The following is a 57,671-nucleotide window of genomic DNA, read 5'->3' as shown; positions in this document are numbered from 1 at the left end:
AGCGGTTCTCGGCGTCGAACAAGCGGGTCACGGTTGCCGCCTACACCGGTGTGGCCTCGGTGCTGCTGATCCTGATCTCCGCGCTGGCCATCTACGACGTCGAGCACGGTAACGCCGACTCCCAGATCGCGACCTTCTTCGACGCCGTCTGGTGGTCGATCGTGACCGTGACGACGGTCGGCTACGGCGACATCACACCGGTGACCACGTCGGGGCGCTACATCGGCATCGGGGTGATGCTCGGTGGCATCGCGGTCGCCGGTGTCGTCACCGCGACGTTCGCGTCATGGCTGGTCCAGCAGGTTGAGGACGAGGACACCGCGGCGATGCAGGACCAGCAGCGGGTGGTCACCCGGGAACTCAAGGGGCTGCGCCGCGAGGTCGCCCACCTACGGGGCCAGATCAGCCGGATGACCGAACAGCAGGAGCAGCTGCTGCGGCATCTGTCCACCACCGGGGAACAGCCACCGGTGGTATCCCCGGAACCGCCGAAGAAGGAACGACACTCCCGGGGCAAGCGGGGCTGGCCCCACCGGCACAAGGACTCCGACTAGTTGATCGTCGTTGAGTCGCGTGCCTACCCCGCCGATTCCGGGGTTCCGCGGAAACCGGTGGCGGTGGTCTTGCGGCTGTACCAGCAGCCCCGGCGGTGACCTGCTCACCCGTCATCGTTGTTCTCCCGGAGCCGTCGGGCATCCGCACGGTCACGGACCGCGCGGCCGTCAGGAGCACGGAACCACCTTCGAACCACGACTGCCCGCACGATGATCCAGCCCGATCGATCCGCCGATCAGGAAACCCGGACCGGATGCCCGGCCGGGGCCGGTGCACCGGTCAGAGCAGGCGCCACACCACGAGGTATTCGGTGATCGTCAGTGCCGCGGTGGCGACCGCGAGGATCGCGAGGATCACGAACAGCTGCATGATCCCGGCCTCCAGTGGTGTCGCACCGCCGAGGATCATGCCGACGAACGCCCCCGGGATGGTCACCATCCCCACCGTTTTCGTGGTGTCGATGGTGGGCACGAGCGCGGTGCTCGCCGCTCTTTCGGCGACGAGCATTCTCGCCTGACCGTCCGTGAATCCGAGGGAGAGCGCGGCCTCGACCTCGCCCTGCCCTGCTCGGAGTTCCTCGTGCACGCGCCGGCCCGTGAGCGCGGAAACCGCCATGCCGTGCCCGATGAGGATTCCCGCGACCGGGATCACTGCCATCCCCCGCATGTCGAGAATTCCGCTCACCAGGAGCGCGGCGACCAACGTGAACGGGCCCAGACCGACGGGAACGGTGAGGATGAGTATCTCCCGGATCCTCTGACGGAGCGGCAACCGGGGGCGGTCCTTCCTCGGTACGTGCTGGCCGATCCGGGCGGTGCGGATCCGACCGTGCGCGGTTTCCGCGGCGGTCAGGGTGATCGCGATGAGAAACAGCACAACAGCCCACACACGACTCACCGCGAAGTCGAGGACGAGTCCGAGGACGAGCAGCTGGACCGTCGCCCGGACCGCGGCCCAGGGAATGACCGGCGCGTGTTCGGTCCGGCCGATCCTGGCCAGGACAGCGGCGATGATGACGAGGAGGATGAGGGCCACCACGAGTGGCCAGCCGAAGTTGAACATCGTCGAACGGGTTCCCTGCATGGGCCCAGTCTATTTACCTCACGTGACACCGGACCGGTGACCGCCGGAACCAGGCTGCGATATCGCGGCGGCCCAGCCCCGTTCGGGTCCGTGGCTCCGCCGAATGCACCGTGACCGCAGGTAAACTGCTGCTGTCCGGGACACCCGCGGGTGACGCCCGGACAGCAGCCGACACCCCCACACGAAGGATCGACACATGAAAACCGTTCTTCCCTCCGCCGTTCCGTCCGATGCACAGATCGTCGATGTCCGGGAGGCCGACGAGTTCGCGGACGGTCACGCGACGGGTGCGGTCAACCTGCCCATGAGTGAGATCGTCGGTCGACTCGACGAGATCGACCGGGACCGCGACCTCTACGTCATCTGCCTCTCGGGCGGCCGGTCGGCCCGCGTCTGCGAGTACCTCGAACACCGTGGCATCGACGCGATCAACGTTGAGGGCGGTACATCGGCGTGGCGCGCCGCGGAGCTGCCCATGGAGATTCCCGGCATCTGACCCCGTCCCCCGGTTCACGGCGACACGCAATGGTGGATGTCCACCAACGTTTTACGCCCGCCATGTTGGAAAGCTAGGATCAATGGTATGTCAGCGACGCCTCTTGTTCCCACAGCACTCCTCGAATCCCCCTCGTTCCAGCTCGAGCGCCTCCGCAGGCGCACCCGCGACGAAGTCGAGAGGGCCCTCGCCGACGAGAAGACCGGCCTCCGCGAGTACTGGGTGCTCACCTGCCTCGTCGAGGAATCGGCGGCCAGCCAGACCGCACTGTGCGAGCTCCTCGCCGTCGACGCCTCCGACATGGTCCGCCTGATCGACGGCCTGGAGAAGCACTCCTGGGTCAAGCGCGAACGGGACCAGAAGGACCGTCGCCGACAGATCGTCGCCGCGACGAAGAAGGGGCGGGCCGCACAGAAGAAGCTCGCCGGCATCGTGACCGACGCCGAGGACCGCGCCCTCGACGAGTCGACCTCGAAGCAGCTCAAACACCTGCGCAAGCTCGCGAAGGCGATCATCGCCCTCGACGCCGACTAGAAACCATCCCCAACCGGAAAGCGCCCAGCCCCGCACAGTGTCACTGAAATCCGTACCCCGCCAGTTCCTGCGCACGGGCGAGGCCCCGCCCCGCCGCACGCTCGTCGACATCCTCTCCCGTACCGCGACCGCACACCCCGACGCCGCGGCGATCGACGACGGAGAGGTGCTCACCTACGCCGAGCTCATGGACGTCGTTCGCGACAAGGCCGCCGACCTGCACGCGGCCGGCATCCGCCGGGGCGACCGCATCGGCGTCCGGCTGCCGAGTGGCGGCAGCGAGCTCTACACCACAATCCTCGCGATCCTCACGGCCGGCGCCGCCTACGTCCCGGTCGACGCCGACGACCCCGACGAGCGCGCCGAGATGGTCTTCACCGAGGCCCGCGTCAACGCGACCGTCACCGGCGCCGGCCTGACGGTGCACCGCCGAACCGCCGGTGGGGACACCCGTCCGCCACGACCGGACGACGACGCGTGGATCATCTTCACCTCCGGTTCCACCGGCCGCCCCAAGGGCGTCGCCGTCACGCACCGCTCGGCCGCCGCCTTCGTCGACGCCGAGACACGGATGTTCCTCGCCGACGCTCCAGGTGGTCCACTCGGACCCGACGACCGGGTGCTCGCCGGGCTCTCCGTCGCCTTCGACGCCTCCTGCGAGGAGATGTGGCTCGCCTGGGGTCACGGCGCCTGCCTCGTCCCCGCGCCGCGCATGCTGGTGCGCTCGGGAATGGATCTCGGGCCGTGGTTGATCAGCCACGACATCACCGCCGTGTCCACCGTCCCGACCCTCGCCGGTCTGTGGCCCGCGGAGGCCCTCGACAACGTCCGCCTGCTCATCTTCGGCGGTGAGGCGTGTCCCGCCGAGCTCGTGCAGCGGCTGGACACCGGCGACCGGGAGATCTGGAACACCTACGGACCGACCGAGGCCACCGTCGTGGCCTGCGCGGCGAGACTGCACGCCGACCGCGACGTGTCCATCGGGCTCCCCCTCGACGGCTGGGATCTCGTCGTGGTCGACGCCGAAGGTGCTCCGGTCTCCTCGGGAGAGGTCGGTGAACTCGTCATCGGCGGCGTCGGCCTCGCCCGATACCTCGACCCGGAGAAGGACCGGGAGAAGTACGCCCCACTGCGCAGCGTGGGCTGGTCCCGGGCATACCGCTCAGGCGACCACGTGCGCCTGGAGGAGGACGGACTCTACTTCGTCGGACGGGTGGACGACCAGGTCAAGATCGGCGGGCGCAGGATCGAGCTCGGTGAGGTCGAGGCCGCTGTCGCGGCACTGCCGGGGGTCCGCTCCTCCGCCGTCGTGGTGCAGACCACGGGCGCCGATTCCAAGGTGCTCGTCGCCTACCTCTCGCGCGAGGACGACGCGGTGGACTTCGACACGGAGGCCGCGACGGTCCAACTCGCGGAGAGCATGCCCGCGGCCCTCGTCCCGCGCCTGTGCGTGCTCGATGAGCTGCCCGTACGGACCTCTGGCAAGGTGGACAAGGCCGCACTCCCGTGGCCGCTCCCCGGCGCGGTCACCGACACCTCCGCGATGACCCCGACCGAGGCCTGGCTCGCGGAGCTGTGGGTTGACGTGCTCGGCGCGGCGGTCGCCGATCCGGACACGGACTTCTTCGCGCTCGGCGGCACGTCGCTGGCCGCGGCGACGCTGGTCGGTCGGATCCGGGAACGGTTCCCGACCATCTCCGTGCGGGAACTCTACGACCATCCTCGGCTGGGTGCTCTCGCGCACCGCCTCGATGAACGCCGTGGAACCGGCCCCAACGAGGTGGAAAAGCAACCCACCAGCCCGGTACCCACCCGTACCCGTCTCATCCAGCACCTGATCCAGGTTCCGGTGATGACGCTTCAGGCCGCGCAATGGGTGGTCTGGCTCATCCTGGGGAACAACCTCGCGGCCGCGACCGGAGTGTGGTGGGCGCGGCCCGCTCCCTGGTGGCTGGTACTGCTTCTCCTGATCGTCTTCGTGACCCCGATCGGAAGGCTGCCGATGGGCGCATTCGCCGCACGACTGCTCACCCGCGGCATAGCGCCGGGTGACTACGCCAGGGGTGGCCGGGAACATCTGCGCCTGTGGACGGCGGACCGGATCCAGGATGCCTGCGGCGCCCGGGACATCGCCGGGGCGACGTGGATAACCAGCTACGCCCGCCTGCTGGGCGCGAACGTCGGTCGGGACGTGCACCTCCACACCCTCCCTCCGGTCACGGGGCTGCTCACCCTCGGCGACCACTGCTGCATCGAACCGGAGACGGATCTGTCGGGTATGTGGGTCGACGGCGACACGGTCCACGTCGGTCGGATCACCGTGGAGGCGGACGCCCGCGTCGGCGCGCGTTCGACCCTGCTGCCCGGGGCCGTCATCGGTTCCGGTGCACACGTCGAAGCCGGATCCTGTGTGACCGGGGACAAGAAGGTCAAGGCCGGGGCCCGCTGGGCCGGTTCGCCCGCGGCGAAGGTCGGCCGGGCGAAGAAACGCTTCCCGGAGGAGCATCCCGATCGGCGTCCGTGGTGGGTGCCCGTCTACGGGGCGACGTCGCTGGCGCTGAGTCTCATGCCGGTGGTGTCCGTCGGCGCGGGCGCAGCGGTCGTCGCCGGGCTCGCGACAGTCCTCGGAGGGAGCACCACGACCACCGTCGCCGCAAGCGTTCTCCTCGCGCCGCTCGGTGCGCTCATCGCCTTCGGACTGAATGTGGTCCTCACACTCGTTGGCGTGCGTCTGATGTCGATCCGTCTGGCCACCGGGATTCATCCGGTCCGTTCCCGGATCGGCTGGCAGCTGTGGGCCACGGAGAGGCTCATGGACGCAGCCCGCACCCATCTGTTCCCGCTCTACGCCTCGCGGTTGACCCCGGCTTGGTTGCGCGCGCTCGGTGCTCGCGTGGGCAGGGACACCGAGATCTCCACAGCCGTCATGGTGCCTGCGTTCACGGAGATCCGGGACGGTGCGTTCCTCGCCGACGACACGATGGTCGGCGGCTACGAACTGGGTGGCGGGTGGATGCTCGCCGGAAGGACCAGGATCGGCAAGCGCAGCTTCCTCGGTAACTCCGGGATCGCCGGGGCGGGCCGCAAGCTGGCGAAGAACTCACTCGTCGCGGTGCTCTCCCAGACGCCGAAGAAGGCGCGCGCCGGATCGAACTGGCTCGGTTCCCCACCGGAGCGGCTGCGCCGTGTCACGGTCGACGCCGGCGGCGAGGCCCGGACCTACCAGCCCACTGCACGACTGAAGCGTGCCCGCGGGCTCGTGGAGACCATGCGGCTGCTCGCCCCCATGACCTCGGGTGTTCTCGTCGCGGGCACGCTGCTGGCCCTGCAGTGGCTGTACACGCGACCTGACTCTCCGGTCGCCGGTGCGGTACTGGCCTGGCTGTGCGGTGGGCTCGTCCTCATGGGCGCCGGTCTGGGAGCCGCGGCGATCACCGTGGCGGTGAAGTGGCTGTGCGTCGGCAGGATCCGGGCCGGCGAACACCCCCTGTGGTCCCGTTTCGTGTGGCTCAACGAGCTCCAGGACGCCTTCGTCGAGGCGGTAGCGGCTCCCTGGTTCCTCAACCCGAACCAGGGAGCCAAGCCACTGGTGTGGTTCCTCCGGGCGATCGGTGCCCGGATCGGCCGGGGTACCTGGATCGAGTCCTACTGGCTGCCCGAAGCGGATCTCGTGGAGGTCGGCGACGCGGCGACCATCGGACCGGGCTGTGTGGTGCAGACGCACCTGTTCCAGGACCGGGTGATGAGTCTCGACACGGTGAAACTCGGTGCCGGCGCGGTCCTCGGCCCGCATTCCGTGATCCTTCCCGCGGCCTCCCTCGGGGAGGGGACCACCATCGGTCCTGCATCCCTCGTGCTACGCGGAGACCGGGTCCCCGGCCACACGGCGTGGCAGGGAAACCCGGTCGAGCCCCGGAGCTGATCCGGGGCGGGGGCGCGGTGACGGTCCGGGATCAGTCCCCGATCTGGTCCCGCCCGCGGAGGACGATCTTCGGGTCCGGCTCGCCGACGAGGTCATGATCCTTGCCGGTGTACTCGAACTTGGACAGCACGTAGCGCATGGCGTTGATGCGGGCCCGTTTCTTGTCGTTGGACTTGATGGTGATCCACGGCGACTCGTCGGTGTCCGTGTACCGGAACTGCTCCTCCTTGGCACGCGTGTAGTCCGGCCACTTGTCCAGGGAGGCGAGGTCCATCGGCGAGAGTTTCCACTGCCGGACTGGGTCGACCTGACGGATGGCGAAACGGGTGCGCTGTTCCTTCTGGGTGACCGAGAACCAGAACTTGGTCAGCGAGATCCCGGAACCCATGATCATGTTCTCGAGCATCGGCACCTCGCGGAGGAACTCCGCGTGCTGGGACTCGGTGCAGAAACCCATGACGCGCTCGACACCGGAGCGGTTGTACCAGGAGCGGTCGAAGAACACGATCTCACCCGCGGACGGGAAGTGCTCGATGTACCGCTGGAAGTACCAGGAGGTCGACTCGCGGGGAGACGGCTTCTCGAGGGCGACGGTGCGGGCACCACGGGGGTTCAGGTGCTCGTTGAATCGTTTGATCGTTCCGCCCTTGCCCGCGGCGTCGCGCCCCTCGAAGAGGATGATGTGCCGCTGGCCGGTGTCCTTCGTCCAGTTCTGCCACTTCAACAGCTCGATCTGGAGGGCCCGCTTGATGTGCTCGTACTCGTGGCGGGACATCCGCTCGTCGTACGGATAGTTCTCCCGCCATGTCTCCACGGGGGCTCCGTTCGGCTGGATGAGAACCGGGTCGTCATCGTCGGAATCATCGACGATGTACCCCTCTGTGGCAGCCAGGTCGACGACGGGAAGGTCCTGCTCGGAAGTTTCAGCCATGAGGCCAGTTTAACGCCGTCCCAGGGGGTGCGCTCGCTATTCGGGTCGGACCACGCCGACGGGGGGGATCGCGGGTGGGAAACCACGCCGGATCCGACACGGATCGGAGTATCCGAGGATGTCCGGACAGACGGAGAACCCGGCCCCGTGCAGCGCACGGAACCGGGTTCCCCGGAATCACCCCGTGGCGTGAAGCCAAGGGGAAGATCGCCCCTAGGGGCGGGGGTTCATTACTTGATCAGGCCCAGCATGGACTTGATGGCGGAGGCGACCTGGCCGAAGGGCTCCAGGAAGTTGGAGATCTGGACGAGGATGCCGTCGCCGGTGGAGAAGCTGGTCAGGGTGGTGGAGAAATCCATGTTTTTGCTCCTAGCAAAGAGAAGTGTGGTGACCCCGGAAAACCCGGGGTCGAGAGAAAATTACTTGCTGCTGATGCCGTTGAGGCTGGAGGACAGCGACTCGGTGACATCACCCTTGAAGAGGAGGTGCAGGTTGTCGACGACGGACGGGAAGTTCTTGACGAGCTTGCCCATCGCGTCGACGAAGGTACCGAAATCGCCGAGCTGCTCCTTGATGACAGTGAAATCCATGTTGTTCTCCTTGAGAGGACCAGCCTGGAGCTGGTTTAAGTTTCCAGTTGCTGACGCCCTCAGGGACGCCACAACACAATCTAAGCACGTCACCGGCTCCCGTCAACCCATTTCGGTGCAGACGGCCGGACCCGTGACGCTCTGACAGTGCAGCCGCTCCGCGTCCACATTCGTAGGTCGACAACATGCTGACCAGCCATTTTTTCAGGCCGTCACTGTTCAGGGTCGGAAATTGCCCTCAAATGACTGTGAGGTGATACGCGCGGGGTAACGATAACCGGATGGATCACGATGAAGCGCGGACTGCGCCTCGGGGAACGGTAATATTTTTCCGGATACCCCATTACGGGGGTATTCTGCTCCGGTTGGAAACGAGGGTGTGGGTTCATTCACTCTCGGTCCGCATGCCCCACCGACATCACGGTGCAGGCGCGATTGTTCCTCATCGCGCCCGCACCGCAACAGTGGTGTGCCGATTCGCGGCTTTCCGCCTCCTGTGACGTGGCCCGCTTTCGCCGTGGACACCCCGATGGAGGCCGGCGGTCGCGCCCGTGCGGACTAAGCACATCATTGAATGGCGGCTCGCCTGCACGGGCCGCATACGGTCGTCCCCGACAGCGCCGTGGACTGTCGGGGACGACGAAGCACACGGACAGGTACCGCGGCCGCGATCATCCGGCCTCCCGCCACGGGTGGTGGGCAGGTATCGGTGTCTGATCCGTATCGGCGGTGCCTCCGGAGAGAACCACCGGCCCCGCCGAGGGGCCGGGGATTCCCGCCCGATCAGTCATCGGCTCCCCGCTGCTCCCTCACGCGACGAACTTCCTCCCGGAGGCGCCGCAGTTCCGCCATCTCTTCTTCGGTGAGTTCGGCGTCGAGGCCCGCCGCCTGGAGGGCCGCCTGGGCGATCTCCTTCTCCTGCCGGGCCTCCAGGTCCCCGAGAATCACACCGGCGTTGTCCAGGAGGCGTACCCCGCCGACCTGCGCGGCGACGAGGAGACGGGCCTCCCCTTCCCCGACGTCCCCGGGCAGCGGGGCCAGCCTGCCGTCACGGAGCTCCAGGTAGTCCACCTGAACCTCCGGTACGACGTCCAGGACGGAGCGGGCCCCGGCGAGCACCGCGTCCCGGCCCCGGTCGCCACAGTGCGCGCCCAGGGTCAGTGCTGCAGACAGGGCGACGGCGGCCTGACGGGCACCGTCATCCAGCCGCACGTTGCGCGAGCTCATCGCCAGCCCGTCGTTCTCCCGGATGACCGGGACGGAATGCAGCTGCACCGGCAGATTGAGGTCCGTGACGAGCTGCTGCATGAGAACGAGCTGCTGGTAGTCCTTCTCCCCGAACACCGCGTCCGAGCAGTTGGTCACGTTGAACAACTTCAGGCAGACGGTCAGCGCACCATCGAAGTGACCCGGGCGGGATGCCCCCTCCAGCTCTTCGGCCAGCGGCCCGGCGGAGACGGTTGTGCGGAATCCGTTGGGGTACATCTCCCGCACGGACGGGGCGAACACCAGCTCAACGCCGAGTTCGCACAGTTTCTCGACGTCACTGTCGAGGGTCCGCGGGTAGGTGTCCAGGTCAGAGCCGTCCCCGAACTGCAGGGGGTTGACGAATATGGACACCACGACCACCGCCCTCGGAAGTGACTTCGCGGCGCGGACGAGTTCCAGGTGCCCCTCGTGCAGGGCGCCCATGGTGGGGACGAGAACGACCGGGCGTGAGGTCTTGCGCAGCGCCCGGGTGACACGGCCGATCTCGGCGACCGAGGTGTGCACGGTGGTTTCGCCCGGGGTGTATCCGACCATGGGGCTTCTCCTTGGAACTGACGGTTGCAGTGGACTGGCAATCATCAATCCTAGCGGCCCGTACTCACCCCGCCGGCCACGCCTCCGCTATCCGCCGCTGCACCTCGTCCAGTGGGATACCCGCAGCAACAGCACGGGCGGTCAGGGCCGTGATATCCGCGGCGAGCGGATCGGCGGACCTGGCGACATCGCCTTTCACCGCGCCCACCGCTATCCGGGTACCCGCGCCGCGGCGGGTGATCACCGTGCCCGCGGCCTCGAGGTCCCGGTATGCGCGTGCGACAGTCCCCGGGGCGACCCCGAGGTCGCGCGCCAGTTGGCGCAACGGTGGCAGCCGATCGCCCTCGGTGAGCTCCCCTACGGCGATGAGCCGGAGAACCTCCCGGTGCACCTGGGCGTAGACCGGCGTCGGATCGTCGACCCGGACAGTTATCCCCTGCTGGTTCATCCGGGATCACCGGGCTTCCGGAGCTCGTCCGGCGAGCGCCACACCGATCTGCCCCACGGCGAACAGGGCGGAACAGACGAGCAACGCACCGGCTGCCGCAACCAACCAAAGGAAAGCCGGCCTTCCTGCACAGTCGGGGTACGCGGAGAGCATCCGGAGGGCGATCGGGGCACCGGTGACCGCCGCGGTGAAGGTGAGCGTGCAGGTGACGGTGTATCCGGCGAGCCTGCGGAAGGCTGCGTCGGCCTCCAGATCGGGCAGCACGGGGCGTTTCGTCGCGAGAATGAGCGCCCCGAGCCCGATGAGTGTGCAGATCGCGAGGACGATGAGCAGCGGTACCGAGTACCAGCTTCCGGGCCACGGAGTCGATGAGATGACATGGAGTCCGTCGTCCGCGGAGCAGAACACCGTGATGGCCCGTCCCGGCCGCCCGAGGTCATCGGGGGAACTGGTGAGGATTCCGGCGACGAGGACGCCGGCGGTGACCGCGACCGTCATGAGCGCCACGGCCAGGTGTACCGTCCCGGCGGTGGAACGGAGTGTTCTGGTGGCCAGCGGTGCTCGACGACGTGCGCCCTGTCGTGGTCGGACGGTGGCCACCGCCAGCGCCGAGGTGGTGAGGACGACGACGGCGAACTCGGCCGGGGCGAGCACCAGCCCCATTCCGAGTCCGGTGAAGAGGAGGACCCCGAGCACCACGGTGACGGATCCGGCCACCACACCGCCCGCGATCCACCGGCGGTAGCGCGCCACGACCGGGGATTCGGTGGCGGTGGAGGTTCCGTCGGGAACTCCTCGTCCCCGCATGTAGCGCGCCGAGACAGCGCCGGCGATGCCTCCGAGGACGATGACGACGAGGGGAAGGACGGGTGTCATGGTGGACTCCTTCGAGTTTTGCACCAATAGTTTGGCACAAATGAGGCTATGCGGGACCGCTACTTGTGTCAATAGGTTGATACAAGTAGCGGTCCCCGCGCGCTTCCCCCGTAGCGTGGGACGCAGGCCCGACACCGAACGAAGAGGTATCCCGACATGATCTTCCGACGTACACCGCTGATACCCGTACTCTGCTCAGCTACCCTCCTCGTGACTGCAGCCTCCTGCTCCCCACCGAACGGGCGGGAGTCCAGCGCCCCCTAAGCCCACCTCACCCCCAGGCCGGCTGGCACACCGACATTCGCCGAGGTATCCACATCCGGCGAATGTGACTCGGAGGTCATCGACATAGACCACTGGAAACCGTCGGCCGACATCACCTACACCGGGCGCGCCGGGGACGCGATCGACATCCGGATCGTCCACGAACCGGAACCCGGCGAGAAACAGAACACCGACTACGGGATCAGACTCGACGAGGGAGCCACGGGGTGGCAGATACCCAGCGGTATCCCCAACGCCACCATCCACGAGATCGTCGTGACCGCCGTGGGCGGAACCGGCACGACCGGTGAGTGCCGCATCCCGGTCAACGGCATCGACGGCGACTACACTCCTCCCCCGACCATCTGACCCCGCAGAACGACAGAGGCCCGCCCCACGCAATGTGGGGCGGGCCTCCTCTCAGCCTTCGTCCGGTGACGGACTCGCCGGTGGGATGTCAGGGGATCAGAATCCGCCCATGCCACCCATGGCATCGGCGTCGGGCATGCCGCCCTGGCCCGCCGGCTGCGGCTTGTCTGCGACGACAGCCTCGGTGGTGAGGAACAGAGCCGCGATGGAGGCGGCGTTCTGCAGCGCGGAGCGCGTCACCTTGACCGGGTCGTTGATGCCGGCCTCCATGAGGTTGACGTACTCGCCGGTGGCGGCGTTCAGGCCCTCGCCCACCTTGAGGGAGGCGACCTTGTCGGCGACGACGCCGGGCTCGTGGCCGGCGTTGAAGGCGATCTGCTTCAGCGGGGACGACAGTGCGGAGCGGACGATCTTCACGCCGGTGGCCTCGTCACCGGTGAGGCCGAGGTCGTCGTCGAGCACGTGGGCGGCCTGGATGAGGGCGACGCCACCGCCGGCGACGATGCCCTCCTCGACGGCGGCCTTGGCGTTGCGCACGGCGTCCTCGATGCGGTGTTTGCGCTCCTTGAGCTCGACCTCGGTCGCGGCACCGACCTTGATGACGGCGACGCCACCGGCGAGCTTCGCGAGGCGCTCCTGCAGCTTCTCGCGGTCATACTCGGAGTCGGAGTTCTCGATCTCGGCGCGGATCTGGTTGACCCGACCCTCGATCTGGGCGCTGTCACCGGCACCCTCGACGATGGTGGTCTCGTCCTTGGTGACGACGACCTTGCGGGCACGACCCAGCAGCGGGATGTCGGCGCTCTCGAGGGAGAGGCCGACCTCCTCGGAGATGACCTGGCCACCGGTGAGGATGGCCATGTCCTGCAGCTGTGCCTTGCGGCGGTCGCCGAAGCCGGGGGCCTTGACGGCGACGGACTTGAAGGTGCCGCGGATCTTGTTGACGACCAGGGTGGACAGGGCCTCGCCCTCGACGTCCTCGGCGATGATCAGCAGGGGCTTGCCGGTCTGCATGACCTTCTCCAGCAGCGGCAGGAGGTCCTTGATGTTGCCGATCTTCGCGGAGACCAGGAGGATGTACGGATCCTCGAGGACCGCCTCCTGGCGCTCCATGTCGGTGGCGAAGTAGCCGGAGATGTAGCCCTTGTCGAAGCGCATGCCCTCGGTGACGTCGAGCTCGACACCGAAGGTGTTGGACTCCTCGACGGTGATGACGGATTCCTTGTTCAGCTTGCCGCCGCCCACGGCGTACATGGCCTGGGCGATCTTGGCGCCGATGGCGGGATCGGCGGCGGAGATGCCCGCGGTCGCGGCGATCTGCTCCTCGGTCTCGATCTCCTTGGCGGTGGAGAGCAGCTCCTCGGTGACCTTCTTGACGGCCTGCTCGATGCCGCGCTTGATGCCCATCGGGTTGGAGCCGGCGGCGACGTTGCGCAGCCCCTCGCGGACGAGGGCCTGGGCGAGCACGGTGGCGGTGGTGGTGCCGTCACCCGCGACGTCGTCGGTCTTCTTGGCGACCTCCTTGACCAGCTCAGCGCCAATCTTCTCGTACGGATCCTCGAGCTCGATCTCGCGGGCGATGGTCACGCCGTCGTTGGTGATGGTCGGGGCGCCCCAGGACTTCTCCAGGACGACGTTGCGTCCCTTCGGGCCGAGGGTGACCTTGACGGCGTCAGCGAGGGTGTTCAGGCCCTTTTCGAGGCCACGGCGTGCTTCCTCATCAAAAGCGATGATCTTTGCCATGTGTTGTGTGCTCCTTGGTTTTTCATCGGACGACACTCACGTCAAGTATCTGCGGGCGCCCGCGACGGCACGGTCGGTGAGTGTTGGGTCCAACCTCACCCGCAGGTGTACATAAATCCTGGCACTCTCCAGTATCAAGTGCTAGGTCCGTTTCTAGCAGTCGGGACGTGCGAGTGCAAGAACCGGGGCCCTACACTTGGACCCATGACTCCCGCCATTCCAACCACAGCTGAAGTGACCGCCGCGATCGAGGCCCAGCAGGCCCGCATCCTCGCCGACCTGACCGAACTCGTCTCCTACAATTCCGTGCACGCGGAGCCGGGCTGCGAGCAGGCCAACGCCGATGCCGCCGACTGGGTCGTCCGCTCCCTGGAGGAGGTCGGCCTCACGGTGGAGACCCACCTCACCGCAGACGGGTCGACCGCGGTGATCGGCCGTCGCGTCGCCCGCGACGGCCGCCCGACGGTCCTGCTCTATTCGCACTACGACGTGGTCCCCGCCGGGGATCCTGCCGCGTGGAGCTCCGATCCTTTCACCCTCACGGAAAGGAACGGCCGCTGGTACGGCCGCGGAACCGCGGACTGCAAGGGCAACGTCGTCATGCACCTCGCGGCCCTGCGCGCGCTCGATGAGCTCGGCGACCCCGGCGTCGGTGTCACCGTCGTCATCGAAGGCTCGGAGGAACGCGGCGGGGAGGGCCTGGACGCACTCATCGAGGAGCACCCCGACTACTTCACCGCGGACGCCATCATCATCGCGGACACGGGCAATGTGGCGGAGGGTGTACCGACCCTGACCACCTCCCTGCGCGGCGGCGCACAGGTCCGGGTGACAGTGAAATCGCTGCGCTCGGCGGTGCACTCCGGCGGTTTCGGTGGCCCCGCACCGGACGCGGTCGCCGCACTGATCCGCATCCTCGACTCCCTGCGCGACGAGACGGGACGCGTCGCGATCAGGGGCACCGACAACACCGCGACCTGGGACGGCATCGCCTATGACGCGGAAGCCTTCCGCGCGGACGCCGGGGTCCTCGACGGGGTGGAGATCATCGGCGACGGCACCGACGTCGCCGATCAGCTGTGGGCACGCCCGGCCGTCACGGTGACGGGCTTCACCTCAACGCCGGTGTCCGAGGCCGTCAACGCGATCCCCGCAACGGCGACCGCACAGCTCAACCTGCGCACCCCGTTCGGCGCCTCCGGCACTGCGACCGCCGAGGCGCTGCGCAACCACCTGATCGACGCCGCCCCCTGGGGCGTGCAGGTGGAGGTGGACATCCAGGAGGTCAACGACCCCTTCGCCACCGATACGTCCGGCCCCGCCGCGCAGGCACTCGCCGACGCGTTGTCGAAGGCCTTCGGAGACAGGGAGACCGCCTACTGCGGCTCCGGCGGCTCGATCCCGCTGACCACCGCCCTGCAGCGGGCCGTCCCGGGTGCGGAAATCGCCCTGTTCGGTGTCGAGGAACCCCTGTGCACCATCCACTCGGCCGACGAGTCCGTCTCGCCGGACGAACTGAAGCGCTGCGCGGTCGCGGAGACCCTGTTCCTGCTCAGCTACACACGCTAGCCCCCCCCCCCCCCCGAATTTCCCCACCCTGCACGTTCCACCCAGTGGGACATGCGGGGCTCCACTTTCCCGCCACAACACCGCCACCTGCATGGATCATCGGGAACGCGAAATTGCAGCCACACCCCGACCCCACCCCCTCGTTCCCACTTTCCGGAGCGTTCCTTGACCGGAATGTGGGAAACCCCTAATCTCGTCGTTGTGACGCACATCATTCGACTTACGCGAGTAGCAGAGGCTACGTACCCCGGTGAAGGATAGGGACTGACCCCTTCACCCGGGGCAGTAGTCGTTATCCTCCCAGTCGCTTGACAAGCGTCGGTCCATTTCCACAGACCAGACAGATCCGTCACACCACCACAGGCCCTCCCCGGACACCCCGGAAGGTACGAGGCCGGTGCCGGATCAGGATCTTCCAGAGGACCGACGATGCACACGACGAACACCACCACCGACACCCGAACCGACAACGGGGAACAGTCGATCCACCAGCTGCACACCCAGCATCCGCCGCTGGCGGCCATCCACACCAGCCGCCCCGCTCCCTTCAGTCACCGTGATCCGCTCCGCGAGTGCACCGACGACCCGTTCCGCGCCAGATTCGGACAGAACCTCCCGGCGGGGCTGCGCGAGGAAGCAGCGGGAATGGACTGGCGCACGTTCACCGACGTCTACTGTCCCACCCCGGATCTGCGCATCGACAACCTGTCGCACACCCTGCTGCGCGACAACCGACCTCAGTTCAGTGCGACGCTGACATCTTCCCGCCCGGGGCGTGGTGGCGTCACCCACTCATCCCGCGAGATCACCGCCATGGGTGCGATCTCGGCCTGCACCAATCTGCTGGCCGATGCCGGGCGCCGTGTCGAGATCCTGACCTTCCGGCAGCGGGACATCTTCAACGGTACAGCCGTCTTCCTCGAGGTCTGCGACAACAACACCAGGTGCTGGGTCCTGGGCTTCGGCGGCACCCCGGACGCCGCGATCGCCACCGCGATGAGTCGCGCCGCCCACCGACTGCACAACGGGAGCAACTGAAACAGCGACGGGGCGTCACCTCCACTCCCGGCAGTCCGGGCACAGGGTGTTCACCACCGACCGGACTGCCGCGACCGGGTTCCACCGGTAGGTCCGGGACCGCTGGCCGACGTGCGGAACCCGGTGCCGGTACACACCCCGACGCCGGGAACCCGAGGGAAGGTGTACTGCGGGTGTTCTACAGTGGTGTGGGTGTGCGCCCTGCCCACCGGATGTGCGCCGCGCGTCGAGCAGACAAGAAGGAATCATGCCCCCGTTACCGCCATCGCAGGTGATCATCGCAGCCATCCTGGCTCTCATCGTCGCCCTCATGCCCTTCCTCGGTGATTCCTCCACCGGCCCGGGATCATCCGGCACCGGATCTATACGGACCTCCACCGCACCGTCGACACCGGTTCCGTCCCCGATGACACCGGAAACGACGACGGAAGCGCCGGAACCTGAGGCCGCCCCGGATGAGGACGTGACGCCCCGCCCGGAGGCCACCGTGATCAGCGGCCCGGACATTGTGTCCGTGACCGGGAACCGCGCGACCGGTTACCGCGTCGAACTCTCGGGGCGGCAGCAGCTCGAAGTGGGTGATCCCGTGGCCGTTCCCGTCACCCCGGAGAACCCGACCGGCGTGGTGGGACGGGTCACCGCCGTCGGGGAGAACGCGGCCGGAACGACGTTCACCGCAACCGCGGTCTCCCTGGCCGAGGTCTACTCGGAGTTCCGGATCTCCCGCGAGATTCCGGTTGATCTGCCCGTGTCTCTCACGCCGGAGGCATTCACCTGCGATGGCGGTGCCGGCGAGTTCGTCGTCGAAGTCCCTGATCTCCGGGCCACCGTCACCCTCCGCCTGGACATCTCCCGGGAGACCACCGCGGTCAGCACCGGGCTCACCGGGAGTCTGTCCCTGGATGCCGTGACCGACTCCGCGGTGTTCTGCTCCGTCGACCCGTCCGCGCTGCCGCGGGTCACCGTCCCCGTCGAGGGGCCATTGACTCTGGCGGTGGGCGCCACCGTGGCCACAGAGTCGTCCGGTCCAGCGGAGATGCACCTCACGGCAGAGGACCAGCAGACCTTGGGGGCGGTGATCGTCGGGGGGCGGAGCGAACCGGTCACCGCACACACGCTCACCGGGGCCTCGGTCTCCGCGGGGCCCGCCGATCCACCCGGTGAAAACGGCGTGACGCTGAGCCTCGGCGGCGACGTGGCCCTGTCGACGGGTGCCGGTTCCGAACCGGGATTCACCGTCGTGGGCGATACCGCGCTCAGTGCTTTTCCCTCCGACCGGAAACAGGACCGGCGCTGCATCGACGTCCACCGCCAGCAGACCCTGACCGCCACCACTCCGGACCGGGGGCTGCTCCCCTGGACCGTGACCCCGCTCTCGGAACGAAACGACAGCCTGCATGCCGGCGGATCCTGCCCGGGCGCCCCCGACGGTGGCCAGGTTCAGCTTCCGGGTGGCGGTGACGTACCGGATTCGCCGGTCGGGGACCGTGAGGTCGTGACCACCGACGGCCCTCTGGACGCGCTGACCGTCGCGACCGATCTGAGGTGCGATCCCCGTACCGCCGACGGAACTCCACTGCTGTCCCCGGGTCCGTGCACCACCTCGGTCACGGTGGAAGGCACCACCTACGGACCGGCGGGCGATGAGCCCCTGCAACTGCTGAGCCGGCAGATCCGTGGCGCTGGCACGATCACCCGTCCCACCGTCATCACGACCCGGCTCGCAGCGGGAACCACCGGTGTGTACGTCGATCAGGTGGACACCCTGGTGCGCGGTTCGGCGGGATGGGCCACCACCACCGCCGTCCGGAACCACGCCGACACGGAGCAGACGATCTCCGTCTCCAGGGCCCTCCCCTGCGGCGATGGCCCTGTAACCGGTGGGGCGGAGGTCGTGTGCGGTGGTCCCCGGACCGGGACGCGCATGGAGGCCTACACCCTCGGTGTCACCGCATCGGCGAACGGGGGCACCGCGGAACTGACCTGGAACCGGACACTGGAGCCCGGAAAATCGGCGGCCTTCCGTTCCCGGTTGTTCTTCGACGCACCGTCCCGGAACCTCCGCCGCTGACGGGCCGGACACGGGCAGCAGGCCGAGTACACTGACGATCTGACCCGATCACCCCCGCCCAACCCGGAGAAGTCACAGACCATGGACGTGCTCATCGTGTTGGCCGCTCTAGCCGCGGCGACCGTCACCGCTCCGGTGTTGATCACGAAACTCGGCCGGCCGGCCTTCGGACTCCTCGCCCTCGTTCCCGCGGGTTCTTTCGCGTGGACCGCCCGGGGCTGGTTGGAGGGGAGCTTCGCCCCCGGGGCGGCGCCACACGCCGTCCACCTCCCGTGGATGTCCGCCGCGCACCTGGACATCACGCTGCGCATGGACTCCCTCGCGGCACTCTTCGCGCTGATCATCCTCGGTATCGGTGCCCTCATTCTCTGCTACTGCTGGGGCTACTTCGACTCCAATCCGAAACGCCTGTCCGTATTCGGGGCACAGATGGTCGCTTTCACGACGGTGATGTACGGCCTCGTCACCGCGGACAACCTCCTGCTGCTGTATGTCTTCTGGGAACTCACCTCGGTCCTGTCGTTCCTGCTCGTCGGCTACTACGGCGAGCGGGCCTCGTCGCGGCGGGCCGCCGGTCAGGCACTGATGGTCACGTCGCTGGGTGGACTCGCGATGCTCGTGGGCATCATTCTGCTGGGCACGACATCAGACATCTGGGATCTGTCCGCTCTCATCGGTACCGGCCCCCCGGCGGCGTCTACGGCCACGAGCGCCGCTGTGGTGCTCATCCTCGCCGGCGCCCTGTCCAAGTCGGCGATCGCCCCGATGCACTTCTGGCTGCCGGGCGCGATGGCGGCCCCCACCCCGGTGTCAGCCTATCTCCACTCGGCCGCGATGGTGAAGGCCGGCATCTACCTCGTGGCGCGACTGTCCCCGGAGCTGAACCAGATCGGCTCCTGGCATCTCGTGGTCATTCCGGCGGGACTGCTCACGATGCTGATGGCCGGTTGGATGGCCCTGCGCCAGGTCGACCTCAAGCTCATCCTGGCGTACGGCACGGTCAGTCAGCTGGGCTTCATCATCGCCGTGGTCGGGATCGGCTCCCCGGGGGCGCTTCTCGCGGGGCTAGCCCTGACGGTGTCGCACGCCCTGTTCAAGGCGACGTTGTTCATGATCGTCGGGGCCATCGACCGGACCACCGGAACCCGGGACATCCGGGAGCTGTCCGGGCTGGGGCGGAACAGGCCGGCGCTGGTCGTCCTCGCCGCCGCCGCGGCCGCATCCATGGCGGGAGTGCCCGGCACCGTCGGGTTCGTGGCGAAGGAGGCGACCGTGTCCACGCTTCTCGACGAGAAACTGCTCACCGGAATGCCCGGTAGCCTCATGTTGACCGGTGTCGTGATCGGAAGCATGCTCACCGTGGCCTACTCGTTGTATTTCCTCCACGGTGCCTTCGCCACGAAGTCACCCGGACACGCGACCGGCGGCGGGACCTCCACGGCGGTGTCGGGAGCTGACGCGATCATCGCGCCGCTGTGGATCCCGCCGGCCCTCCTCGCGATGGCGGGCATCGTACTGGGGCTCGCTCCCGAGCCTCTCGACGTGGTGCTCAACAGCTACGCGGGTGCTTCGACGCATCTGTCCCTGTGGCACGGCCTGACCCTTCCTCTGCTCATCAGCGCAATCATCCTCAGCTGCGGGGTGCTCCTGCACTGGCAGCGGCACACCGTCAGTCGGCTGCACTTCAGCCGCCCCGCGCTGGGCAACGCGAACCAGGCCTATGACACGGTCGTCGACGCACTGCGGAAGGTCTCCCTCCGGATCACCGCCACCACGCAACGTGGCTCGCTGCCTGTCAACGAGGCGGTGATCCTCGGGACTCTGGTGGTCCTTCCGCTGGCGATGCTCGTCACCGGGGCCCGCACGGACATCCGGATGGAACTGTGGGACTCCCCCGTGCAGGGCCTCGTGGTCGTGATCATCGTGATCGCCGCGATCGCCGCGACGGTGACGGACAACCGGCTGTCCGCCCTGATCCTCGTCGGAATGACGGGCTACGGGGTGGCGGTCATCTTCGCGCTTCACGGGGCGCCCGATCTGGCGCTGACCCAGCTACTCGTGGAGACCGTCTCGGTGGTCGTGTTCGTCCTCGTTCTGCGGAAACTGCCCGCCAGTACCGACGGTGGTGGCCCGGAGGCGGAACACACACGGCTGCGGGCCTGGCTCGCGGTCGCCGTGGGGTTGACGGTGACGGTTCTGGGGGCCTTCGCGATGAACGCCCGCAGCACCCTGCCGGTGTCAATCCACATCCCGGACCTGGCATCCCGCATCGGGCACGGTTCCAACGCCGTCAACGTGCTGCTGGTCGACATCCGGGCGTGGGACACCTTCGGCGAGATCTCGGTTCTCGTGATCGTCGCCACCGGGGTCGCCTCTCTGGTCTACCGCACGCGCAGCTTCTCCCGGGTCTCCCGCCGTCCGACGCTACGTACCGAGGCTCCCAGCTGGCTGGCGGCCCCGAACGAGGACGCCAAGGCCCGGAACCGTTCCTTCATGATGGAGGTGGCGACCCGCATCCTCTTCCCGTCGATGATCACGTTGTCGCTCTACTTCTTCTTCGCCGGCCACAACGCGCCGGGCGGGGGCTTCGCGGGTGGCCTGGTCGCGGCCCTCGCGTTCATGCTCCGGTATCTGGCCGGCGGACGCGAGGAACTCGAGGAGGCCCTGCCCGTCGACGCCTCGCGTGTCCTCGGCACCGGCCTGATCCTCGCCGCCGGGGCGGTGCTCACCCCGATGGTCCTCGGCCGACCACCGTTGGCCTCCGCGAACGCAGATCTCACGCTTCCGCTCATCGGTACGATGCACGTCGTTTCCCCGATGATCTTCGATGCCGGCGTCTACCTCATCGTGATCGGTCTGGTGCTCCACATACTGCGTTCCCTGGGCGCGCAGCTCGACATCGACGAGGAACAGCGCCGGCGGCGCGCGCGGGAACGGGCCCGCCGCCTCGCCCGGCGCAGGGCGACGCCACAGTCCGGCGATACCGCCGGCGCCACCGGCGACGGCGCACCGGCCACCGGGAGGAAGGCGGGACGGTCATGATCGCGAACCTCTTTCTCCTCATCGCCTGCGGGGTGCTCATCTCCTGTGGGGTGTACCTGCTGCTGGAGCGTGCGATGACCAAGATGCTGCTCGGCCTGATCCTGCTGGGAAACGGGGCGAACCTGCTCATGCTCACCGCCGGTGGGGGCGCAGGTGCCCCACCGATCGCGGGCAGGGAATCGACGCTGTCCGGCACCGACGCCGATCCCCTGGCGCAGGCGATGATCCTCACCGCGATCGTCATCTCCATGGCGATGACCGCGTTCATCCTGGCGCTCGCGTTCCGCCAGTACCGCTACCGCACCGCCGACCTCATCGGCGACGACACCGAGGACACCGCTATCGCGCACCGCCCGGACACCGCGTCCGCGGCACCCGACCACGACGCCTCCGCCGACCCGGAGACCGGCCGCGTGACCGGGCACGGCGACGACTTCGGCCCCGACAGTTTCGAACGACCCGTCAAGGAGGACAACTGATGAACCTCCCCGGCGCCTCGACCATCGCCGCTGTAGTCCCCTACCTCGTTCCCCTGCCGGTCGTCCTACCGGCGCTCGCCGCGGCCGTCTGCCTCCTCGCGGGCCGCCATCCCCGGATCCAGCGGACCGTGACCGCCACGGCACTGACCGTCCTGATCGCCCTGTGCACGACCCTCGTCGCACTCGTCGACCGGGCCGGGATCCAGACGCTGCAGGTCGGCGGCTGGGATGCACCGGTGGGCATCACGCTCGTCGCCGACCGCCTGTCGACGCTGCTGCTCGCGGTGTCCTCCCTGGTGCTGTTCTCGGTTCTCCGATACGCCATCGGACAGGGGGTCCGGGACGGCACCGACGATGAGCCGGTCGGGGTGTTCCTGCCGGCCTATCTGCTGCTCACCATGGGTGTGAACATGGCGTTCCTCGCCGGGGACATGTTCAACCTCTACGTCGGTTTCGAGGTTCTGCTGGTCGCCAGCTACGTACTGCTCACCATCGGTGCCTCCCCCGCCCGGGTCCGCGCGGGAGTGAGCTACGTGATGGTGTCGATGCTCTCCTCCTTCGTGTTCCTCATCGCCCTCGCGCTGATCTACGCAGCGGTGGGGACGATGAACATGGCGCAGATCTCCATCCGGATGGAGTCGGTCCCGGAGGGAACGCGGGCCGCGATCTTTGCGGTCCTGCTCATCGCCTTCGGGATCAAGGCCGCGGTCTTCCCGCTGTACTCCTGGCTACCGGACTCGTACCCGACCGCCCCGGCGCTGGTGACGGCGGTGTTCGCCGGGCTGCTGACGAAGGTGGGCGTGTACTCCATAATCCGGGTGCGCTCGGTGGTGTTCACCGACGGGCGTCTCGACGGAGTGCTGATGTGGGCGGCGCTGTTGACGATGCTGGTGGGGATCCTCGGCGCGATGGCCCAGAACGACATCAAGCGACTGCTGTCCTTCACCCTGGTCAGCCATATCGGGTACATGATCATGGGCGTGTCCCTGGGGACCGCGAACGGACTCTCGGGCGCGATCTTCTACACCGTCCACCACATTCTCGTGCAGACGGCACTCTTCCTCGTCGTCGGCCTGATCGAGCGTCAGGCCGGTTCGTCCTCCCTCCGCAGGCTCGGTTCGCTGGCCTACGCGTCCCCGCTGCTCGCCACGCTGTATCTGGTCCCGGCCCTCAACCTGGGCGGAATCCCACCGTTCTCGGGTTTCCTGGGGAAGATCATCCTCGTCGAGGCCGCCGCCGGACACGGTGGGCGGATGGCCTGGGTCCTGGTGGGCGGGGCGGTGGTCACGTCGCTGCTTACGCTCTACACGATGACCGTCGTGTGGTCCAAGGCGTTCTGGCGGGACCGCTCTGACGCCCCCGACGGGGCGACGGCTCTCGCCGCCACCGGTCCCCTCGCCGGAACACGGCGGGAGATCGAACTGACCGAACGCGCCGATGTCGGCAGGATGCCCTTCGGCATGGTCGCTCCGACCGTCCTGCTGGTCGCCGCGTCACTCGCCGTGAGCGTCCTCGCGGGCCCGATCTCGGCGGTCACGGGTCGTTCCGCGGAGTCCGCCCAGGATGTCGCGGTCTACCGACGCGCCGTACTCGGCCCCGGGTACCTCAATCCCGGACGGACCCTGATCCCCGGACAGTCCGGCCCCATCGCCGACGACGAACGGTACCGGGTGAAGGACGGTATCGATGAACGACGCAGTCCTGGTGACGCCGCCTCTGTGGAGACGACACCGCCGAAGAGGGGTGAGCTCTGATGCTCGCCGGTATCCGCCGCCGGTTCCGTCCCCATTCCGTCCTCTGGTTGACGTTCATGTGGGCACTGCTGTGGGGTGAGTTCTCGGCCGCGAACCTCCTCGCGGGACTGGCGACCGCGCTCGCGGTGACGCTCCTGCTGCCGCTACCGTCGATCCCCGGCTCGGGTTCGGGTATCCGCCCCGGGGCGCTGCTGCGGCTCTGCGGTAGATTCGCGGTCGATCTCGTCGTCAGCTCGGTGAAGGTCGCGACCATAGCTCTGCGCCCCGCGCCGGTGCCCCCGGGCGCGATCGTCGTCGTACCGATGCGGGTGCAGGAGGACCTGGTGTTCTCCTTCGCGGTGACCCTGCTCAACCTGCAGCCCGGCGGTACCGTGACCGACCTCGACATCGCGGACCGGAAACTCACCATGCACCTGATCGACGGCTCTTCGACGAAGGCGATCGACCGGGAGATCGCCCGGGTCGCGCAACTCGAACGCCGGCTCATCCACATCTTCGAGAGGAACGGCTGATGGACTCGTCGCTCTACAACACCCTGCTCCTTGTCCCGGCGTCACTGCTGGCTGTCGCTTTCATAGTGACCGGCTGGCGGATGCTGGTCGGTCCGAACTCCCTTGACCGGGTACTGAGCCTCGATGCGGTGGTCGCGATGGTCCAGTGCGCGCTCGCCGTGTACATCTGCCGGACGCTCGACACCACGGTCACCAACGCGATGATCGTCGTGGCGCTGCTGGGGTTCATCTCCACGGTGGCGATCACCCGATTCCGGAAACGGGACGGTGCCCAGTGACCGGACTCATCCTCGACGCGATCTCGCTCATCCTCCTCTTCCTCGGTTCGGTGCTGGCGTTGTCCGCCGCGGTCGGGCTCGCCAGGTTCCGGGACACGATGACGAGACTCCATGCGGTGACGAAGCCGCAGACGCTCGGTCTGATCCTCGCTGTCAGCGGTGCGATTCTGCGGGTGCTCGGAGCGAGCGATCTCGACGCGGGTGCCGCCGGTGACCTGGGGGTCCTCGTCCTCATCATCGCCTTCACGCTCATCACGGCACCGGTCATCGGACAGCGGGTCGGGCGCCTCGCGCGGAAAGAGAGGCTCTACGATGCCGGTGCGCTGTCCCGGGACGATACCGTGACCAAGGATGGAAAATAGCGCGGGAGCACCACGCCTACCCCCGTTATCCACCTTTTCTTTCCATAAAGAACAGATCGCCTTCGAACTTGATATTGTGACGGTGACCCCCTCGCCCCACAGGTCACCGGAGCGGATGATCGCTTCGGTCAGGGGCGGCGACGGGGCCTGACGTGATCCACCGATTAAACCTCCAGGAGCATCGTAGACATGAACAGAAAACTCATCTCGGCCGCAGCGGCTACCGCCCTTTCCGCATCGCTGCTCGCCGTTCCGGTAGCCGCTGCCAGCCCGCAGCAGGACATCGCGGACTTCGTCGCCAGGGCCATGGGACCCAACGGATTCTCCGGTTCCTTCGCCGGAACACAGCCCGGCCCCATGCCCCAGCCGAACCCCGATCCCACGCCGACACCCACCCCGACTCCGACACCCACCCCTACTCCCACCCCGGACCCGGGTACGCAGAATCTCCTCGAGCAGCGCAGCCGCGAGATCGTCGATGCGCTCAACGCCGAGCGTAAGAGTCGCGGTCTGGTCGAACTCACCGTCAACGGCGACGTCACCGCCCTGGCGAAAAACATCTCGGATGCCGCGGCCGCCTCGAACAGCCTGGCCGTCGACAAGAAGTTCGTCAGGGCCGGCCACGGCTACTCCCTGGCCTCATACCCCGGACTGGAAAACCCCCAGTTCGCCGCAAACGTCGTCAAACTCTGGATGGAGAACGAAGGCCAGCGCAACCTCCTCATGAAGCCGAGCACCCGCGAGATCGGCATCGCGATCTCGCAGAACGACAAGTCCAAGTACGAGAACTTCATCGCCGCGGTGGTCCGCTGGATCTAGTCCCGGGACACCGGGTTAACTCCCGAACAGAACGAAAGGGGCTGTGCCACCGGATCACTCCGGTGGCACAGCCCCTTTCCTGGTTTACCCTGGCGGATGTCGCCGAGTCTGATCAGTGCCGTCTCGGCGCGACCGGCGACAGAACGGCCTCCACGCCCGCGGTGACGAAGGCGGTGAGAACCAGTGCGCACCCACCGAGCACCGCGGACATCTGCCAGTCGGGGGCGAGGAAGAGGCCGCCGGTGACGGCCACTAGGAGACCGACGAGACCGATGAGGACTGCGTTCGAGTAGGGGCTGGTGCGGATGTCGCTCACGATGATGCTTTCCCGCCGCGCGGTGACGGCGTTGTCCGGATGTATCCGTTCATTTCTGAACGCTTCTACATTGAGAAAATGTAGAACAATCCGGGCTCGAACAAAAACCGGACACAGCATCCCAAAATACGCAAAAACACCTTTTGAACTGGCGTTACCGGGATAATTTATCCGCCGGTCGACCGAAAGCGTTGTGTCCGATCAGGCACCCGCGAGGGCTCAGTGAAGCCGTTCACACACCAGGGTTCAGGGCCGGCCGTTGATCAATTCGGTGCAGGTCAGATCGACGACATCCCGCCAGTCGCCGGTCTTCTCCATCAGTTCCCGCTGACGCCGGTAGGCCGCACCCTTGTCGATGATCTCGTGCACCACGTCGAGTTCCGCCGCACAGCCCAGTTCCCCGGCGAGCGGCTCGAGCACTCCGACGATCCGCCTGATGTCATCGACGACGCTCACCGTGTCGGTGTTCCGGGAACAGATGATGTCGGCCTCCATCCCGTACCGTGCCGCACGCCACTTGTTCTCGCGGACGTGCCAGGGCTGCAGTGACGGCAGCGTCTCCCCGGCCTCGAAAGCCCGGTCGTAGTACACCACCAGGCAGTGCGTGAGCGCCGTGAGCGCAGCCAGTTCCCGGAGGTTGCTCGGCGCGTCGGACACGCGGACCTCAATGGTGCCCCACTTCGCCGAGGGGCGGATGTCGAAGTGCATGGAACCCGTGTGGTCAATGACCCCGGACTTGTCCTGCTGCCGCAGGTACTCGGTCCACTGGCTCCAGGTGTTGAATCCGTAGGGCGCACCCGCGGTGGGCAGCTGCTGGTAGAGCATCGTCCGGTTGGACGCGTACCCCGTGTCCAACCCGTTCCATCCGGGGGAACCGGCACTTAAGGCGAGGAGGTGAGGGTAGTTGGTCATCAGGGCGTTGATGATCGGCCAGACCTTCGCCTCGTTGCTGATGCCGACGTGCACGTGCAGGCCCCAGATCAGCATCTGCCGACCCCAGAACCGGGTCCTCCGGATGATCTCGGTGTAGGGGCTCTTGTCGGAGACCTCCTGCTCCCGCCAGTCGGAGAACGGGTGGGAACCGGCCGACCACAGTCGGACACCCATCTCGTCGGCGCACTCCCGGAGGGAGTCGAGTCCGGAGCTGAGTTCCGCGACAGCCTCGGGGACCGTGTGGCAGACACCGGTGACCATCTCCACGGTGTTCTTCAGGAACTCGGGTTCGAGCTGCAGATCGGGGCGGCGCGAGGACATGAGCTTGATCATGTCCGCCGCCCGCGGGGTGAGATCGCGGGTCTCCGGGTCGATGAGCCCGATCTCCCATTCCACCCCGAGCGTCGGCTCCGGGGAACGGTTGAAGTTCATGTGATCAGCCATGTCGGCTCCTAGGGGATGGAACGGAAGAAGATCCTCGTCAGAGGTTGACGTCACCCGTGAGAACGACGACGACACCGCCGGCGGGCGCGGACCCGAGTTCCGGGGTCCGCGGATTCGCGGGGATACCGAGTGCGGCACCGACTTCACGGGCCGCGGCTTCTTCCGTCGGGTTTCCGGCGGTGTAGTAGACGGCTGAAGCCGGGAGGTAGGTTTCCGCGAGGTTGCCCACTTCCCCCACCTTCCAGCCCTGTCCTGTGAGCTTGTCGGCGACCCGATTGGCGAGGCCCTGGATCGTCGAATTGTTGAGCGTGTGCACGGTCACCGTCCGCGGATCACCTGCGGTAGCTGGCGGCGTGGCGGGCTGTGCGGGTGCCGCTGACGCCGTCCCGGGATCGGTTGCGGGCGCTGCGGGGTCGGGCTGCGGGGCCTTCTGGCCCCGCGGAGTGGCGGCGGGTGCGGCCGGGCTGACCTCAGTACTGGTGGCTGCGGTCGAGCTGGTTCCTTCGCCTGCGACGGGGGTGGTGTCGGAGTCGTCGCCACGGAGACCGGCGAACAGTGCCCAGGCCGCGAGCAGCACAGCGACCGCGGCCAGGATCATGGCGAGCCCCCGGAGCGGCAGTTGCCGCGCCTCATTCACCGGCGCGGCGGCAGCTGCGGCGTCTTCGGGGTGGCCTTCGCGGGCCCGGGACTCGTCATCGTGTTTGTTGGGGGACACAGAGAGTGATCTTAGCCGCTTTCCGCTCTTCGCCGTGATTCGGCTCGCTGGTTTCTTATCCGTCGCAGCCGGGCGACGAGGGCGGGGTGTGCCGCCGCGGCCGCAGGATCGTCGAGGAGCCGGTTCAGGCGCTGATGGTACCGTACCGCACTGATCCCCAGCGTACGGGTGATCGCCTCGTCCCTGGCTCCCGGCGAACGGGGGGCGGTCTCCGCGAACTCCAGCAGTCTGGCGTCGAACTCGGACAGCGGTGTGGAGGCGGGCATGGCTTCAGTCTAGAGGTGAACTAAACTCCCGGGTATGACTGTCCGACCCATCGTTATCCACGGCGACCCGGTGCTGCACAACGCGACTGCGCCGGTCACCGAGTCACCCGCCGAACTGCGGGAACTCATCCACGACATGTACGAGACCATGGATGTCGCCCACGGCGTCGGTCTCGCGGCAAACCAGATCGGAGTGGGCAAGCGGCTGTTCGTCTACAACTGCCCCGACATCGAGGGGCCGAACGGCTCGGAGAAGCCGAAAGCGGAGATCGACGCCAACGGCGGCGCCGTCCGCCGCGGCTGCGTGATCAACCCGGTGCTCGAGACCTCCGAGATCCCGTTGTCCATGCCGCGTGACGACGGCGAGGACGACGAGGGCTGCCTCTCGGTTCCGGGGGAGACGTTCCCGACGGGCCGGGCCGACTGGGCGCGGGTCACCGGGACCGACGCCGAGGGCAACGAGATCAGTATCGAGGGCTACGGGCTTTTCGCCCGGTGCCTGCAGCACGAGGTCGGTCACCTCGACGGGTACCTCTACACCGACACCCTCATCGGCCGGCACCGGCGCGCGGCGAAGAAGACCATCAAGCGCAACGGGTGGACCGAAGCGGGACTGACCTGGATGCCCGGCTCGGACGAGGACCCCTTCGGACACGACGATCCCACCCAGACCGAGGACGCCGACATCCCGCCCGCGCTGCGCAAGAACACGGACTGACCGTGCCACGACGTGCCCCGCGACCCGGTGACAGGGTGATCGTCCGGCGCCACCTCCCGGACACCCCCGGCCACCTGACGGATGTGATCGGGCATGTCGTCTCCCTGGGCCCCCTGGTGGTGCGCCCGCAGTCCGTCGGCGGACTACCCTCGGACGCCGAGGCCGTTACGATCCCGGACGAACTCATCCAGGTGTGCAAGGTCCTGCCACCGCGCCGGGTCCGCAACAGCGACATCCGGGCGGTGGAGACGGCGACCGCGGCCGCGTTCCCGGGCATCGAACACCGTTGGTGCGGCCAATGGCTGCTGCGCGCGGGCGACGGCATCACCGAACGCTCCAATTCCGCCGCACCCCTCGGCCGGTCCGCCGGACTGAGCGAGGTTCCGCTCCGCGAGATCGAGGCGTTCTACGCGGAACATGACCTGCCTGTTCGGATCCTCATCCCCGACCGGATCGGGAATCCCGCACGGACGGTCTGCGCGGGCCCCGCGTGGTGCACGGGCCCGGACATCGTCGTGATGACCCGCCCGCTCCACGATCTTCCGGTTCCCGACCTGCCCGACGGAGTCACGCACAGGGTGGACGAGCAACCCGATGAGGAGTGGCTGGCGCTCTACCACTTCCGGGGTCGCCCGCTTCCCGAACATGCGCTGAATCTCCTGCGCACACGCATCGACGGCCACATGGGATTCGGCAGATTGCTCGACGCGACCGGGCGGACACTCGCCATCACCCGAGGCACGATCACGGAGTCCGGCGACGGACGGACCTGGCTGGGGTACTCCGCCGTCGAGGTCGTCGCCGATCACCGGCGTCGGGGACTCGGCACCCAGCTCGGGACCGCGATGCTGCACTGGGGTGCACAGAACGGAGCGGAGATGGCGTACCTGCAGGTCCTGGCGGCCAACACCGCCGGGATCGGCCTCTACGACAAGCTGGGGTTCGTCGAACACCACCGGCACCGTTACGCGGAACTCGACCCGCGGGTCACTCCCGGACGATGACCCGGGTGCGGGCGAAGCGGTCGTGCGGCCCCATCCCGTAGGCGTCGAGCTTCGCCGATCCGGCCAACCACATGCCGACCGCGAGCGCGGCGACCGGCCCCGCGACGGGAATCGCGGGAATGAGGAGCCACAGGTTGCGCCGCGCGGCCTGCCCCACCCCGACCGGGCAGTCCGCGGGACCGGTGACCCGGAGACCGAGCAGCCTCTTGCCCGGTCCACCACCGCTCGTGTCCCAGAGGACCTGCCAGAGCCAGAACGGCAGTGGCCCGGCCAACAGCGCGAGATACCAGAGCGCGTTTCCGGTGACGATGGCGACGGTCACGGTGAGAATCAGATAGGCGGCGGAGAAGATCGCGGTGTCCAGCGCCAGAGCTCCGGCCCGGGAACGGAGCGGCGCGTTCTGCAGGTCCCGTGACCCGGAATTCAGCCCCGGGGTGAACGCGGCGAATCTTTCCATCTGGTCGTGTTCGACGGGCACGGTGAAAGGGGTGGCGATGACGGTCCGGGTACGCTGCGCACGGTCCACCACCACGGGGATCCGGGTTCTCGCGCGCGGCCGCGAAGCACCGTCGCGACGACCGGCCGGGGATGCGCCGTCGGGGAATGTCATCGTGTCGTCCACCTCTCTCACCTGATGAACGTGCCACCACCCCGCCAGGTTCCCGGAAGGATCGTTCACAGCTAACCTCATGGGTATGCGCATCGCCACGTTCAACGTCAATTCGGTCCGCACCAGGGCCGACCGTATGGTCGAGTTCCTGACACGTCACGACGTCGACGTCCTGGCGGTCCAGGAGACGAAGTGCCGGGACGACCAGTTCCCCTATCTCCCCTTCGAGCAGGCCGGCTACGAGGTGGCGCATGTCGGACACAACCAGTGGAACGGCGTTGCCCTGATCTCCCGGGTGGGACTCGACGACGTCTCCGACCGGTTCCCCGGGCAACCCGGTTTCGCCAAGGACGCGGCCGCGGAACAGGCCGTCGAGGCTCGCGCGGTGGGCGCGACATGCGGGGGCGTCCGTATCTGGAGCCTGTACGTTCCGAACGGTCGGGAGATCGCGGACCGCCACTACGAGTACAAGCTGCGGTGGCTCGACGCACTCTCCGCCCACGTGCGCGCGGTGCTCGCCGACGATCCCCCGACGAAACTGCTCTGCACCGGCGACTTCAACATCGCCCCCACCGACGCGGACGTGTGGGACCGGCGCTTCTTCGACGGCAAGACCCACGTCACGGAACCGGAGCGGGCGTTCTTCCAGCAACTCACCGAGTCCGGTCTGGTGGAGACGACGAGGCGGTTCACGCCCGGCGAATACACCTACTGGGACTACAAGGCGATGCGCTTCGGTCGCGACGAGGGGATGCGGATCGACTTCCACCTCGCGAGCGACGCCCTCGCGGAAACCGCGCGGGCGGGGTTCATCGACCGAGAAGAGCGTGCCGGTGACGGCGCCTCGGATCATGCCCCCGTGGTCGTGGACTACGCCGTCGACGGGGACTAGACCGGATGCCCGATGTTCTCTCCTCCCTGACGTCGCTCGAATGGTGGCGGTCCGCGGGTCTCGTACTCGACTACATCGTCAAATTCATCGCCGTCGGCACCGTCGCCCAGGACCGGAAACCCAGCTCATCCTCGGCATGGCTGCTCGCGATCCTCTTCGTCCCGGTCATCGGTCTGCCACTGTTCCTGATGATGGGCAGCCCCTACATCAACCGGCGCCGGCACCGCATCCAGATGGAGGCGCAGGCGATGGTGGGGACACCCATGGCGGAGACCCCGGCGATCCCGCAGGGCGCGGAGCTCTCCGACGAGGTGGCGTCGGTGGTGCGGCTCAACGACACGCTGACCGACCTACCCGCGGTGTATTCCCGGTTCCACGGTCTCTACTCCGACTACCGGGAATCCATCGCGGCGATGGCGGCGGCGGTCGACGCCGCGGAGAACACGGTCCACGCCCAGATCTACATCGTCGCGTGGGATGAGACCACGGATGTGTTCTTCAGCGCCTGTCGACGCGCCGCAGCTCGCGGCGTCGCGGTACGCCTGCTGTTCGACCAGGTGGGAAGCTGGAAGTACCCCGGCTACCGGAAGCTCGGCCGGCGGCTGACAGAGGCGGGCATCGACTGGCACCTGACCATGCCCCTGAAGCCCTTCCACTGGCGATTCCGTCGTCCCGATCTGCGCAATCACCGAAAGCTGCTCATCATCGACGGGCACACCGGTTTCATCGGTTCCCAGAACATGATCGAGCCCGGCTACATGTCCCGCAGGAACCACCGTTCCGGGCGGGAATGGGTGGACATCATGATCGAACTCTCGGGACCCGTCGTCGAGGCCATGGAGATGATCTTCGCCGTCGACTGGTACCAGGAGACGGACACCATCATCGAACTACCCGGGAGTTCGGGCACCGGGCCGGACGCCGGTGACGAGATCGTGCAGCTGGTCCCCTCAGGCCCGGGGTACGTCACCGAGCCCAACCTGCGACTGTTCAACTCGATGGTGCACCACGCCAAGGAACGCCTGATCCTGTGCAGCCCGTACTTCATCCCAGACGATTCCCTCATGGAGGCAATCCTCACTGCCTGCTACCGCGGTGTCCGGGTCGATCTGCTGGTCAACGAGGTGTCCGATCAGTTCATGGTCGGACACGCCCAGGCCAGCTACTACAAGATGCTGATGGAGGCCGGCGTGCACATCCACCGCTACCCGGCCCCGATGATCCTGCACACCAAGTTCGCGCTCGCCGATCCGGAGGGCGACACCATCGGCGTCCTCGGGTCCTCCAACATGGACATGCGCAGTTTCGGCCTGAACTACGAGGTGACGCTCATGGTGGTCTCCGGGGAGATCTCCCGGGAGCTCACCGAGCTCGCCGCGGTCTACCTCGACCGGTGCACGGAACTCACCCCCGAACAGTGGTCCCGCCGGGGACTCGGCAAGCGCTACCTGGACAACGCGATGCGGCTCACCGCTGCTCTCCAGTGACCCTCCGCGTGAGGGCACCGGCGGCGAGGGTGCCACACAGTGACAGACCGACGCTCACCGTGACGACAAGCCCGAGCGCCACCACGGGGTCACCTCCCAGTCCGACCAGTGGGCTCACCGCACCGGCGACCAGGAACTGACAGAACCCCATGACCGCCGACCCGAGGCCGGCGTGGGACCGGACCGTGGACACCCCGAGAGCGGTGGCGTTGCCGAAGACCCCGGGCATGTGCCCGAGTGCGACGAACAGCACCACCAGCACCACCGGAAGGTGCCCCCCGGAGAGCAGGGCATCGCCCAGCAGAACCAGCCCGCAACAGAGCACCACGCACCCCGCCACCCGCAGGACCGACGCGGGTTCGAACCGCCGGACCAGACGAGAGTTGACCAGGGATCCGGTGACGAGCGCGACGGAATTCACGGCGAATACGATCGAATACATCCGGGGGCTCATCCCGAAGTGGTCGATGAATACGAGTGGGCCCGCCGCGATGTAACCGAAGAGCACGCCCGCGGCCGCCGCGAAACTCACGGTGTAGGCGGTGAACAACCTGGTGGACGCGACGGTGCGCACACCGGTGGTGAAAGCCCCCCAGCCCCCGCCGCCACCCGGGGCCTTGGGTTTCGATTCGCCGACGACCGACAGCGCGACAGCCACCTGCACACCGGCGATCGCCGCGAGGATCCAGAACAGGCCCCGCCATCCGATCGGCTCGATGAGGAGACCACCCATCAGGGGAGCGACGACGGGGGCTATCCCCATCATCGCCATGAGCAGGGAGTACGCCTGCGCGGCGCGGCGGCCCTCCGCGAGGTCCGCGACGATCGCCCGCGCCAGCACCACACACGCTCCGTTCGCGAGACCCATCACGGCCCGGACCGCCACCAGTACCCCGACCGACGGGGCGAGCGCCGACGCGACGGCACAGACGACGGAGAGAACGGTCGCCGCGATGAGGGGAGGGCGTCGTCCGGTCACGTCGGACAGGGGTCCGGTGATGAGCTGGCCGACGGCCATACCGACCATGAAGGTGGTCAGTGTCAGTTGCGCCCCCACGGTTGTCGCACCGAGATCCTGCCGCAAGGTCGGTAGGGCCGGAAGATACATGTCGATGGCGAAGGGTCCCGCCGAGATCATCAGCGCCAGGGCCGCGAGCAGACCCGCCCCCAGTTCCGGGCGCACCGGTGCACCACGCCTCATACCGTCACGTCCCCTTCCGTCTGCCCCGTGATTCGACACCGCGACAGTCTAACGCCGTACGGCGCCGGATTCCCCGGAGCTGAGGGACGTTCCCGTTTCCCGCAGGAGAAAGAAAACATACTGCTCCGCTCTGTTTCAGCACTGTCCGCGACGATTTTCGTGCACACTAGGTGCTACCCATCCCAGAGTTCCCCCGAGGAGACCGCATGCGCATCATCCCGCACCACCTCCCCACCCGTACGACGGCCGCACTGCTGGCCGCCACGACCGTCCTGCTCGGATCAACCCCCGCAATCGCCCAGCACACCGCCGGAACGGACCCGGTGGACTGTTCCCCGTGGATGACCCCCACCGTCACGCCCGAGGAACGGGCCGACAGGGTGATCGCGGAAATGACGCGGGAAGAGAAATCGGCCGTCATCACCGGCATGGCCGCCTACCTCCAGGGGTGGGGACCGGAATTCGCCGGCCGCACCCACGGGGTGGAACGACTCTGCTTACCTCCCGTTAAATTCACCGACGGACCGGCAGGCATCGGCAACGGTGCCTCCGGGATCACCCAGTTCCCCTCCCACCTCAACCTCGGTGCCACATTCGATCCGGGTCTCGCACAGGACTACGCCGCCGCCATCGCCACCGAGGCACGCGGCAAAGGCGCCAACGCGGTCGCCGGCCCCGCCATCGACATCGCCCGTGACCCACGGTGGGGCCGCTTCTTCGAGTCCCCCGGCGAGGATCCCCTCCTCGTCGGTGACCTCGGTGCAGCGGAGGTCACCGGTACCCGCTCCGCCGGGATCATGGGTGTCGCCAAACACCTCGGCGCGTACACCCGCGAGAACGGCCGCAACACGGACGCCAGTGACGTCACCGTCGACGAGAAAACCCTCCAGGAGATCTACCTCAAACCCTTCGGCCGTGTCGCCGATGCCGGCGTCTCCTCGGTCATGTGCAGCTACTCCCAGCTCAGCGGGACGAAGAACTGCAACAACTCCTACCTGATGAACCAGGTGCTGCGCGGGCAGTACGGTTTCGACGGATTCACCGTGAGCGACTGGTACGGACAGCACAACACCGTCGCCTCTGCGAACGCCGGACTCGACATGCAGATGCCCGACTCCTGTTTCTACTCCGATCATCTGTGGTCGACCGTTGACTCCGGCGCGGTCTCCGGTGACCGCGTCGACACCATGGTGCACAACGTCCTGGCCGAGATGTTCCGCTCCGGCGTCGTGGACTCACCGCCCACCGGCACGCAGGATGCGGTGGTGACGGGCCCCGGGCACCGGGAGCTCGCCCGGGACATCGCGGCGAAGTCAATGGTCCTGCTGCGCAACGACACCGTCCCCACGGACTCGGGTGAACACCCTGTGCTCCCCGTCGACGACTCCGTCCACACCATCGGGCTCATCGGCTCCGGTGCGGGACGGGACGCGCTCGGTTCAGGGGGCGGATCCGGCCACGTCATCGCGGACGACATCGTCACCCCCTTCGAGGGGCTCTACTCCCGTGGCGCGGGAAACGGCACCGAGGTGCACTACACCGACGGCAACTACCTGCCCACCGTGCGGCAGCTCGCCGAGAACTCCGACCTCGTGGTCGTCGTCATGCACCGGCACATCACCGAATCGGTGGACAACACCGATTTCCGGTTCGGTCTGCATCAGCGCAACATCATCCGCACCGCACTGGAGGCCAACAACCGGGTCGTTCTCGTCACCAACACGGGAGGACCCGTCGACCTCGACGGATACGGGGACGACGTCCCGGCGGTCCTCGCGGCGTTCTATCCCGGACAGGAGTACGGCGACGCCCTGGCGGACATCATCTTCGGTGACGTCAACCCCTCCGGGCACCTCCCGGTGACCTGGCCTCTCTCCCAGGATCAGATGCCCACCACCAGCTCATTCGGTTCAGGTGCGTTCACCGAGGGGACCGGCGTGGGATACCGGGGATACCAGTGGCAGTCCATCACGCCGCGCTGGTGGTTCGGCCACGGACTGAGCTACACCACCTTCACCACGGATGACGTCCGGACGACCGGACCGAACTCCGTCACCGCAACGGTCACCAACACCGGAGACCGTCACGGCGACACCGTCGTCCAGGCGTACGCGGTCCGTGACGGGATCCGCGAACTCGCGGGCTACAGCAGGGTCGGGATCGCACCCGGGGACACCGTCGACGTCGACATCACGATCCCCGACAGTGCCCTCGCGCGCTGGGACGAGGACGCCCGCCAGCTCGTGGTCCCCGGTGGCCCCGTGGAGGTCATCGTCAGTGACTCCGCGGGAGGCGACGGCCCTTCCACCACACTGATGACGACGCAGTCCGTGTTCGGTGCTCCCGTCCCCGAGGCCCCGACATGGGCGACCGTCGGAAACGGCGATCCCGCACAGGAGCAGGAGGACCGCATGGCCTGCAAGAACAGTGCCTCCATGGCCGGTTTCATCGGCATGGCCAGCTACTTCGGTATGCCGCAGAAGGAACAGGCATGGACGCCGGTGACGGACAACCCCTGATCCTTCCACCCTTCTGGGAATCGGCTGCGGGGTGGATACGTCCCGTGTCCACCCCGCAGCCGTGCCAGGGAATGTGACCGACCCGGGCCCGAAACCCGGCCCCCTGTCATCTGATGCTTGTTAGACTCGTGCGCACAACCTGTCACCGCGGGAGCGTGGCCCGAACCACGCTGAGAGGGCACCTGAATCATCAGGGGGTGCCGACCGTTTCGAACCTGTCCGGATAATGCCGGCGTAGGGAGAGGAAATACAGCCATGCGCTCACGCACGCCCAGCGTCAACCCGAAGACCGCACCCCCGACGGAGGGCCAGGTCACCACGGGCCCGATCTACCGGAGCGAGAAGATCTACGATGAGATCGACTTCGAAGGCACCACCCTGCGGGTTCCGGCCCGCCGGGTCAACCTGACCAACGGAGACCACTTCGACGTCTACGACACCTCGGGTATCTACACCCACACCGATCCGGAACTGGATCTGAAGCGGGGACTGGCCAAGACCCGTGACTCCTGGCCGCACCCCGATGCCGTGCCCGCCTCCGACGAGCACCCGGAGCTGAAGGTGCGCACACAGTTGGCGTGGGCCCGTGCCGGGATCATCACCCCCGAAATGGCGTTTATCGCGCACCGCGAGGGCTTCGACCCCGAGACCGTCCGGGAGGAGGTCGCCGCCGGTCGCGCGGTGATCTGCGCGAACCACAACCACCCCGAGATCGAACCGATGATCATCGGCAAAAAGTTCGCGGTGAAGGTCAACGCCAACATGGGCAACTCCGCCGTGACCTCGTCCATCGCGGAGGAGGTGGAGAAGATGGTGTGGGCGACCCGCTGGGGCGCGGACACCATCATGGACCTGTCCACCGGGCGGGACATCCACGAGACCCGCGAGTGGATACTGCGCAACTCCCCCGTCCCGGTCGGTACCGTCCCGATCTACGAGGCACTGGAGAAGGTCAAGGGCGATCCCACGAAGCTGACGTGGGAGATCTACCGGGACACCGTGGTCGAGCAGTGTGAGCAGGGCGTGGACTACATGACCGTGCATGCCGGTGTGCTGCTGCGCTACGTCCCACTGGCCGCGAACCGGGTCACCGGCATCGTGAGCCGCGGTGGTTCGATCATGGCGGCCTGGTGCCTGAACCGGCACGAGGAATCCTTCCTGTACACGCACTTCGTGGAGCTGTGCGACATCCTCACGAAGTACGACGTCACCTTCTCCCTCGGCGACGGACTGCGCCCCGGTTCCATCGCCGACGCGAACGATGAGGCGCAGCTCGCCGAGCTGCGCACGCTCGGTGAGCTGACGAGGGTCGCTAAGGAACGTGGGTGCCAGGTGATGATCGAGGGACCGGGGCATGTTCCCATGCACAAGGTCGCGATCAATGTGGAGTGGGAGGAACAGTGGTGCGAAGAAGCACCGTTCTACACACTTGGCCCCCTCGCCACGGACATCGCACCCGGGTACGACCACATCACCTCCGCGATCGGCGCCGCGATCATCGGGCAGGCGGGGACCGCCATGCTCTGCTACGTCACCCCGAAGGAACACCTCGGGTTGCCGAACCGGGATGACGTGAAGATCGGTGTGATCACCTACAAGATCGCCGCCCACGCAGCGGACCTGGGGAAGGGTCATCCGCGGGCACAGGAGCGTGACGACGCCCTGTCCACCGCGCGCTTCGAGTTCCGGTGGCACGACCAGTTCGCGCTGGCCCTCGATCCGGACACCGCCCTCGATTTCCACGATGAGACACTGCCCGCGGAGCCTGCGAAGACGGCGCACTTCTGTTCGATGTGCGGCCCCAAGTTCTGCTCGATGCGGATCTCCCAGGATGTGCGCGAGTACGCGAAGCAGCACGGCCTGGACAGTGTGGAGGCGATCGAGGCCGGTATGCAGGAGAAGTCGCGGGAGTTCGCGGAGTCCGGCGGGCGGGTCTATCTGCCGATCAGTGCGACGTGATCGTGCCGGTCGGGAGTCACCGGCGTCGGATGCTCCAGCGCCGGTAGCACTCCCCGCAAAAACCGAGGAGTCCGGCAACACAGATGATGAACGGTAACGCCGCCCACCTGCCGTCGGGCACGGCGAACAGGATGGCGCCCAGGCCGATGACGCACAGCACTAGCACCAGGATCTGCGCGGTCAGTGCGCGGTCGGACATCGACTGGAGCTTGTTCACGGCGGCACCGGTCCTCTCTGGATCTGGGAAGGTGCCCTCCACGTTAGAGGATTCGTCCCGGTGAATATGACGCAACCCGGTGCCTCGGATGAGGTACCGGGTTACGTGGTGTCGTGGGCCGGTCAGGCGTCGCGGGTATTCACCAGCAGGACGGCGACGATCAGGAGCCCGAACGCCCAGGCGGCGAAGTACCAGATACTACCGGTGACCCCCCAGGGGGCATCGACGGCCTGGTCGTTGACGAAGGCGTTGAAGTTGTTGAACGGGGCATACTTGTAGATCGTCTTACCGATCTTCGGGATCAGCAGGTTGATCAGATTCTCCACCGCGAAGTACCAGAGGAAGAGGATCGAGATGGCACCGGCGGTCTGTCGGACGATCCAGGCGATGGCCTGGGAGAACACGACGAGCAACGCCCCGGCGAGCGGATAGACCCACATGATACGACGCGTGATGTCCCCGCCCCAGATGTCGAGGGTCGCAGCGGAGGCGTCCGACGCGACGAGTTTCGCCGCATACAAGGCCCCGATCACACCGATGAACGTCAGGACCGCGGCGATCACCATGTACAGCACGAGTTTCGCGACGACGACCAGCGTCCGGTTCGGGCATGCCTGGAATGTCGAGTGGGTGACCGAGTGGCGGTATTCGCCGGTGACGACCATCACCGCCTGGATCATCAGGACGAGGAAGCCGAAGGCGCCGACCCCGGAAACTAGGATCTGCGGCATGAGGATCGCGTTCTCCTGACCGTCGAACCGAACGGCACTGTAGACGTAGAGCGCGGGTGTACCGACACCGACGAGAAAGAAGATCGCGGTCGTCCACCAGAAGGCCTTGGTGGTGCGGAGTTTGATCCACTCCGCGGCAAGGATGTTGGGAAACATGTGTCAGTTCTCCTCGTTCAGCTTCTGGTCGTCCGGTGTCGGTACAGCTCCCGGAATCTCCGGCTGTCCGGGGTTCGCACCTGCGTGGTACTCCTGGGCGTGGCCCGTCATCTGGAGGAACGCCTCCTCGAGGGACGCCTTCCGCTCGGTGAGCTCGTTGACCATGATTCCGGTGGAGTAGGCGAGGGCACCGACGAAGTCGGTGGTTCTGTCATCGATGACGATCAGGGGCCGCTTCTCTTCGTCGAGGTCCTCCCGGTAGGGAATGTTCTCCTCTTCGAGCACAGCTGTGAACTCCTTGTACTGTTCGGTACGCATGAGCACCGAGGTACGCGAGGACTCCTTGATGAAATCGTAGGTCGACGAGTCGGAGACGAGCTTTCCGCGCCCGATCACGATGAGGTGATCCGCGGTCAGGGCCATCTCGGACAGCATGTGGGAACTCACCAGAACGGTACGACCCTCAGCGGCGAGAGTCTTGAGGAAGTCCCGCACCCAGCGGATCCCCTCGGGATCCAGTCCGTTGACCGGCTCGTCGAGAAGCAGCACGCCCGGGTCTCCGAGCAGTGCCGTCGCGAGGCCGAGTCGCTGCCCCATGCCCAGGGAGAAACCGCCGGTCTTCTTGCCCGCCACATCCGTGAGGCCGACGAGTCCGAGAACCTCGTCGACCCGGCGCTTGGGGATCCCGTTGGACTTCGCGATCCACTTCAGGTGGTTCGCGGCGCTACGGTTCGGGTGGGTCGCCTTGGCGTCGAGAAGCGCCCCGACCTCCCGGAACGGGTTCTTCAGCTTGCGGTAGGGGACGCCGTTGATGGTCGCGGTGCCCGCTGTGGGTTTGTCGAGCCCCAGAATCATCCGCATCGTCGTCGACTTGCCCGCACCGTTCGGCCCGAGGAAACCCGTGACCACCCCGGGGTTGACCGAGAAGGTCAGGTCATCGACGGCACGGACCTCGCGGTAGCTCTTGGTCAGGCCGGAAACTTCAATCATGCCCACCAGTGTGACACAGGAAGCACGAACCGGCGCGGATGACCCCGAGATGGCTGCAAGGTCACACCCTGGGCTGGCTCTCCCGCGAAGTCACACTACCCTAGGTGTGGCCCCGGTAGTGGGGTGTGAAAGAGGGTGTATAACAATCGGTCATTCACGAAGATCACATGGCGCCCGACCTTCTCCTTCGTGATGAGCCCCGCTTCTGCCAGATCACCCAACCACTTGGAAGCGGTCTGGCGCTTCGCCAATCCGGCGTCCACGACATTCTCAATGCGAAGATAAGGCTGCGTGAACAACAGCCGGGCTATCTCTGTTGCAGGCATCCTCGTATTCAGCTGACGGATCTGTGCCTCCATGTTGCCTCGAAGATCATCCGTTGCTTCAACGAGCTGCATAGTCCAACGTGCGGTCGACTCCACTCCTTCCATCATGAAGAGAATCCAGGGTTCCCAATCATCGGAGCGGGTCACCGCATTCAACCGTTCATAATAGGTGTCCTTGTGTCGCATGATGTGCCCGGACAGATAGAGAATCGGAAATTCCAGTAGTCCCGTCTCAATGAGGATGAGAAGGTTCAGGACACGCCCGGTACGTCCGTTTCCGTCGAAGAACGGGTGGATCGCCTCAAACTGGTAGTGCGCGAGAGCCATCACGGTCAATGGGTCAAGGCCGTGATCCGCGTGCAGGAACCGTTCCCAGCGACTGAGGTGCTCCCAAATCACTTCCTTTCCCTCGGGTGGAGTGTAGATACGCCTTTCACTCGCGGAGCTGCCGATGTAGGTACCCGGTTGATCTCTGATTACAACGGAATGCCCGTGTATCCGGGAACAGATGTCTATCGCAGTTTGGGCCGTAAGTGGCCTGGAATCGAGTGAGCGGACGCCTGCATGGAGGGCCTCACGATAACGCAGGGCCTCTTTGACCTGCGGTGTCATCTCGGATAGTGCACCGTGGGCCGCCTTGAAGAGTTCATCGTTTGTGGTCACGATGTTCTCGATTTCGTTTGATGCCTGTGCTTCGAGCAGAGGAATCAAATTGATGAGCATCGTAGGGTCAGGGAGTCGTTTGCAGGCACCGTCAAGCCTGGCCAGTGCCCGACCTGCAGCCACCGTGGCCTTCAAGACTCCCGGCGTCTCAACCTGGCACGAGGGCGGTAGTGCCGGCAGATCCTGGTAAGGCAGATCAGGTGTCTTCCACATGTACGAAGCTTACACATTTCGGGGAACGTGTCGAAAAACCCCCGGAATTTCGACACGTCCCATCGACATGTACGCGTCATCGACACATCCTGCCGCGAGGATTCTCACCGTCCGACCGGTGATCGTCCGTCCGTGGCGGGTCTGTTTGTCCCGGCGCATCCCCCTCGGTCGCAGGGCACGGATACCCACCGGCGGTCGACCACCGGGATCCGGAACCGTGGCAGGCCGTCAGACGGGTGATCCGGTCGGCGAGGACGCCTGCGACCAGAATCGCTTCGGGATGCGTCCCGCGGTGCGCGCCAGGTGTCCGGATTCGACGGCGAGTTTCATGGCCCGTGCCATGGTGACGGGATCATCGGCGCGGGTGACCGCTGTGGCGAGCAGGACGGCTGCGCAGCCGAGTTCCATGGCACGGGCGGCGTCGGAGGCGGTGCCGATGCCCGCGTCGCAGATCACGGGCACGCCGGCGGCGGCGGTGATCATCTCCAGGTTGTGTTCGTTGCGGATTCCCAGTCCGGTGCCGATCGGTGCGGCCAGCGGCATCACCGCGGCGCACCCGGCTTCCTCCAGCTGACGGCAGAGGATGGGGTCGTCGTTGGTGTAGGGCAGCACGACGAAGCCGTCGTCGACGAGTTGCTCGGCGGCGTCGAGGAGCTCCACGCCGTCAGGCAGGAGGGTCCGGTCGTCGGCGATGACCTCGAGCTTGATCCAGTTGGTGTCCAGTGCCTCCCGGGCGAGCCGGGCGGTGAGGACGGCTTCGGCGGCGGTCCGGCAGCCCGCGGTGTTCGGCAGGACGGTGATACCCAGGTCGTCGAGCAGGGCGAGCAGTCCGGTGTGCCCACCGGCGTCGACGCGACGCATCGCGACGGTGGTCATCGCCGTACCGGACGCCACGAGCGCCTCGCGGAGGACCTGCTGGTTGGCTGCCCCGCCGGTACCCATGATCAGACGCGAGGTGAGGGTCTTTCCGGCGATGACCAGTGGTTCAGACACGTCTACCCTCCCTGGACGGCGGTGAAGATGTCGATCTGCGCCGCATCCAGTTGTCCGACGGTCTCGTCCCAGCGGACCGCCGGGACGACCAGCCCGTTGACGGCGACGGCGAAACCGCGGTCGGACTCGGAGCGTTCGCGGACGAGCTGCCGGATGGTGGTCTCCGATCCGAGCTCGCGGGTCTGCCCGTTGACGGTGACTGTTCTCGGGCCGTGGTCGCCGGGCGTGCGTTCGGTGAACTGACTCATGGGGTGCTCCTAGAGGGTGGGTCGATCCGGTCGGGTGAGCCGGGTGATGTCGAGTGGTGTGCCTTGGACCTCGGCGACGACGGAGTCAGCGGTGATGGCGGAGAGCAGGATCCCGTTGCGTCCGTGTCCGCAGGCAGCGATCACGCGACCGTCGCCGACGGGGCCGATGACAGGGACGTTGTCCGGGCTGTAGGGCCGCAGACCGGCGATCACCTCGTCGAACACGTAGTCGTCTATTCCGGGGAACACGAGTGCCGCGTCGTCGAGCAGCTGGCGGACCCCACCCGCCGTGGGTGCGGTGTCGTGGCCGTGCTCGTATTCGGTGGCGCCGACGGCCATGCCCCAGGCGCGGGGCACCAGGTAGAGCGGCCGACCGTGCACACGGGCGCGGATCGTGCGGGCCGGGGCGGGCTGCGATCCGGGTTGCCGGCGCAGCCGCACGACCTCGCCCTTGACTTCACGGACGTCGATCCCGAGTAGTTCGCGGGCACCGGCGCCCGCAGCGACGACGACACGCTCGCCGGGGACGGAGTCCGGATCGGTGACCGTCTCCTCCACGCGTCGGACACCGAGTCGGTCGCAGGCCCCGGTCAGTCGGTGGAGCAGGACGCGGTTGTCGACGGCGTGTTCCTCCGGGCACAGGATCCCGGCGCGCAGTCCGCGGCGCAGCGCGGGCTCGAGCTGCCGCATCTCGCGGCGACTGATCCGGCTGAGTCGCCCCGGATAGTGCGATTCCACGAATCCGAAGGTCCGCTCGATGTCGGTGGCGTCGGCGCCGTCGGCGCCGGTGAGGATCGTGCCCGTTCCGGTGACGATGTCGTCCGCGCCGCCGTCGGCGAGGTCGCTGAGCAGGCGTTCCCAGGAGTCGAGGGACGCGACTCCGAGGTGGAGCATCGCCTCCTCACCCGGCCAGGCTTCGGTGAGTCCGCCGAGCATACCGCCGGCTACCCAGCCGGCCCCGTCGCGGGGGCTCGCCGCGGGTGCGTACAGCGTGACGTCGGCTCCGGCGTGGGCCAGTCGGAAGGCGCAAGCCAAACCAATGACGGATCCCCCGATGACGCTGACGGGAACACGGTCGATGGAGGTCACCGCCCGTCCACCGCCGCTCTGAGTACCCGGGTAGCAGCGGCCGGGTCGCAGGCGTCGGCGATGGCGCGCACCACCACGAGCCGCCGGGCGCCAGCTTCCGCGACCTCGGGCGCGTTGGTGGTGTCGATGCCGCCGATCGCGAACCAGGGTCTGGTGGTCCCGGTGGACGCCGCGTAACGGACCAGTTCGAGGCCCGTCGCCGCGCGTCCGGGTTTGGTGGGTGTCGCCCACACCGGCCCGGTGCAGAAGTAGTCGACATCGGGGTCCGCGATCGCGGCGTCGACCTGATCGGGATCGTGGCAGGACCTTCCGATGATGACGTCGGGGCCGACGATCTGTCGGGCCACGGCGACGGGGAGGTCCCGCTGGCCGAGGTGGAGGACGTCGGCGCCGGCGGCGTGGGCGATGTCGGCGCGGTCATTGACCGCGAGCAGGGTGCCGTGCCGGTCGCAGACCTCACGGAGCGCGGCGAGGAGGTCGAGTTCCTCGGCCGCCTCGATCCGGGGGTTCTTCTGCCGGAGCTGGATTATGTCGACTCCGGCACGGCAGGCGCTCTCGGCGAGCTCGAGGAGCCCCGAGGTTCCGTCCTCGCGGAATCGGGCGTCGGTCACGAGATAGAGGCGTGCCTCATCGATGGTTGTCACCGGTCATCTCCCAGGAGTCGGTCGAGTTCGTCCCGCAGGCGCGGCCAGGCGGCGGCGAACGCGGGCATCAGGTTCAGGTCCGTGATCCGGTCGAGGGCGACCCACCGTAGTTCGACGGATTCCCGGTTCGCCCGGGTCGGCAGTGGTTGCCCCACCCTGCCTATGACGGTCGTGTAGGTCCACCCCCCAGCCAGTTCCGGGCGTTCCGGATCAGCGTCGTGGGGTCCCGCGGTGGTCAGCTCTCCGAGAACCTCCACGCGGTCGGTGTCGATGGCGCACTCCTCCTCCGTCTCCCGGAGTGCGGCTTCCGCCGCGGATTCGTGCGAGTCGCGGGCACCTCCGGGAAGCGCCCAGGTGCCCCCGTCCGCGGTCCATTCGGCACGATGCTGCATGAGGATGCGTAGGGGCCCGGATCCCTTCCCTCCGCGGGTGTCGGAACCGTCCGCGACGAGCAGTAGCCCGGCGGCACCGTGAATCCCCCAGCACCGCGCGCCCCCGGGGCCCGCGGACCAACCGTTTCCGTCACCTTTCATAGCCCCCAACATTAGTCCCGTCACCACCTCCGGGGGTGGCCGGTCGGTGGCATCAGCACAGCAGCAGTGAAAGCCGCGACGGTCGGTTATTCTTGTGAAATGATCGGCGCCCCTCAGTCCACCGTGATTCCGGAGGACACCCAGGACCACTGGTTGGACCGGGTCAGCGGAATGGACCGGCAGCGTCACCGGCATCCGCTGTTCGCCTTCGCCCAGGACACCTTCGGTCAGCCCTTCCACTGGCTGCGCAGGGCGTTCGGTTTCCTGCGTACCTCCCCGGGGAAGATGACGGCGATGGCCCTGATCATCACGGTCGCCATCTTCGCCGCCGGGTTCTCCATGTCCCAGTCGTCGGCCGCCCGGAAGGACGCCCTCGGGACGTTGATCACCACCACGGAACCGACGTCCTACGCGGCACACAATCTCTACACTTCATTGTCGGTGGCGGACACCGCGGCGACGACCGGTTTCGCGCAGGCGGGTGTGGAGTCCCCGCAGACCCGGCAGACCTACAGTGATTCGATCCGCCGCGCGAGCATCGCCGCGTCCAGAGCCGCCGCGGGGGTCGCCGACCTGGACAGCAGATCGGGTCAGCTCATCTCCCAGATCCAGCGCCAGCTCCCCGTCTATACGGGACTCGTGGAGACGGCACGGACGAACAGCCGGGCGGGTAGTCCGGTGGGTGCGGCATACCTGGCGGAAGCCTCGGCACTCATGCGCACCGAGATCCTTCCCGCCGCGGCGGAACTGTTCGAACAGACGTCGGAGGAGGTCCGCGAGCAGCAGTCGCAGCTGACCGAACCGCAGTGGGTTCCCCTGTCGGGGTTGGCCGCGGCGATCCTCCTGCTGCTGCTCGGGCAGCGGTGGCTGGCGGTCCGGACACGGCGCTGGCTGAACAAGGGGTTCGTCACAGCGACCGTCCTGATGACCGTCGCCCTGCTGTGGGTCGGTGGCGCGAACCTCGTCACGTGGAATGCAGGCACCCGGAGCTTCGAGGAGGCTTCGCAGCCACTGGAGTCGCTGACCAACGCCCGCATCGCGGCACAGAAGGCCCGGACCGAGGAGACCCTGGCGCTAGTGCGGCGGCAGAGTTCCAGCGGGAAGGCCGGTTTCCTCACCGCGACCCGGGCCATCGAGCAGGCTCTGGACGCCTACGAGAACTCGGTGCTGAGCGAGACGGACGTCAACTCCGCGAATGCCGAGGTGGCCCGGCAGTCGCTCGTCTACTGGCGCAGCGCGCACTCCGCCCTCACCGACGATCAGGCGGCCGGGGACTACCCCGCCGCACTCGAAACCGCTCTCGGTGTCCGGGGCGTGGAGCGCTATCCCGGCGACGGCACAGCGGCCAGTGCCTTCGATTCGCTCGATTCCGCGCTGGCTTCGCTCATCGACGACGCCCGGGCCTCTCTGCGCAGTTACATCGCGGACGGGTTGAACGCGACGACCAGGGTTTCATCCATGGTCCTTCTGCTGAGCCTGCTGGCGATGGTCGCCACGGTGGCGGGTATCCGGCCCCGACTCCAGGAGTACCTGTGATGCGTCATCGCCGACTGATCCCCGCCGCCGTGTTGCTCATCGTCGCACTCACCGCGGCCGCGTGCGCCCGGCCGAACCACGACGAAACCGAGCCGGCGTGGGTCTCCGAGACGGATTCCGCCCTGCCTCTGCCCCCCGGGGCCGCGGTGGAGAAGGCGGGCAGTAACCCGGGTAAGCCGATCCTGGTCGAGGGTCTGTTGGGTTCCCGGCGTCCCGGGGACGGAAGTGTCGAGGAACGGGTACCCGAGATCCTCCGGCGCGGCCGGTTGATCGTGGGGGTCGATCAGTCGCAGAATCTCCTGAGCTTCCGCGATGCGACGACCGGGGAACTGGAGGGCTTCGAGGTCGATCTCGCCCGGGAGATCGCCCGGGACATCTTCGGTGATCCGTCGAGGGTGGACTTCCGCTTCGTCGACTCCTCCGACCGGGTCCTGGCGCTCGAGGCGGGGACCGTGGACATCGTGGTCCGCTCCCTGACAATCACCCGGAGCCGACAGGACCAGATCGCGTTCTCCACCCCGTATTTCACGGCGCGGACCCGGATTCTCGCGATGGAGTCGTCGAACATCTCGTCGCTGGCCGATCTGGAGGGCCGCACGGTGTGCGTCACCAACGGGTCGACGGCCGCCGAACGCGCGCGGTCGCTCGCCCCGGAGGCTGATCTGCTGCTGGTGCGCAACTGGGCCGACTGCCTCGTCGCGTTGCAGCAGTACCAGGCGGACGCGGTGCTCTCGGATGACGCGATCCTCTCCGGCATCGCCAAACAGGACCCCTACACCCGCCTGGTCGGCCCGCCGCTCGGCGAGGAACACTACGGTGTGGGAATCGCCTCCCCCGGCTACCGGCACGACACGGACGGCCTGATCCGACAGGTGAATTCCACCATCGAGCGGGTCCGCGAGGACGGCACCTGGTGGCGGCTCTACAACCGGTGGTTCGGCTCTTACCAGTCCACCGACGGGCCCCCACCACTCAACTACCGACCCGAACCAGAGCGGGACACCCGGCAGGAGGATGAGGCGTAGCCATGGCCGAATACGAGATGGGTACCGAAGCCGTCCCCTACAACCCCTTCGAGGACGACGACTACGAGGAGGACGACACGATCCACGCGCTCCTCGACGATCTCGGGAGCATGCGTGATGACGCCGCCACCATGACGGCGACCGCGCCCGCGGCCGCCACCGGCACCGCACCCGTGCCGGGTCCCGCCGACACGACGGCATTGTCGTCGGCGTCCACGGCGGACGACGCCGGGACCAGGTCCCGGCAGCAGGCGCTGTCGACCTTCCGGGAGCGGCGTTCGTCCACACGCAGGGGTCGGTTCGTCGCCGACGGGATGGTGCAGCTGCCGTTCATCCGTCTCCGGGATCCCATGGAGGCGATCACGGATCCGGCGGAGGACATAGCCAAGGGCATCGAGCCCCCCTCCCTGTCCCCCGGGGACATGGTCGCCGGACAGTACGAGGTCGCGGGCGTGCTCGCGCACGGAGGAATGGGCTGGGTGTACCTCGCACAGGACCGGAACGTCTCCGGCCGGTGGGTCGTGCTGAAGGGGATGATCTCCGATCCACACAACCGGCACCGCTCCGTCGCCGAGGCCGAACGCGAGTTCCTCGCCGACATCACCCACCCCGGAATCGTCAAGATTTTCAACTTCATCGACGACCCGCGCAGCGACACGAGTTTCATCGTCATGGAGTACGTCGGCGGCCCCTCCCTGCGGGACCGCCGACGGCGGCAGTCCGGGGGTGTCTTCGACGTCGCGCTCGCCATCGGCTACATCCTGGAGATCCTGCCCGCCCTCGACTACCTCCATTCCCGTGGAGTCGTCTACAACGACCTCAAACCCGACAACATCATCGTCACCGAGGACCAGGTCAAGCTCATCGACCTCGGCGCGGTCAGCGGCATCGGCGCCTTCGGATTCATCTACGGTACCCGCGGGTTCCAGGCCCCCGAGGTCCCCACCCAGGGACCGACCGTGGCCAGCGACATCTACACCATCGGCCGCACCCTCGCCGCCATGACATGCAACCTCCCCGTCGTCGACGACGCCTACGCACCGGGCATCCCCTCCCCCGCCGGGGAACCGGTGCTCCGCAGGCACCTGTCGTTCTACCGCCTGCTGCTCCGCGCGACCCACGAGGATCCGGCCCGGCGCTTCCGTGATGTCACCGAGCTGTCCACCCAGCTCTACGGGGTGCTGCGGGAGATCCTCGCGATTCGTGACGGCAAGCAGTTCCCGGCGCAGCACTCCCTGTTCTCCCCGCAGCGTACGACGTTCGGAACCAAGCACCAGGTGTTCCGCACCGACCAGCTCATCGACGGCATCGAGCGGGAGGTCCGGATCACCGCGCCCGAGGTGGTCGCCGCGCTCCCCGTCCCCCTCATCGACCGCAGCGACGTCGGCGCGGGCCTGTTATCCGGATCCTCGTACGCCGAACCGCTCGAGGCTCTGGAGACCATGCGCCAGGCGATGCAGACGGAGGAGTATTCGGCGTCCGCGGAAATCCCGCTCGGCGTCGTCCGGGCCCTCCTGGACCTGGGTTTCACCCTCGAGGCGAAGCAGTGGCTGGATTCCCTGTCGGAACGCCTCGGTCTGGACTGGCGGCACCAGTGGTACTCCGGGGTCACCGACCTGCTGCTGGACGACTACGTGGCCGCACAGGACCACTTCAACAACGTGCTCAACATCGTTCCCGGCGAGGCCGCGCCGAAGCTCGCCCTCGCAGCGGTCGACGAGATGCTCCTGCAGCAGTTCGGGTACACCCACCGTCCGCTGCTCGACCAGGACGCAATCCACACGGCGGCGCACTCCGCTGGTACCGACGCGGCCCTCCACATGGACGTGCTGTCGACGCTCGGGGAGAGCTGGTCCCACCTGACCTCCGATCCGGTCGCCCTCCGGTTCCACTCGATGCGCCTCTACGCGCTGGTGTGGGCGACGAACCCTACGACGGTGTCCTCCGCGTTCGGTATGGCCCGCCAGCTCATGGCGGAGAAACAGGTCGAACTCGCGGTGAACGCCCTCGACAAGGTTCCCCAACCTTCCCGGCACCACCGGATGGCCAAGTTGACCACGATCCTGCTGCTGGTCTCCGGGGACCCGGCCAAGCTCACGGAGTCGCGGATCCGGCGCGCGGCCCGCCGACTGGAGGAGATCCCGAACAACGAACCACGTCTCCTGCAGATCAGGATCGGGGTGATCAGCGCGGGTCTGAATTGGCTGCGTTCGACCGGGCTGGACTGTTCCGCCAGTCCCAACACCCTGTTCGGTTTCCCGTTCTCCCAGCGGGGACTGCGCGCGGCGCTCGCCGACACGCTGCGGAGTCAGGCGCGGATGGCTCCGTTCGCGCGGCACCGGTACAGCCTCGTCGACATGGCGAATGCGGTGCGCCCGCCGACGTGGTTCTGACCGCGCGTACACCGACGGTTGTCGAGATGTGCCCGCGGTCGGTGCCATCCGGTGTGGCGCCTCCGGAAGATGGTGAGACCGGGGTCGCTAGTTGCAGAGGGCCCCGACGAAACCGTCGTGACCCTTGTCCGTGCGGGCTGCCTCGAGGTTCCAGGACGGTTTGACCGCGAGTATGTCCCGGTAGTGGTAGTGGCAGGTGAATTGGTTGCGTAGGGTCGCGGTATCCGGGACACCTCTGTCCACCACGTCTTCCCACATCGCGTCGCGCAGCTCGTCCGGGGCGGTGGCGGCAGCGGCGGTCACGGTGATCTCGTACCGCGGTTCCCCGCGGTAGCTCGACACATCGACATCCTCGACGAGTGCCGCGGCATCGGTGGGGGTCGCCGAATCCGGTAGAGCGTTGAGACGCGCGATTACGGCCTCCAGCCCACCGAAGCCATCGATGGTGGCCAGAATGTCCCGGACGTCACCGAGGAGTTCGGGGTCCGGGACCGCGGGGGTCGCCGATGCGGGTGCCACAGTGGCAAGTCCGGCCGCGAGGATGCCGGCCGCCGTTCCCGAGCGGACCAGGGTACGCAGTGCTGGCTTCATGGTGCGCTCCTCAACGACGGATGGGACTGCTGTGACTGGTGGTGCCACAGGCTCATACTACCCGCATTCCGGCCTTCGTGGTTTCCCTGCCCCGACACTTGCGAAAGTCCCAATTCGCCGATATCGACCGCCAAAGTAAAACGATTCACGGTCTTTTAATTGACCAAATACATGGCCCCACCATTCCATCAGGAGAGCCTATTATCAACCACACTCCACAGGGCCAGAAATCTCCGACAAACACTATCGGAATAGAAGCAGCGGCAATGGCGCCAACCACAACTAGATAGCGAACCAAAAAATCTAAAAGACGACCCGGCCGCCAATTTCCAGCCAACACACAGGAACAAAACTGGTATTACTATTCCCAATCGGCCAAAGCAGATATTTACCCTGAACGGTAGCTGTGTTCCAACTGCCCCTTTCCTGCCTTCTAGCTGCTGATTAACTGTACATTGCCTTGAAAGGGGGAAATTTACACCCCCCGCTCTACGAAACTTTTGAGAATTCTAATATTGCAAGATATCTTCAATATAGCTCCCTCTATCCAGGAACCCATGGGGCTCCGCCTTCAACTCGACCGCAGCAAGCGCTGCTTGGGGAGCGGCACCACTTCGTTCGGAAAGGTTTGAAAATGTCCCTAACAATCAGTGGATTCAGGAGGGATCACAAGCGAACAGCTGGGGTACTCCTATCCCTGGCCCTGGCATGTGGCGTATCCGTAGCTGCCCCACCCAGCATCACACCTCAGGCAACAGCGGCCGAGAACTGCATCGTTGACGACCTGCAATGGAACTGGAAAGGGGGAGAATCCAACAAGCTCAACGGAGGGCCGGACGCCACCGCCGACGTCGAATTTGATTGGTCCCTCAGTGATCCGGTGAATGCAAGCGATCAGTTTGTGGTATCCCTCCCCGAAGAGCTCAAACCCTTGCGAAAGTCCGAGCTCACCCTCCATGCACCGGGCAGCGATGAAGTCGTGGCCACCGGGATCTGGGATTCCGGATCCAATAAAGCGACGTTCACCCTGACCGAATACGCGGAAAAGCACTCCAATCTGCGGGGCACCACTTGGTTCACTGTTACATGGAACGACTGGACACAGCTTCCGAAAGAAGATAAGGACTACACATCCCTCCCGTTTAACAGCTGTGTCGGGAACTCCTACCTTCCTGCACATTGGGTCGCCCCTACTGAAGGTGGAGTGTTTCAGGCGGGAGGTAAGGTCGGATATCTGAGCGATGAGCAGCCCGCATGGGTTGTCTATCTGGGAACTGCCAAGCAGGACATCGATAAACCCGTCGTCATCACTGATACAACTGATGGAAAATGGGCACCGAACTGTGATCAGATCTCCGTAATGAATAGGACACCCTATCCACACACGGTGATCAGTGACGTCCCGGTCGATTCGTCCCGATGGACCCTGGATTCATGCAATGAGAGCGGATTCTCTCTGCGCTTCATCCCCCTCACTGACGGTCGTTACCTGTTGAAGAACGAATCCCTGATGATTTCTTACACGGGGAAAATGCGGGCAGAAAGTGGCGATTCCCGCTATCTCGACAATGAGTTTTCGGTTACAGGAATCGATAATAACGGTTCCCCTTCCGATGAGGGCGATTCAGGACAGGCGTCCATCGACCGCGGCGGAAGTGGCGGATCCGGAATCGGCGATAAGTCCGTTTCAGTCGGAGACTTTGTTTTCTATGATGTCAACGGAAATGGCATCCAGGATCCGGAAGATCTCCCTATTCCTGGAATAAAGTTGAAAATCCAGAATATCGACGGAACTGATGTTACCAAGGACTTCAGGAACCAGGATTACTCAGAGGTCAAGGAGAATATTACTCGGACAGACCAGAGTGGTCGATATCTGTTCACCGGCCTTCCCTTCACGAAGGACGGAGAAGTTGGCCGAGCATACACCGTCTCCATTGATCGCGATGACGAGCAGACACGAAATATTCTCGCAAAGTACACTCCGACGTTGACTGGCAAGGGTGACATTTACACCGATTCCAGTACCTGGACCGCGAACTCAAAGACGCTGACTAGAGAAGGCGAACGGGACTTCTCCCTTGATTTCGGGTTCATCAAGAAGCTCGACGACGTCGTACCCAGCATCAAACTGGTCAAGTACATCGACGGCCACGACGCCAACGCCGACGCACCCGCAAAAGACACCACCCAAACCGGCGACGACCAGAAACCCGTCACCTTCACCGTCGGCGACACCAAACCCGTGACCATCGTCGTCACCAACACCGGCACCGTCGACCTGACCGACGTCACCGTCACCGATGAAACCACCCTCGGCAACGACACCGTCACCGACCTGGACTGCCCCGCAGACAAACTCGCCACCGGCGACTCAATGACCTGCACCGGCACCCTGTCGATGGCCACCCCCGACACGAAGCACCGCAACAAAGCTTCCGTCACCGCGCTGCCCGACCCCAAAGACGGACAACGCGTCGTCACCACCGAAGGAAACGACTGGCCCGAAGGACAAACCCTCACCGACAACGACATCGCCAACGCCATCACCCCGGCAGACGACGTCGTACCCAGCATCAAACTGGTCAAGTACATCGACGGCCACGACGCCAACGCCGACGCACCCGCAAAAGACACCACCCAAACCGGCGACGACCAGAAACCCGTCACCTTCACCGTCGGCGACACCAAACCCGTGACCATCGTCGTCACCAACACCGGCACCGTCGACCTGACCGACGTCACCGTCACCGATGAAACCACCCTCGGCAACGACACCGTCACCGACCTGGACTGCCCCGCAGACAAACTCGCCACCGGCGACTCAATGACCTGCACCGGCACCCTGTCGATGGCCACCCCCGACACGAAGCACCGCAACAAAGCTTCCGTCACCGCGCTGCCCGACCCCAAAGACGGACAACGCGTCGTCACCACCGAAGGAAACGACTGGCCCGAAGGACAAACCCTCACCGACAACGACATCGCCAACGCCATCACCCCGGCAGACGACGTCGTACCGGGATTGTCTTCAGCCTCGTGCGGTTGGGTGTGTGCTCTGCTCCCGCTCCTCCCGCTTGTTCCTCTGATTCCGCTCATCGGAATTTCAAGCTCTCTGGGAGCATCACCTTCATCCGGTATCGGGTCGTCGACCCCGAGCACTCCAATCAAAACTCCCGTCGAACAGCCCACCGAGGCACAAACTGCGCCAGAGAACGGGCTACCGAAGAGTACGGAAAGCTCAAACCGGGAGACGGCATCCACCGAAAAGGGAGTTCTCGCCCAGACGGGAGCCAACACCATCACTCTCTTTATTATCGGAATGATGGCGCTGATTCTCGGAGGTTTCCTGCTCTCACGGAGGAACAAGACAGCCTGACCCTTCGACGCCCTACAGATAGAAGTCCCGAACTCTATCTTTAGGGCGAAGGGAGATCCTTCGGGACGATCCATCAGAACATGAGGCAAGAGCCTCGGAGCCACTGTTTTACGACTGGCTCCGAGGCTCTTGCCTCATCCTGGTCATCCTCAAGGTGGGAGTACCTAGCAAAACCTGTTCCCCAACTCCTCTGCAGAAATTCTATCTACGCTGTCATTCCCGAGTCCCTCTATAGAACACCGAAGATGACCGCGCCCACCGCGACCGCAGACAGGACACCGCAGACCAGGACCATGGGCACGAACCGGAGCACGAACCGCGGCCCGAACGCGCCGGCCTGCATGGAGATCAGTTTGATGTCCACCATGGGGCCGACGACGAGGAACGCGAGTTGCGCGGTCGGTGAGACCGCCGTGAACGACGCGGCGACGAAGGCGTCCGCCTCGGAGCAGAGGGAGAGCAGGATCGCGAGCCCCACCATGACGAGGACGGCGAGCAACGGGGTCTGCGAGATGTCGGCGAACCAGGAGGCGGGGACGGTGACCTTGATCAGTGCCGCGACCATCGCACCCAGGACGAGGAATCCCCCGGCCTGGGTGAGGTCGTGGAGTGCCGCCATCTGGAACCTGCGCCACTGCCAGCTCCGCTTCCCGGATACGGTGACATCGTGTGTGCAGTGGTCGTCGGCGCAGCCGCCGAAACCGGCGCCGTCCGGGGCGGTGACCCGGATATCGTCGTCACGGCCGATGATGATCCACAGCCATCCGGCGATGAGTACCGCTAGGAATGAGGCGATGAACCGGGCCCAGGCCATCTCGGGCAGGGCATTGAATGCCACCGCCGTGGAAACGATGACCACCGGGTTGAGCGCCGGGGAGGCGAGCATGAACACGAGTGCGGCGGCTTTGGACACCCCGTTTCGCATGAAGGACTGGGCGACGGGCACGGAGGCGCACTCGCAGCCGGGCAGGGCGATGGCGACGGAACCGGCGACGGGAACGGCGAGGAAACTGTTGCTCGGGGTGATGCGCTGGAGGAATCCGGGTGGTGCGAACGCCGCGATCACCGCGGATACCGTGACCCCGAGAACGAGGAACGGGAGCGCCTGGATCGCCACGGCGACGGTGATCGCGGCCCAGGATTCAACGGCACCGCCCATGTTCCAGAGCGGGTCGACGGCGCTGGTCGGACCGGTGCCGAACTGGGTCCACAGCACGACGATGAGTCCGAGCGCGGTGAACTCCCAGAGCGCGAGTTGTCTGGGGGTGACACGGAAGGTCCGGTTGCCGTCCGCTGCTTTCTGTGTGGTGCTCACAGGTACGGAATCCTCGGTTCGTTGGTCTCGGTGATCGATTCTGGGGCGAGGACGAGGTGTGAGGTGGAGGCATCGGTGTCGACCGTGCCGACCACCTCGACCCACGTGTCGTCGGGCAGGTCCGTGCCGCCTGCGAGTGTGGCGGAGTAGGCGACGGCGTCGGCGGCGCAGCAGAAGATCTTGTAGCGGTTGACCATCACCTTCTGTCCGTCGGCGGAGGATTCCCGCCCACTGTCGTCGAAGCTGGCGGCCCCACCGTGGGAGATGAATCCGAGGACCTTGATGCGCTTGCCCCCGAGGTCCGCCAGGTCGCCGTAGGAGTACCGGTTGTGGAGGTCGTCGAGGTTGAGTTCGTTGATCTCGGTATCGGACAGCGGCTCGAAGGTGACGCCCCCGCGGGCGGTGTCCACCCTGCCTCCGTTTCCGGCGAGTGCCGCGTCGCGTTCGGTACCACTGGCGGTGTTGTCGAGCATCGCCGCACCGAGCGGGGAGGGGGCCCCGATGACGACGAGCAGGAACGGGACGAACACGAGCCAGGCGATCGGTGACACCGTCGCGCGCCCACCGCCGCCGCGTTTCTCCTGCCGTGCTCCAAGCCAGAGGACCGAGATCGCGAGCGCCGTGACGAGGAGCCCGACGGTGAGGGTGAGCGGCTGCCAGAAGGTTCTGATGTAGGTGGATATCCGGCCACTCACGAGCAGCGCGAGGACGAGCGCCCCGGTCAGCAGCCACAGGACCGCGATGATCTGGGCCGCGAAACCCGGACCGGTCGCCGGGCCACTGTCGATGTTCTCATCGTGATCGTGGCCGTGGTGGTCGGTCCGGTCCGGGTTTCTGTCCATGTCGTTTCCCTTCTAGCCCCGGGCGTTGGTGCGTCGACGTCCGGTGACGAAAGCGGTGACCGCGATGAGAATCACCAGGGCGAGGAAGCCGAGGGCGATCCACATCTTGGTGGAGGAGCTGGTGGGGGTGCCGGTTGTCTCCTGTGCCTCCGTCGATGTGTCGGGGGCACCGGTTTCGGTGGCCCCCCAGCGTCCGGCGAGGTTGATGCCGGCGCCGTCGGTGTCCAGGTCGAGGGCGTTGGCGATGACGTAGTGGATGTCGGTCTGGTCGATCTGTCCGACGACATTGGCGGCCCCGGGGCCTTCGGCGGCGACCCGCAGCTGGGCTCCGGTGTGGGTCTGGGAACCGAGTGCCTCTTCGTCGTCGTTCGACTTGGCGGTGGCGTAGTTGACAGTCATCTCGTCACCGTCGGCGGTGACGAGCTTGGTGGTGCGTCCTGCGGTAGCCCGGTCGTTCGCGGTGATCTGCGACGTGTGGGCGTGGTCGGCGGTGGTGATGATGAGGGTCGGTTCGCCGGATTCCCGGACCCAGTCGCTGGCCGCCTGAATCGCATCATCGAGTTGCTGGGCCTCACCGATCTGGCCGCAGATGTCGGCGTCGTGGTCGGCCTTGTCGACGGAGGCGGATTCGATCTGGACGAGGAAGCCGTTGTCGTTGCGCAGCAGGTCGAGTGCCTTGGTGGTCATCTGCGCGAGGGTGGGCACCTCGTCGCCGCGCTCGGGGTTCTCGGTGCAGCGCACGCCCTGTCCGACGGCGGGTTCGACGGTGGGGATGGTTCGCTCCCAGGCCCGGGGCAGGTTTCCTTCGGCGAAGATGCCGAGGACCGGGGCGTCCTGGTCGGCTTCCTTGACGGCGTCGAGTTCGTCGGCGGAGGTGACGACGGTGAAGCCCTGGCTGCGGGCGTTTTCGAGGACGGAGTCCCCCTTGGTCCAGGTGTGTCCGTCCCAGTCGCCGCCGGCCTGGACGGTCTGCTCGAGGTACTTCGCGCCGCCGCCGAGGGTGATGTCGGCGCGGGTGTCGATGAGCTGTTCGGAGATGGAGCCGAGGCCACCGTACTCGCGGAACTGCTTCTCGAATCCCTCGCCCTGGCAGGTCTTGTTGTTCTTGTCGTATTCCGGTCCGTAGCACTTGCGGTTGAGTGCGTGGCTGCCGACCGCCGCCGGGGTCGCGTCCTGGATCTCGGC

At 66.5% G+C, this 57,671-nt stretch carries 51 protein-coding genes and 1 riboswitch (2 of these 52 running past the window's edge); of the genes, 24 read left to right on the top strand and 27 right to left on the bottom strand.

Going from position 1 to position 57,671, the window contains the following annotated elements; all coding sequences use genetic code 11:
* A protein-coding gene (locus JDV75_RS11270; protein WP_198739336.1) for a potassium channel family protein crosses the window boundary here: on the top strand, window positions 1–554 show its 3' portion. Its footprint begins 424 nt before the window's first position; only the last 554 of its 978 coding nucleotides appear in the window; its start codon lies beyond the left edge, outside the window; the stop codon is at window positions 552–554.
* Window positions 555–834: 280 nt separating this feature from the next.
* Here JDV75_RS11270 and JDV75_RS11265 read toward each other — a convergent pair whose 3' ends face one another.
* Window positions 835–1,638 carry an ABC transporter permease gene (locus tag JDV75_RS11265; RefSeq protein ID WP_232958469.1) on the bottom strand — a complete coding sequence of 268 codons (804 nt, stop codon included), beginning with the start codon at window positions 1,636–1,638 and terminating at the stop codon, window positions 835–837.
* 196 nt (window positions 1,639–1,834) lie between these two features.
* Here JDV75_RS11265 and JDV75_RS11260 point away from each other — a divergent pair, with 196 nt between their 5' ends.
* The 3 genes from JDV75_RS11260 (at window position 1,835) to JDV75_RS11250 (ending at window position 6,590) form a co-directional block, all read left to right on the top strand.
* Complete coding sequence (locus tag JDV75_RS11260; protein ID WP_198739335.1) at window positions 1,835–2,134, top strand: rhodanese-like domain-containing protein; 300 nt, start codon at window positions 1,835–1,837, stop codon at window positions 2,132–2,134.
* A gap of 87 nt (window positions 2,135–2,221) precedes the next feature.
* Window positions 2,222–2,668, top strand: coding sequence for a MarR family winged helix-turn-helix transcriptional regulator (locus JDV75_RS11255; RefSeq protein WP_198739334.1), 447 nt, complete (start codon window positions 2,222–2,224; stop codon window positions 2,666–2,668).
* A gap of 37 nt (window positions 2,669–2,705) precedes the next feature.
* Window positions 2,706–6,590, top strand: a complete 3,885-nt coding sequence (locus tag JDV75_RS11250) for a Pls/PosA family non-ribosomal peptide synthetase (RefSeq protein ID WP_198739333.1) — start codon at window positions 2,706–2,708, stop codon at window positions 6,588–6,590.
* A gap of 31 nt (window positions 6,591–6,621) precedes the next feature.
* Here the strand turns inward: JDV75_RS11250 and ppk2 are convergent, their stop codons facing one another.
* The 7 genes from ppk2 to groL all read right to left on the bottom strand — a co-directional run bounded on the left by ppk2 (window position 6,622) and on the right by groL (window position 13,614).
* Window positions 6,622–7,521, bottom strand: a complete 900-nt coding sequence (gene ppk2 / locus JDV75_RS11245) for a polyphosphate kinase 2 (RefSeq protein ID WP_198739332.1) — start codon at window positions 7,519–7,521, stop codon at window positions 6,622–6,624.
* A 230-nt stretch (window positions 7,522–7,751) separates the two neighbouring features.
* A complete protein-coding gene (locus JDV75_RS12140; RefSeq protein WP_255520548.1) occupies window positions 7,752–7,880 on the bottom strand; it encodes a hypothetical protein in 129 nt (42 codons plus the stop codon).
* A 60-nt stretch (window positions 7,881–7,940) separates the two neighbouring features.
* Window positions 7,941–8,111 (bottom strand): PorH family porin, encoded by a 171-nt coding sequence (locus JDV75_RS11240; RefSeq protein WP_198739331.1) that lies wholly within the window; start codon window positions 8,109–8,111, stop codon window positions 7,941–7,943.
* A 783-nt stretch (window positions 8,112–8,894) separates the two neighbouring features.
* Window positions 8,895–9,914: a pantoate--beta-alanine ligase gene (panC, locus tag JDV75_RS11235; protein ID WP_198739330.1), complete on the bottom strand. Its 1,020-nt coding sequence runs from the start codon at window positions 9,912–9,914 to the stop codon at window positions 8,895–8,897.
* Between the two features lie 64 nt (window positions 9,915–9,978).
* The gene (locus JDV75_RS11230; RefSeq protein WP_198739329.1) at window positions 9,979–10,362 is read right to left on the bottom strand and encodes a GntR family transcriptional regulator; all 384 of its coding nucleotides are present in this window, start codon (window positions 10,360–10,362) and stop codon (window positions 9,979–9,981) included.
* Window positions 10,363–10,368: 6 nt separating this feature from the next.
* Window positions 10,369–11,238, bottom strand: a complete 870-nt coding sequence (locus JDV75_RS11225; RefSeq protein WP_198739328.1) for a hypothetical protein — start codon at window positions 11,236–11,238, stop codon at window positions 10,369–10,371.
* Window positions 11,239–11,967: 729 nt separating this feature from the next.
* Window positions 11,968–13,614 carry a chaperonin GroEL gene (gene groL, locus JDV75_RS11220; protein WP_198739327.1) on the bottom strand — a complete coding sequence of 549 codons (1,647 nt, stop codon included), beginning with the start codon at window positions 13,612–13,614 and terminating at the stop codon, window positions 11,968–11,970.
* Between the two features lie 204 nt (window positions 13,615–13,818).
* On the opposite strand from groL, the gene JDV75_RS11215 reads away from it, so the two are divergent.
* From JDV75_RS11215 to JDV75_RS11170, 10 genes are all read left to right on the top strand, one after another.
* On the top strand, window positions 13,819–15,183 hold the full coding sequence (locus JDV75_RS11215; protein WP_198739326.1) for a dipeptidase: 1,365 nt from the start codon (window positions 13,819–13,821) through the stop codon (window positions 15,181–15,183).
* Between the two features lie 429 nt (window positions 15,184–15,612).
* Window positions 15,613–16,221 (top strand): acetyl-CoA acetyltransferase, encoded by a 609-nt coding sequence (locus tag JDV75_RS11210; RefSeq protein WP_198739325.1) that lies wholly within the window; start codon window positions 15,613–15,615, stop codon window positions 16,219–16,221.
* 247 nt (window positions 16,222–16,468) lie between these two features.
* Complete coding sequence (locus JDV75_RS11205) at window positions 16,469–18,292, top strand: hypothetical protein (protein WP_198739324.1); 1,824 nt, start codon at window positions 16,469–16,471, stop codon at window positions 18,290–18,292.
* An 87-nt stretch (window positions 18,293–18,379) separates the two neighbouring features.
* Window positions 18,380–21,334 carry a Na+/H+ antiporter subunit A gene (locus tag JDV75_RS11200; RefSeq protein WP_198739450.1) on the top strand — a complete coding sequence of 985 codons (2,955 nt, stop codon included), beginning with the start codon at window positions 18,380–18,382 and terminating at the stop codon, window positions 21,332–21,334.
* A complete protein-coding gene (locus JDV75_RS11195) occupies window positions 21,331–21,813 on the top strand; it encodes a Na(+)/H(+) antiporter subunit C (protein ID WP_198739323.1) in 483 nt (160 codons plus the stop codon). The genes JDV75_RS11200 and JDV75_RS11195 overlap by 4 nt, the downstream gene beginning before the upstream one ends.
* Entirely contained in the window at window positions 21,813–23,567 is a 1,755-nt protein-coding gene (locus JDV75_RS11190) for a Na+/H+ antiporter subunit D (protein ID WP_198739322.1), read from the top strand. The genes JDV75_RS11195 and JDV75_RS11190 overlap by 1 nt, the downstream gene beginning before the upstream one ends.
* Window positions 23,567–24,079, top strand: coding sequence for a Na+/H+ antiporter subunit E (locus JDV75_RS11185; protein ID WP_198739321.1), 513 nt, complete (start codon window positions 23,567–23,569; stop codon window positions 24,077–24,079). Before JDV75_RS11190 ends, JDV75_RS11185 begins: the two co-directional genes overlap by 1 nt.
* Complete coding sequence (locus JDV75_RS11180) at window positions 24,079–24,357, top strand: monovalent cation/H+ antiporter complex subunit F (RefSeq protein WP_198739320.1); 279 nt, start codon at window positions 24,079–24,081, stop codon at window positions 24,355–24,357. Before JDV75_RS11185 ends, JDV75_RS11180 begins: the two co-directional genes overlap by 1 nt.
* A complete protein-coding gene (locus JDV75_RS11175; RefSeq protein WP_198739319.1) occupies window positions 24,354–24,719 on the top strand; it encodes a monovalent cation/H(+) antiporter subunit G in 366 nt (121 codons plus the stop codon). Before JDV75_RS11180 ends, JDV75_RS11175 begins: the two co-directional genes overlap by 4 nt.
* 189 nt (window positions 24,720–24,908) lie before the next feature.
* Window positions 24,909–25,538, top strand: coding sequence for a CAP domain-containing protein (locus tag JDV75_RS11170; protein ID WP_198739318.1), 630 nt, complete (start codon window positions 24,909–24,911; stop codon window positions 25,536–25,538).
* Window positions 25,539–25,650: 112 nt separating this feature from the next.
* Here JDV75_RS11170 and JDV75_RS11165 read toward each other — a convergent pair whose 3' ends face one another.
* The 4 genes from JDV75_RS11165 to JDV75_RS11150 form a co-directional block, all read right to left on the bottom strand.
* The gene (locus JDV75_RS11165) at window positions 25,651–25,854 is read right to left on the bottom strand and encodes a hypothetical protein (protein WP_198739317.1); all 204 of its coding nucleotides are present in this window, start codon (window positions 25,852–25,854) and stop codon (window positions 25,651–25,653) included.
* A gap of 246 nt (window positions 25,855–26,100) precedes the next feature.
* Entirely contained in the window at window positions 26,101–27,231 is a 1,131-nt protein-coding gene (locus JDV75_RS11160) for a glutamate--cysteine ligase (protein ID WP_198739316.1), read from the bottom strand.
* 37 nt (window positions 27,232–27,268) lie between these two features.
* Window positions 27,269–27,946 carry a LytR C-terminal domain-containing protein gene (locus JDV75_RS11155; protein WP_198739315.1) on the bottom strand — a complete coding sequence of 226 codons (678 nt, stop codon included), beginning with the start codon at window positions 27,944–27,946 and terminating at the stop codon, window positions 27,269–27,271.
* 11 nt (window positions 27,947–27,957) lie between these two features.
* Window positions 27,958–28,212 (bottom strand): DUF3263 domain-containing protein, encoded by a 255-nt coding sequence (locus tag JDV75_RS11150; RefSeq protein ID WP_198739314.1) that lies wholly within the window; start codon window positions 28,210–28,212, stop codon window positions 27,958–27,960.
* A gap of 34 nt (window positions 28,213–28,246) precedes the next feature.
* Here JDV75_RS11150 and JDV75_RS11145 point away from each other — a divergent pair, with 34 nt between their 5' ends.
* Entirely contained in the window at window positions 28,247–28,930 is a 684-nt protein-coding gene (locus tag JDV75_RS11145) for a peptide deformylase (protein WP_198739313.1), read from the top strand.
* Window positions 28,931–28,932: 2 nt separating this feature from the next.
* Window positions 28,933–29,934: an N-acetylglutamate synthase, CG3035 family gene (locus JDV75_RS11140; protein WP_198739312.1), complete on the top strand. Its 1,002-nt coding sequence runs from the start codon at window positions 28,933–28,935 to the stop codon at window positions 29,932–29,934.
* Here JDV75_RS11140 and JDV75_RS11135 read toward each other — a convergent pair.
* Complete coding sequence (locus JDV75_RS11135; protein WP_198739311.1) at window positions 29,918–30,556, bottom strand: RDD family protein; 639 nt, start codon at window positions 30,554–30,556, stop codon at window positions 29,918–29,920. The genes JDV75_RS11140 and JDV75_RS11135 overlap by 17 nt on opposite strands.
* Window positions 30,557–30,629: 73 nt before the next feature.
* Here JDV75_RS11135 and JDV75_RS11130 point away from each other — a divergent pair, with 73 nt between their 5' ends.
* Together JDV75_RS11130 and JDV75_RS11125 are read left to right on the top strand one after the other, a co-directional pair.
* Window positions 30,630–31,436, top strand: coding sequence for an exodeoxyribonuclease III (locus tag JDV75_RS11130; protein ID WP_198739310.1), 807 nt, complete (start codon window positions 30,630–30,632; stop codon window positions 31,434–31,436).
* A 5-nt stretch (window positions 31,437–31,441) separates the two neighbouring features.
* Complete coding sequence (locus JDV75_RS11125; protein ID WP_198739309.1) at window positions 31,442–32,923, top strand: phospholipase D-like domain-containing protein; 1,482 nt, start codon at window positions 31,442–31,444, stop codon at window positions 32,921–32,923.
* Here JDV75_RS11125 and JDV75_RS11120 read toward each other — a convergent pair.
* On the bottom strand, window positions 32,904–34,124 hold the full coding sequence (locus tag JDV75_RS11120) for a multidrug effflux MFS transporter (protein ID WP_198739308.1): 1,221 nt from the start codon (window positions 34,122–34,124) through the stop codon (window positions 32,904–32,906). The two genes, JDV75_RS11125 and JDV75_RS11120, sit on opposite strands and share 20 nt — an antisense overlap.
* Window positions 34,125–34,330: 206 nt before the next feature.
* On the opposite strand from JDV75_RS11120, the gene JDV75_RS11115 reads away from it, so the two are divergent.
* Window positions 34,331–36,643: a beta-glucosidase family protein gene (locus JDV75_RS11115; RefSeq protein WP_198739307.1), complete on the top strand. Its 2,313-nt coding sequence runs from the start codon at window positions 34,331–34,333 to the stop codon at window positions 36,641–36,643.
* 137 nt (window positions 36,644–36,780) lie between these two features.
* A riboswitch (TPP riboswitch) is annotated at window positions 36,781–36,901 on the top strand.
* Complete coding sequence (gene thiC, locus JDV75_RS11110) at window positions 36,899–38,602, top strand: phosphomethylpyrimidine synthase ThiC (RefSeq protein ID WP_198739306.1); 1,704 nt, start codon at window positions 36,899–36,901, stop codon at window positions 38,600–38,602. Its footprint overlaps the riboswitch before it by 3 nt.
* 16 nt (window positions 38,603–38,618) lie before the next feature.
* On the opposite strand, the gene JDV75_RS11105 is transcribed toward thiC, so the two are convergent.
* The 9 genes from JDV75_RS11105 to JDV75_RS11065 form a co-directional block, all read right to left on the bottom strand.
* The gene (locus JDV75_RS11105) at window positions 38,619–38,819 is read right to left on the bottom strand and encodes a hypothetical protein (protein ID WP_198739305.1); all 201 of its coding nucleotides are present in this window, start codon (window positions 38,817–38,819) and stop codon (window positions 38,619–38,621) included.
* 122 nt (window positions 38,820–38,941) lie between these two features.
* The gene (locus JDV75_RS11100; protein WP_198739304.1) at window positions 38,942–39,706 is read right to left on the bottom strand and encodes a multidrug ABC transporter permease; all 765 of its coding nucleotides are present in this window, start codon (window positions 39,704–39,706) and stop codon (window positions 38,942–38,944) included.
* 3 nt (window positions 39,707–39,709) lie between these two features.
* A complete protein-coding gene (locus tag JDV75_RS11095; RefSeq protein ID WP_198739303.1) occupies window positions 39,710–40,696 on the bottom strand; it encodes an ABC transporter ATP-binding protein in 987 nt (328 codons plus the stop codon).
* 95 nt (window positions 40,697–40,791) lie between these two features.
* Window positions 40,792–41,898, bottom strand: coding sequence for a Fic family protein (locus JDV75_RS11090; protein WP_198739302.1), 1,107 nt, complete (start codon window positions 41,896–41,898; stop codon window positions 40,792–40,794).
* 228 nt (window positions 41,899–42,126) lie between these two features.
* Complete coding sequence (gene thiG / locus JDV75_RS11085) at window positions 42,127–42,891, bottom strand: thiazole synthase (protein WP_198739301.1); 765 nt, start codon at window positions 42,889–42,891, stop codon at window positions 42,127–42,129.
* Between the two features lie 2 nt (window positions 42,892–42,893).
* Window positions 42,894–43,139 carry a sulfur carrier protein ThiS gene (thiS, locus tag JDV75_RS11080; RefSeq protein ID WP_198739300.1) on the bottom strand — a complete coding sequence of 82 codons (246 nt, stop codon included), beginning with the start codon at window positions 43,137–43,139 and terminating at the stop codon, window positions 42,894–42,896.
* Window positions 43,140–43,148: 9 nt separating this feature from the next.
* A complete protein-coding gene (gene thiO, locus JDV75_RS11075; protein WP_336244338.1) occupies window positions 43,149–44,228 on the bottom strand; it encodes a glycine oxidase ThiO in 1,080 nt (359 codons plus the stop codon).
* Window positions 44,225–44,872, bottom strand: a complete 648-nt coding sequence (thiE, locus tag JDV75_RS11070; protein WP_198739299.1) for a thiamine phosphate synthase — start codon at window positions 44,870–44,872, stop codon at window positions 44,225–44,227. The genes thiO and thiE overlap by 4 nt, the downstream gene beginning before the upstream one ends.
* Window positions 44,869–45,405 carry an NUDIX hydrolase gene (locus JDV75_RS11065; protein WP_198739298.1) on the bottom strand — a complete coding sequence of 179 codons (537 nt, stop codon included), beginning with the start codon at window positions 45,403–45,405 and terminating at the stop codon, window positions 44,869–44,871. The genes thiE and JDV75_RS11065 overlap by 4 nt, the downstream gene beginning before the upstream one ends.
* Window positions 45,406–45,504: 99 nt before the next feature.
* On the opposite strand from JDV75_RS11065, the gene JDV75_RS11060 reads away from it, so the two are divergent.
* From JDV75_RS11060 to JDV75_RS11050, 3 genes are read left to right on the top strand one after another with little or no spacing between them, the layout of a single operon-like run.
* Complete coding sequence (locus tag JDV75_RS11060; protein ID WP_232958467.1) at window positions 45,505–46,941, top strand: hypothetical protein; 1,437 nt, start codon at window positions 45,505–45,507, stop codon at window positions 46,939–46,941.
* Window positions 46,941–47,966: a glutamate ABC transporter substrate-binding protein gene (locus JDV75_RS11055; protein ID WP_198739297.1), complete on the top strand. Its 1,026-nt coding sequence runs from the start codon at window positions 46,941–46,943 to the stop codon at window positions 47,964–47,966. The genes JDV75_RS11060 and JDV75_RS11055 overlap by 1 nt, the downstream gene beginning before the upstream one ends.
* Window positions 47,967–47,968: 2 nt before the next feature.
* Entirely contained in the window at window positions 47,969–50,359 is a 2,391-nt protein-coding gene (locus JDV75_RS11050; protein WP_198739296.1) for a serine/threonine protein kinase, read from the top strand.
* Window positions 50,360–50,446: 87 nt separating this feature from the next.
* Here the strand turns inward: JDV75_RS11050 and JDV75_RS11045 are convergent, their stop codons facing one another.
* Entirely contained in the window at window positions 50,447–50,950 is a 504-nt protein-coding gene (locus JDV75_RS11045; protein WP_198739295.1) for a DUF2599 domain-containing protein, read from the bottom strand.
* Between the two features lie 634 nt (window positions 50,951–51,584).
* Between JDV75_RS11045 and JDV75_RS11040 the strand changes: the two genes are divergently transcribed.
* Window positions 51,585–54,329: a DUF7507 domain-containing protein gene (locus JDV75_RS11040; protein WP_198739294.1), complete on the top strand. Its 2,745-nt coding sequence runs from the start codon at window positions 51,585–51,587 to the stop codon at window positions 54,327–54,329.
* A 229-nt stretch (window positions 54,330–54,558) separates the two neighbouring features.
* Here JDV75_RS11040 and JDV75_RS11035 read toward each other — a convergent pair whose 3' ends face one another.
* The 3 genes in view from JDV75_RS11035 to phoA are tightly spaced (at most 12 nt apart) and all read right to left on the bottom strand, a layout consistent with a single transcriptional unit that may run on beyond the window.
* The gene (locus JDV75_RS11035; RefSeq protein WP_248097175.1) at window positions 54,559–55,644 is read right to left on the bottom strand and encodes a permease; all 1,086 of its coding nucleotides are present in this window, start codon (window positions 55,642–55,644) and stop codon (window positions 54,559–54,561) included.
* On the bottom strand, window positions 55,641–56,486 hold the full coding sequence (locus JDV75_RS11030) for a TIGR03943 family putative permease subunit (RefSeq protein WP_198739293.1): 846 nt from the start codon (window positions 56,484–56,486) through the stop codon (window positions 55,641–55,643). Before JDV75_RS11030 ends, JDV75_RS11035 begins: the two co-directional genes overlap by 4 nt.
* Window positions 56,487–56,498: 12 nt before the next feature.
* Window positions 56,499–57,671, bottom strand: partial view of an alkaline phosphatase gene (phoA, locus tag JDV75_RS11025; protein ID WP_198739292.1) — the 3' portion only. It continues 2,091 nt past the right edge of the window; only the last 1,173 of its 3,264 coding nucleotides appear in the window; its start codon lies beyond the right edge, outside the window — the gene reads right to left on this strand; its stop codon occupies window positions 56,499–56,501.

It is taken from the genome of Corynebacterium meridianum (assembly GCF_016342265.1).
GTDB classification, from domain to species: domain Bacteria; phylum Actinomycetota; class Actinomycetes; order Mycobacteriales; family Mycobacteriaceae; genus Corynebacterium; species Corynebacterium meridianum.
Note: the sequence above shows the minus strand (reverse complement) of the source record. Positions and strands in the feature narration are given on the sequence as shown.

Coding starts and splice junctions, on each gene's coding strand:
- JDV75_RS11205 (WP_198739324.1), top strand. CDS start 16,469: ATGCCCCCGTTACCGCCATCGCAGGTGATCATCGCAGCCATCCTGGCT.
- thiS (WP_198739300.1), bottom strand. CDS start 43,139: ATGAGTCAGTTCACCGAACGCACGCCCGGCGACCACGGCCCGAGAACA.
- JDV75_RS11230 (WP_198739329.1), bottom strand. CDS start 10,362: ATGAACCAGCAGGGGATAACTGTCCGGGTCGACGATCCGACGCCGGTC.
- JDV75_RS11255 (WP_198739334.1), top strand. CDS start 2,222: ATGTCAGCGACGCCTCTTGTTCCCACAGCACTCCTCGAATCCCCCTCG.
- JDV75_RS11115 (WP_198739307.1), top strand. CDS start 34,331: ATGCGCATCATCCCGCACCACCTCCCCACCCGTACGACGGCCGCACTG.
- groL (WP_198739327.1), bottom strand. CDS start 13,614: ATGGCAAAGATCATCGCTTTTGATGAGGAAGCACGCCGTGGCCTCGAA.
- JDV75_RS11060 (WP_232958467.1), top strand. CDS start 45,505: ATGATCGGCGCCCCTCAGTCCACCGTGATTCCGGAGGACACCCAGGAC.
- JDV75_RS11260 (WP_198739335.1), top strand. CDS start 1,835: ATGAAAACCGTTCTTCCCTCCGCCGTTCCGTCCGATGCACAGATCGTC.
- JDV75_RS11160 (WP_198739316.1), bottom strand. CDS start 27,231: ATGGCTGATCACATGAACTTCAACCGTTCCCCGGAGCCGACGCTCGGG.
- thiC (WP_198739306.1), top strand. CDS start 36,899: ATGCGCTCACGCACGCCCAGCGTCAACCCGAAGACCGCACCCCCGACG.
- JDV75_RS11120 (WP_198739308.1), bottom strand. CDS start 34,124: ATGAGGCGTGGTGCACCGGTGCGCCCGGAACTGGGGGCGGGTCTGCTC.
- JDV75_RS11065 (WP_198739298.1), bottom strand. CDS start 45,405: ATGAAAGGTGACGGAAACGGTTGGTCCGCGGGCCCCGGGGGCGCGCGG.
- JDV75_RS11215 (WP_198739326.1), top strand. CDS start 13,819: ATGACTCCCGCCATTCCAACCACAGCTGAAGTGACCGCCGCGATCGAG.
- JDV75_RS11210 (WP_198739325.1), top strand. CDS start 15,613: ATGCACACGACGAACACCACCACCGACACCCGAACCGACAACGGGGAA.
- JDV75_RS11190 (WP_198739322.1), top strand. CDS start 21,813: ATGAACCTCCCCGGCGCCTCGACCATCGCCGCTGTAGTCCCCTACCTC.
- JDV75_RS11050 (WP_198739296.1), top strand. CDS start 47,969: ATGGCCGAATACGAGATGGGTACCGAAGCCGTCCCCTACAACCCCTTC.
- JDV75_RS11150 (WP_198739314.1), bottom strand. CDS start 28,212: ATGCCCGCCTCCACACCGCTGTCCGAGTTCGACGCCAGACTGCTGGAG.
- JDV75_RS11045 (WP_198739295.1), bottom strand. CDS start 50,950: ATGAAGCCAGCACTGCGTACCCTGGTCCGCTCGGGAACGGCGGCCGGC.
- JDV75_RS11030 (WP_198739293.1), bottom strand. CDS start 56,486: ATGGACAGAAACCCGGACCGGACCGACCACCACGGCCACGATCACGAT.
- JDV75_RS11240 (WP_198739331.1), bottom strand. CDS start 8,111: ATGGATTTCACTGTCATCAAGGAGCAGCTCGGCGATTTCGGTACCTTC.
- JDV75_RS11055 (WP_198739297.1), top strand. CDS start 46,941: ATGCGTCATCGCCGACTGATCCCCGCCGCCGTGTTGCTCATCGTCGCA.
- JDV75_RS11090 (WP_198739302.1), bottom strand. CDS start 41,898: ATGTGGAAGACACCTGATCTGCCTTACCAGGATCTGCCGGCACTACCG.
- JDV75_RS11225 (WP_198739328.1), bottom strand. CDS start 11,238: ATGACACCCGTCCTTCCCCTCGTCGTCATCGTCCTCGGAGGCATCGCC.
- JDV75_RS11265 (WP_232958469.1), bottom strand. CDS start 1,638: ATGCAGGGAACCCGTTCGACGATGTTCAACTTCGGCTGGCCACTCGTG.
- JDV75_RS11040 (WP_198739294.1), top strand. CDS start 51,585: ATGTCCCTAACAATCAGTGGATTCAGGAGGGATCACAAGCGAACAGCT.
- JDV75_RS11145 (WP_198739313.1), top strand. CDS start 28,247: ATGACTGTCCGACCCATCGTTATCCACGGCGACCCGGTGCTGCACAAC.
- JDV75_RS12140 (WP_255520548.1), bottom strand. CDS start 7,880: ATGGATTTCTCCACCACCCTGACCAGCTTCTCCACCGGCGACGGCATC.
- JDV75_RS11130 (WP_198739310.1), top strand. CDS start 30,630: ATGCGCATCGCCACGTTCAACGTCAATTCGGTCCGCACCAGGGCCGAC.
- JDV75_RS11170 (WP_198739318.1), top strand. CDS start 24,909: ATGAACAGAAAACTCATCTCGGCCGCAGCGGCTACCGCCCTTTCCGCA.
- JDV75_RS11185 (WP_198739321.1), top strand. CDS start 23,567: ATGCTCGCCGGTATCCGCCGCCGGTTCCGTCCCCATTCCGTCCTCTGG.
- JDV75_RS11095 (WP_198739303.1), bottom strand. CDS start 40,696: ATGATTGAAGTTTCCGGCCTGACCAAGAGCTACCGCGAGGTCCGTGCC.
- JDV75_RS11100 (WP_198739304.1), bottom strand. CDS start 39,706: ATGTTTCCCAACATCCTTGCCGCGGAGTGGATCAAACTCCGCACCACC.
- panC (WP_198739330.1), bottom strand. CDS start 9,914: ATGGTCGGATACACCCCGGGCGAAACCACCGTGCACACCTCGGTCGCC.
- ppk2 (WP_198739332.1), bottom strand. CDS start 7,521: ATGGCTGAAACTTCCGAGCAGGACCTTCCCGTCGTCGACCTGGCTGCC.
- JDV75_RS11180 (WP_198739320.1), top strand. CDS start 24,079: ATGGACTCGTCGCTCTACAACACCCTGCTCCTTGTCCCGGCGTCACTG.
- JDV75_RS11195 (WP_198739323.1), top strand. CDS start 21,331: ATGATCGCGAACCTCTTTCTCCTCATCGCCTGCGGGGTGCTCATCTCC.
- JDV75_RS11125 (WP_198739309.1), top strand. CDS start 31,442: ATGCCCGATGTTCTCTCCTCCCTGACGTCGCTCGAATGGTGGCGGTCC.